Origin of the sequence: Arthrobacter subterraneus, from assembly GCF_900099735.1 — a bacterium.
GTDB classification, from domain to species: domain Bacteria; phylum Actinomycetota; class Actinomycetes; order Actinomycetales; family Micrococcaceae; genus Arthrobacter_D; species Arthrobacter_D subterraneus.
Genome location: NZ_FNDT01000011.1, coordinates 57,672 through 110,744, shown reverse-complemented (window position 1 = coordinate 110,744; position 53,073 = coordinate 57,672). Strand labels below are relative to the sequence as shown.

The 53,073-nt window shown below is 66.0% G+C and carries 49 protein-coding genes and 1 tRNA gene (1 of these 50 cut by a window edge); 23 read left to right on the top strand and 27 right to left on the bottom strand.

What is annotated here, in order from left to right; translation table 11 throughout:
- Positions 1-24 precede the first annotated feature (24 nt).
- Positions 25-1,172, top strand: a protein-coding gene (locus BLS52_RS12520; protein WP_090585897.1) for an IS3 family transposase whose coding sequence is annotated in 2 segments (ribosomal slippage) — positions 25-298 and positions 298-1,172 — 1,149 coding nt in all. Because the reading frame shifts where the segments join, the coding sequence is not laid out codon by codon here.
- Positions 1,173-1,358: 186 nt separating this feature from the next.
- The gene (locus BLS52_RS12515) at positions 1,359-2,117 is read left to right on the top strand and encodes a DUF4259 domain-containing protein (protein WP_090587128.1); all 759 of its coding nucleotides are present in this window, start codon (positions 1,359-1,361) and stop codon (positions 2,115-2,117) included.
- A 480-nt stretch (positions 2,118-2,597) separates the two neighbouring features.
- Here BLS52_RS12515 and BLS52_RS12505 read toward each other — a convergent pair whose 3' ends face one another.
- Complete coding sequence (locus BLS52_RS12505) at positions 2,598-3,137, bottom strand: GIY-YIG nuclease family protein (RefSeq protein ID WP_090587125.1); 540 nt, start codon at positions 3,135-3,137, stop codon at positions 2,598-2,600.
- A 213-nt stretch (positions 3,138-3,350) separates the two neighbouring features.
- Between BLS52_RS12505 and BLS52_RS12500 the strand changes: the two genes are divergently transcribed.
- On the top strand, positions 3,351-3,926 hold the full coding sequence (locus tag BLS52_RS12500) for a recombinase family protein (protein WP_175460164.1): 576 nt from the start codon (positions 3,351-3,353) through the stop codon (positions 3,924-3,926).
- 32 nt (positions 3,927-3,958) lie between these two features.
- On the opposite strand, the gene BLS52_RS12495 is transcribed toward BLS52_RS12500, so the two are convergent.
- From BLS52_RS12495 to BLS52_RS18545, 5 genes are read right to left on the bottom strand one after another with little or no spacing between them, the layout of a single operon-like run.
- Positions 3,959-4,822 carry a prenyltransferase gene (locus BLS52_RS12495; protein ID WP_217636756.1) on the bottom strand — a complete coding sequence of 288 codons (864 nt, stop codon included), beginning with the start codon at positions 4,820-4,822 and terminating at the stop codon, positions 3,959-3,961.
- Positions 4,819-5,160, bottom strand: a complete 342-nt coding sequence (locus BLS52_RS12490) for a lycopene cyclase domain-containing protein (RefSeq protein ID WP_090587123.1) — start codon at positions 5,158-5,160, stop codon at positions 4,819-4,821. Before BLS52_RS12490 ends, BLS52_RS12495 begins: the two co-directional genes overlap by 4 nt.
- Positions 5,157-5,504: a lycopene cyclase domain-containing protein gene (locus BLS52_RS12485; protein ID WP_090587122.1), complete on the bottom strand. Its 348-nt coding sequence runs from the start codon at positions 5,502-5,504 to the stop codon at positions 5,157-5,159. Before BLS52_RS12485 ends, BLS52_RS12490 begins: the two co-directional genes overlap by 4 nt.
- Positions 5,504-7,111 (bottom strand): phytoene desaturase family protein, encoded by a 1,608-nt coding sequence (crtI, locus tag BLS52_RS18550; protein ID WP_175460163.1) that lies wholly within the window; start codon positions 7,109-7,111, stop codon positions 5,504-5,506. Before crtI ends, BLS52_RS12485 begins: the two co-directional genes overlap by 1 nt.
- Positions 7,108-8,028, bottom strand: coding sequence for a phytoene/squalene synthase family protein (locus BLS52_RS18545; protein ID WP_175460162.1), 921 nt, complete (start codon positions 8,026-8,028; stop codon positions 7,108-7,110). The genes crtI and BLS52_RS18545 overlap by 4 nt, the downstream gene beginning before the upstream one ends.
- A gap of 121 nt (positions 8,029-8,149) precedes the next feature.
- Here BLS52_RS18545 and idi point away from each other — a divergent pair, with 121 nt between their 5' ends.
- Positions 8,150-8,692: an isopentenyl-diphosphate Delta-isomerase gene (gene idi / locus BLS52_RS12475; RefSeq protein WP_090587120.1), complete on the top strand. Its 543-nt coding sequence runs from the start codon at positions 8,150-8,152 to the stop codon at positions 8,690-8,692.
- Positions 8,693-8,703: 11 nt separating this feature from the next.
- Here the strand turns inward: idi and BLS52_RS12470 are convergent, their stop codons facing one another.
- The gene (locus tag BLS52_RS12470; protein ID WP_090587119.1) at positions 8,704-9,465 is read right to left on the bottom strand and encodes a glycosyltransferase family 2 protein; all 762 of its coding nucleotides are present in this window, start codon (positions 9,463-9,465) and stop codon (positions 8,704-8,706) included.
- A gap of 228 nt (positions 9,466-9,693) precedes the next feature.
- On the bottom strand, positions 9,694-10,827 hold the full coding sequence (ald, locus tag BLS52_RS12465) for an alanine dehydrogenase (RefSeq protein ID WP_090587117.1): 1,134 nt from the start codon (positions 10,825-10,827) through the stop codon (positions 9,694-9,696).
- A gap of 220 nt (positions 10,828-11,047) precedes the next feature.
- Between ald and ehuB the strand changes: the two genes are divergently transcribed.
- From ehuB to ehuA, 4 genes are read left to right on the top strand one after another with little or no spacing between them, the layout of a single operon-like run.
- Complete coding sequence (ehuB, locus tag BLS52_RS12460) at positions 11,048-11,941, top strand: ectoine/hydroxyectoine ABC transporter substrate-binding protein EhuB (RefSeq protein ID WP_090587116.1); 894 nt, start codon at positions 11,048-11,050, stop codon at positions 11,939-11,941.
- Between the two features lie 27 nt (positions 11,942-11,968).
- A complete protein-coding gene (gene ehuC / locus BLS52_RS12455; RefSeq protein WP_090587114.1) occupies positions 11,969-12,667 on the top strand; it encodes an ectoine/hydroxyectoine ABC transporter permease subunit EhuC in 699 nt (232 codons plus the stop codon).
- Positions 12,664-13,320 (top strand): ectoine/hydroxyectoine ABC transporter permease subunit EhuD, encoded by a 657-nt coding sequence (gene ehuD / locus BLS52_RS12450; RefSeq protein ID WP_090587113.1) that lies wholly within the window; start codon positions 12,664-12,666, stop codon positions 13,318-13,320. The genes ehuC and ehuD overlap by 4 nt, the downstream gene beginning before the upstream one ends.
- Positions 13,304-14,113 (top strand): ectoine/hydroxyectoine ABC transporter ATP-binding protein EhuA, encoded by an 810-nt coding sequence (gene ehuA / locus BLS52_RS12445; RefSeq protein ID WP_281241717.1) that lies wholly within the window; start codon positions 13,304-13,306, stop codon positions 14,111-14,113. Before ehuD ends, ehuA begins: the two co-directional genes overlap by 17 nt.
- Positions 14,114-14,120: 7 nt before the next feature.
- On the opposite strand, the gene BLS52_RS12440 is transcribed toward ehuA, so the two are convergent.
- Complete coding sequence (locus BLS52_RS12440; protein ID WP_090587111.1) at positions 14,121-14,579, bottom strand: RidA family protein; 459 nt, start codon at positions 14,577-14,579, stop codon at positions 14,121-14,123.
- 125 nt (positions 14,580-14,704) lie between these two features.
- On the opposite strand from BLS52_RS12440, the gene BLS52_RS12435 reads away from it, so the two are divergent.
- On the top strand, positions 14,705-15,403 hold the full coding sequence (locus BLS52_RS12435) for a maleate cis-trans isomerase family protein (protein WP_245702848.1): 699 nt from the start codon (positions 14,705-14,707) through the stop codon (positions 15,401-15,403).
- 54 nt (positions 15,404-15,457) lie between these two features.
- Here BLS52_RS12435 and BLS52_RS12430 read toward each other — a convergent pair whose 3' ends face one another.
- A complete protein-coding gene (locus tag BLS52_RS12430; protein WP_090587108.1) occupies positions 15,458-16,198 on the bottom strand; it encodes a maleate cis-trans isomerase family protein in 741 nt (246 codons plus the stop codon).
- Between the two features lie 214 nt (positions 16,199-16,412).
- On the opposite strand from BLS52_RS12430, the gene BLS52_RS12425 reads away from it, so the two are divergent.
- The 3 genes from BLS52_RS12425 (at position 16,413) to BLS52_RS12415 (ending at position 19,197) form a co-directional block, all read left to right on the top strand.
- Positions 16,413-17,840, top strand: a complete 1,428-nt coding sequence (locus BLS52_RS12425) for an amidase (RefSeq protein WP_090587106.1) — start codon at positions 16,413-16,415, stop codon at positions 17,838-17,840.
- Between the two features lie 4 nt (positions 17,841-17,844).
- Positions 17,845-18,345, top strand: coding sequence for a DUF3830 family protein (locus BLS52_RS12420; protein WP_090587105.1), 501 nt, complete (start codon positions 17,845-17,847; stop codon positions 18,343-18,345).
- A 144-nt stretch (positions 18,346-18,489) separates the two neighbouring features.
- Positions 18,490-19,197 (top strand): GntR family transcriptional regulator, encoded by a 708-nt coding sequence (locus BLS52_RS12415; protein WP_245702847.1) that lies wholly within the window; start codon positions 18,490-18,492, stop codon positions 19,195-19,197.
- A gap of 78 nt (positions 19,198-19,275) precedes the next feature.
- Here BLS52_RS12415 and BLS52_RS12410 read toward each other — a convergent pair whose 3' ends face one another.
- The 4 genes from BLS52_RS12410 to BLS52_RS12395 form a co-directional block, all read right to left on the bottom strand.
- Complete coding sequence (locus BLS52_RS12410; RefSeq protein WP_217636755.1) at positions 19,276-20,508, bottom strand: M20 family metallopeptidase; 1,233 nt, start codon at positions 20,506-20,508, stop codon at positions 19,276-19,278.
- Complete coding sequence (locus tag BLS52_RS12405; RefSeq protein ID WP_090587103.1) at positions 20,505-21,758, bottom strand: aminotransferase-like domain-containing protein; 1,254 nt, start codon at positions 21,756-21,758, stop codon at positions 20,505-20,507. The genes BLS52_RS12410 and BLS52_RS12405 overlap by 4 nt, the downstream gene beginning before the upstream one ends.
- A gap of 3 nt (positions 21,759-21,761) precedes the next feature.
- Positions 21,762-22,943 (bottom strand): M24 family metallopeptidase, encoded by a 1,182-nt coding sequence (locus BLS52_RS12400; protein WP_217636754.1) that lies wholly within the window; start codon positions 22,941-22,943, stop codon positions 21,762-21,764.
- A 73-nt stretch (positions 22,944-23,016) separates the two neighbouring features.
- A complete protein-coding gene (locus BLS52_RS12395) occupies positions 23,017-24,021 on the bottom strand; it encodes a D-2-hydroxyacid dehydrogenase (RefSeq protein WP_175460161.1) in 1,005 nt (334 codons plus the stop codon).
- A 65-nt stretch (positions 24,022-24,086) separates the two neighbouring features.
- On the opposite strand from BLS52_RS12395, the gene BLS52_RS12390 reads away from it, so the two are divergent.
- The 5 genes from BLS52_RS12390 to BLS52_RS12370 all read left to right on the top strand — a co-directional run bounded on the left by BLS52_RS12390 (position 24,087) and on the right by BLS52_RS12370 (position 32,199).
- The gene (locus BLS52_RS12390; protein ID WP_090587098.1) at positions 24,087-25,364 is read left to right on the top strand and encodes an aspartate aminotransferase family protein; all 1,278 of its coding nucleotides are present in this window, start codon (positions 24,087-24,089) and stop codon (positions 25,362-25,364) included.
- Positions 25,365-25,372: 8 nt separating this feature from the next.
- Positions 25,373-28,537 carry an FAD-binding and (Fe-S)-binding domain-containing protein gene (locus tag BLS52_RS12385; protein WP_090587097.1) on the top strand — a complete coding sequence of 1,055 codons (3,165 nt, stop codon included), beginning with the start codon at positions 25,373-25,375 and terminating at the stop codon, positions 28,535-28,537.
- A 1-nt stretch (position 28,538) separates the two neighbouring features.
- Entirely contained in the window at positions 28,539-30,029 is a 1,491-nt protein-coding gene (locus BLS52_RS12380; RefSeq protein ID WP_090587095.1) for an NAD-dependent succinate-semialdehyde dehydrogenase, read from the top strand.
- Positions 30,030-30,069: 40 nt separating this feature from the next.
- Positions 30,070-31,521: an MFS transporter gene (locus BLS52_RS12375; protein WP_245702846.1), complete on the top strand. Its 1,452-nt coding sequence runs from the start codon at positions 30,070-30,072 to the stop codon at positions 31,519-31,521.
- A gap of 93 nt (positions 31,522-31,614) precedes the next feature.
- Positions 31,615-32,199, top strand: coding sequence for a DUF2238 domain-containing protein (locus tag BLS52_RS12370; RefSeq protein ID WP_090587093.1), 585 nt, complete (start codon positions 31,615-31,617; stop codon positions 32,197-32,199).
- Here the strand turns inward: BLS52_RS12370 and BLS52_RS12365 are convergent.
- Positions 32,168-33,259 (bottom strand): glycoside hydrolase family 76 protein, encoded by a 1,092-nt coding sequence (locus BLS52_RS12365; protein ID WP_090587092.1) that lies wholly within the window; start codon positions 33,257-33,259, stop codon positions 32,168-32,170. The genes BLS52_RS12370 and BLS52_RS12365 overlap by 32 nt on opposite strands.
- A gap of 161 nt (positions 33,260-33,420) precedes the next feature.
- Here BLS52_RS12365 and BLS52_RS12360 point away from each other — a divergent pair, with 161 nt between their 5' ends.
- From BLS52_RS12360 to BLS52_RS12350, 3 genes are all read left to right on the top strand, one after another.
- Positions 33,421-34,197: an SDR family NAD(P)-dependent oxidoreductase gene (locus BLS52_RS12360; RefSeq protein ID WP_026544334.1), complete on the top strand. Its 777-nt coding sequence runs from the start codon at positions 33,421-33,423 to the stop codon at positions 34,195-34,197.
- A gap of 34 nt (positions 34,198-34,231) precedes the next feature.
- Positions 34,232-35,437, top strand: coding sequence for an acyl-CoA dehydrogenase family protein (locus tag BLS52_RS12355; RefSeq protein WP_090587090.1), 1,206 nt, complete (start codon positions 34,232-34,234; stop codon positions 35,435-35,437).
- Between the two features lie 127 nt (positions 35,438-35,564).
- Positions 35,565-36,488, top strand: coding sequence for an NADP-dependent oxidoreductase (locus BLS52_RS12350; RefSeq protein ID WP_090587088.1), 924 nt, complete (start codon positions 35,565-35,567; stop codon positions 36,486-36,488).
- Between the two features lie 64 nt (positions 36,489-36,552).
- Here the strand turns inward: BLS52_RS12350 and BLS52_RS12345 are convergent, their stop codons facing one another.
- The 10 genes from BLS52_RS12345 to BLS52_RS12300 form a co-directional block, all read right to left on the bottom strand.
- Positions 36,553-37,695, bottom strand: a complete 1,143-nt coding sequence (locus BLS52_RS12345) for a hypothetical protein (RefSeq protein WP_090587087.1) — start codon at positions 37,693-37,695, stop codon at positions 36,553-36,555.
- A 154-nt stretch (positions 37,696-37,849) separates the two neighbouring features.
- On the bottom strand, positions 37,850-38,566 hold the full coding sequence (locus BLS52_RS12340; RefSeq protein WP_245702845.1) for a DedA family protein: 717 nt from the start codon (positions 38,564-38,566) through the stop codon (positions 37,850-37,852).
- 55 nt (positions 38,567-38,621) lie between these two features.
- On the bottom strand, positions 38,622-39,530 hold the full coding sequence (locus tag BLS52_RS12335; protein ID WP_035778027.1) for an RluA family pseudouridine synthase: 909 nt from the start codon (positions 39,528-39,530) through the stop codon (positions 38,622-38,624).
- Positions 39,531-39,570: 40 nt separating this feature from the next.
- A complete protein-coding gene (locus tag BLS52_RS12330) occupies positions 39,571-41,493 on the bottom strand; it encodes a DUF6541 family protein (RefSeq protein WP_090587086.1) in 1,923 nt (640 codons plus the stop codon).
- An 82-nt stretch (positions 41,494-41,575) separates the two neighbouring features.
- Positions 41,576-42,370 (bottom strand): Fpg/Nei family DNA glycosylase, encoded by a 795-nt coding sequence (locus BLS52_RS12325; protein ID WP_090587085.1) that lies wholly within the window; start codon positions 42,368-42,370, stop codon positions 41,576-41,578.
- A complete protein-coding gene (locus BLS52_RS12320) occupies positions 42,363-47,039 on the bottom strand; it encodes an ATP-dependent helicase (RefSeq protein ID WP_090587083.1) in 4,677 nt (1,558 codons plus the stop codon). The genes BLS52_RS12325 and BLS52_RS12320 overlap by 8 nt, the downstream gene beginning before the upstream one ends.
- A gap of 76 nt (positions 47,040-47,115) precedes the next feature.
- Complete coding sequence (locus BLS52_RS12315; protein WP_175460160.1) at positions 47,116-47,808, bottom strand: DUF4232 domain-containing protein; 693 nt, start codon at positions 47,806-47,808, stop codon at positions 47,116-47,118.
- A gap of 82 nt (positions 47,809-47,890) precedes the next feature.
- Positions 47,891-48,625, bottom strand: a complete 735-nt coding sequence (locus BLS52_RS12310) for a YcnI family copper-binding membrane protein (RefSeq protein ID WP_090587080.1) — start codon at positions 48,623-48,625, stop codon at positions 47,891-47,893.
- Positions 48,626-48,697: 72 nt separating this feature from the next.
- Positions 48,698-49,297 carry a hypothetical protein gene (locus BLS52_RS12305; protein ID WP_090587078.1) on the bottom strand — a complete coding sequence of 200 codons (600 nt, stop codon included), beginning with the start codon at positions 49,295-49,297 and terminating at the stop codon, positions 48,698-48,700.
- A 93-nt stretch (positions 49,298-49,390) separates the two neighbouring features.
- On the bottom strand, positions 49,391-49,858 hold the full coding sequence (locus BLS52_RS12300; RefSeq protein WP_026544326.1) for a 23S rRNA (pseudouridine(1915)-N(3))-methyltransferase RlmH: 468 nt from the start codon (positions 49,856-49,858) through the stop codon (positions 49,391-49,393).
- Positions 49,859-49,930: 72 nt separating this feature from the next.
- On the opposite strand from BLS52_RS12300, the gene BLS52_RS12295 reads away from it, so the two are divergent.
- Complete coding sequence (locus tag BLS52_RS12295; RefSeq protein WP_090587076.1) at positions 49,931-50,698, top strand: type 1 glutamine amidotransferase domain-containing protein; 768 nt, start codon at positions 49,931-49,933, stop codon at positions 50,696-50,698.
- A 70-nt stretch (positions 50,699-50,768) separates the two neighbouring features.
- Here BLS52_RS12295 and BLS52_RS12290 read toward each other — a convergent pair.
- Positions 50,769-50,858 (bottom strand) — tRNA-Ser (locus BLS52_RS12290).
- A 257-nt stretch (positions 50,859-51,115) separates the two neighbouring features.
- On the opposite strand from BLS52_RS12290, the gene BLS52_RS12285 reads away from it, so the two are divergent.
- Positions 51,116-51,928 carry a hypothetical protein gene (locus BLS52_RS12285; RefSeq protein WP_139186265.1) on the top strand — a complete coding sequence of 271 codons (813 nt, stop codon included), beginning with the start codon at positions 51,116-51,118 and terminating at the stop codon, positions 51,926-51,928.
- 100 nt (positions 51,929-52,028) lie between these two features.
- Here the strand turns inward: BLS52_RS12285 and tadA are convergent, their stop codons facing one another.
- A complete protein-coding gene (tadA, locus tag BLS52_RS12280) occupies positions 52,029-52,508 on the bottom strand; it encodes a tRNA adenosine(34) deaminase TadA (RefSeq protein WP_090587073.1) in 480 nt (159 codons plus the stop codon).
- Positions 52,509-52,530: 22 nt separating this feature from the next.
- Here tadA and upp point away from each other — a divergent pair, with 22 nt between their 5' ends.
- Positions 52,531-53,073, top strand: partial view of a uracil phosphoribosyltransferase gene (gene upp / locus BLS52_RS12275; protein WP_090587072.1) — the 5' portion only. The gene runs 93 nt beyond the window's last position; only the first 543 of its 636 coding nucleotides appear in the window; its start codon is at positions 52,531-52,533; the stop codon falls past the right edge of the window.

Here is a 53,073-nt window from a genome sequence, read left to right as displayed (position 1 = left end):
GGTGCAGGAGGAAATTCACAGATTATGGCACGTAGGCATACCCCGGATCAGGTCGTCGCGAAGGTCCGGCAGGGGCAGAAAATGCTCAATGACGGCAAGCCGATGATCGAGGTCATCAAGGAGCTGCAGGTCACCGAGGCAACCTGGTACCGGTGGCTGCAGCAGTACGGCTCCGAGCAGAACGCAGCCCAAACCAAAGCGGTCAAGGACTTGGAGAAGGAAAACGCCCGGCTGAAGCGGTTGCTGGCGGAGAAAGAACTGGCCATCGACATACTGAATGAGGTGGCTAAGGGAAAATTCTGAGCCCCGAACCTCGCCGGCGTGCAGTGCGCATGGCGGTGGAGAAATTCGGGGCGTCCGAGAGATTCGCGTGCAAGGTGCTGGGGCAGAATCGTTCCGCTTTGCGTAAGGCACGGCCGGTGGTTAGTTTCGAGGAAGCTCGGCTGCGTGCGGCGTTGCGGGCGGTGGCCGCGAAGCATCCGGCGTGGGGGTGGCGGAAGGCTCGTTGGCATCTGCTGGCCCAGCCGGAGTGGGCTGGCGTGGTGCTCAACGCTAAGCGGGTGCGCCGGCTCTGGCGGGCCGAGGGACTGACGTGCAAGCCGAAGGCGCGTAAGCGTCGCCGCACCGGGCCCGGCGCCGGGGAGCAGAAGCGGCTGAAGGCCGAATACCCGATGCACGTGATCAGCTTCGACTTCCAATCCGATGTGACCTCCTGCGGGAGGCATGTCCGGTTCTTCAACGTCATTGACGAGTACACCCGGACCGCCCTGGCCATCGTTCCGCGCAGGTCCTTCACCGCCACCGATGTAGTCGCGGTGCTGGAGGACATCATCGCCGAAACCGGCGTCACCCCAACCTATGTGCGCTCCGATAACGGACCGGAATTCACCGCCGCAGCGCTGGTCAACTGGTGCGCCACTGCCGGGGTAGATACTGCGTTCATTGACCCGGGATCGCCTTGGCAGAACGGGTTCGCCGAGTCATTCAACGCCCAATTCAGAAGGGAACAACTCACTGGGGAAATCATCGACACCATGGCCGAAGCGAAGTACTTGGCCGAGGAATGGAAGAACATCTACAATCATGAACGGCCCCACGGGTCCCTCGACGGCATGACGCCGAAACAGTACTGGGACATCTGGACGCAGAAAAATCAACTAGCTATCGCATAGCCACTGGACTGCTAACCGGGACCCAATCATATCCGATACGCGTCCGCAGGATCCCTCAGCGTTCGATTCATTCCGGCGTCTTTCTCTGGAGGGTCCTAACGGCGGGTTGGTCGAGCGCCGCAATATTGTTGGCTCAGGAGCGGTGGACGAACGGCACCGAGAATAGCTATCGAAGTTGGGGGTTTGATGGGCGCCTGGGGCACCGGCATTTTCAGCAATGACACATCCCGCGATGTGCGCGAGGACTTCGCGAAGCATGTCGGAGATGGACTGCCTTTGGATGAAGTAGTCGAGAAAATTCTTGATGAGTACTGCTTCGATGACCGGCTAGACCCAGACAATAACGACGTCTGGCTGGGTTTAGCCGCCGCCCAGCACGCCTCGGGGCACGTCACCCCAGAAGTTATGAAGGTCGCCCTTGAAATCACCGAGTCTCCATCCGAGTACGAACGGTGGGCACCTCAGGATGTGCCTAAGCGACGTTCGGCCCTAACTAAGTTGAGGGAGAAACTATTGACCGAGCCGCGGCCTCCCAAACGGTTTCGAAAGCGAACCTATCGCACGACTGACCGAGTCGCGGGAGATCACCAGCTCTATATTGAAGGATCCGCTCGACTGCTCCTCCGCGTAGTCGGCACAGTGAAAGACTCCAAAGGAGAATATCCGCTCTACACGGTACTGGAATGGAACGGCGGCGAGGACGAGCTACAGAACGCAGCAGCCCTCGACCCTATACCTGCCAACAATCCAGCGATGTTGGGCTGGAAGTATTTCCAATTCTGTGTCCCACGGCCCTTACCGAAAACCAGCGAACTGAAGCTTCTACAAGCGAAGAGCGAGTCCATCGACCCCATCTTCGCGACCTGGGGGTTCAGCTCCATGGCTTGGCCCGAACTGCTTCCATATGTAAGAACGGCTGCTGAACGAGTTCCGCCGACGATCTAAGAACTGAATTGCGTTAAGGAGCACAGCCGGAGCTTCTGCAACGCGCCCGTTGCTGCAGTGGGAGCTGACAGAACCATCCGGATCCCTCACCGAACACGTGCAAAGTCGGTTCCTACTTGGCTGCATCCCCTGGCTCGGAGCTCGGCGGATGGCGAACCTGCTGCACCCCGAGGTTCGCCATGTAGCCCACGAAGATGTATCCCGGAATAGCAGCCACGAACCAAGCTGAGTCACCCAGGATCATTCGCAAGACGATAAAAGCGATTAGTGCCACTGCGAGCCAAAACAAGATCCGTGCCGGCTTGGACCACTTCTTCATGATGTGCCGCTTCCCCTCGCAACCGCCGTGATCCTCCGAGTGTAGGCCTGACCAGCTTCGCTTAACAGCTTCAAGCAATGGTTCTGGACCGACGAGAGGGATGCGGTATCGCCCGATAGGCGCGAATGGCCGCGGTGGCCTCGCTGTCCGTAGCTTGAGGGCTACACCCGGTTCAACGGCGGCCGAAATACATGCCGAAGCCGAGCCTCCAACGCGGCAGCGTCACGCTCAGTACGCGCTCGGAGCCAGGAAACATCACAGCCCAGCAACCAGCTCCGAATCGCTGTCGCCTGCCCAGCCGTCACCTTCTGCCGGTTCGGATTGCCCGTGACATTGGGCGGGATCTGAAACAGCAGCTCACATACATTCCGACGCAACGAAGATCCCGCAAGGCTCACACCTCCGCCAAGGTGCGTCGAGAGCCGCTTCTGCAGACTCGTCGCCGTACGGACATACTGCGGAACCCCACCACGCGACCACAGGTAAACCCCCGGCTCATTCGGCAGATCCGCGCGGGTCAAGCCACTTGCAGCACGTCTCGGCGCCACAAGGAGCCGACTCCAATCCTTGCCCGCAGGCTCAGCGGAGTCGAGCGTTATCGACGAAGTCGCCTCGTCCAGCGCATCGAGGATGGCGTCCATCTCGAAGTCATCCTCGGCACCGTAGATGTTCAAATCGCTCTGGTCATAGCTGTTCGTCACGACGCAACAGTATCGCCAACTAAATAGCAGACACGAGCGGGAGAGTCAGGCTGACCCTTCCTGCGCAGCGGGGCCCGATAGACGGTCGTAAGCCGAACCCCCAGCGCCGCACACCCAATCACAAAGCCTACAAAATCACCCTAAACACTCGCGGTGCACGAAAAGCCGGTACGGTGAAATGCCCCGTGAGGGTGGGTTAAGTGGAACACTGAAATGGTGAAGATCGGGTACGCTCGCGTATCCACCCACGAACAAGACCTCACCATCCAGCGCGAAGGTTTGGCCGCCCTCGGAGTGGAAGCCGACTACATCTACGTCGACCACGGGTTGACGGGTACAAACCGCGCACGCCCCGGACTCCTCCAGGCAATGGCCGCAGTCCGCGCCGGTGACACACTTGTGGTCACCAAACTCGACCGCCTCGCACGTTCCCTGCCTGATGCACGAGACATCGCTGATGAGCTCACGCGCAAAGGCGTCTCACTCAGCCTCGGCAGCAGCGTCTACGATCCCACCGACCCGGTAGGCCGCTTGATGTTCAACGTGCTGGGCATGGTCGCCGAATTCGAGTCCGATCTGATTCGCGCACGCACCCGTGAGGGCATGGCCGTCGCAAAAGCCAAAGGCCGCTTGCGGGGCAAACAGCCAAAACTGTCTCCAACCCGCCGTCGGCACCTCTACGAGCTGGTCGATGAGGACAAATACACCCAGGCGGAACTGGCCGAACTCTTCACCGTCTCCCGAACCACCATTTACCGCGAGATACTGCGGCGTGTCTCCAACCGCTGAGCGGCCCCTCCGTTCGGGAGAAGAAAGGCAAGTCAGCGGATCGCCGCGTACCAGATCAGCAGCATTGTCACGAAGAAACCGGTCACGTAGTTCAGCCAGAGGAACCGCTCCCAACCGCGGTGGGCGAGGCCGGCGTCGTCGTCCTCCAGGGACGCGAACGGAACAATGTTGATCACGTAGGCGAGCACCAGGAAGGACGCCAGCGGCCCTGGCCAGGGGGTGAAGAGCATGAGCGCGCCGCTCATCAGGTAGGCGGCAATGGCGAAGCGGACCGTCGCCCGGCCGCCGGTCACCGTCGCGATGGAGGCGATGCCGCCGGCGCGGTCGGCCGCCACGTCCTGCACCGCACCGAAGGCCTGGCTCGCCACCCCCCAGAGGAAAAACGAGCCGAGCAGTGCCCACAGCGCCGGCGTGAACTCCGCCTGAGCCAGCACCAGCCCGTAGACCGCAGGGGAGACAAAGTGCGTGCTCGAGGTGACCGAATCGAGGAACGGCCGCTCCTTGAAGCGCAGCCGCGGAGCGCTGTACGCGATCACCGCGAAGACGCTGACCGCGAGCACCAGCCAGGACAGCGGTCCGCCGAGGAGCACCAGCACCGCGAGGAACGGCACGTTGGTGGCGATCGCGGCACGGAGCGTGATGGTGTGCATGGTCCTGTCGAGCACCGCACCCTCGACGCCGCCCTTGCGCGGATTGAGGAGGTCTGACTCGTAGTCGAACACATCATTGATCCCGTACATCGCCAGGTTGTAGGGGATGAGGAAGTAGAGGGTGCCGATGATCCATGCGAGGTCGATCTGCCCCGCCGTCAGCAGATACGCCGCCGCGAAGGGGAAGGCAGTGTTCACCCAGGACAGCGGCCGCGAGGACAGCAGCAGGGTGCGGAGGGTCTTCACGGCTGCCGCCTCCGTTCACGGTTGCGCTTGCGTCCGCGCTCGCCGAGGAGCAGCCACAGGGCGGGCAGCAGCAGCACGGCCGCCACGGGATACGCGAAATCCTCCAGTGGAGCCAGGCCCACCGACAGCCCGGAAATCAGGTCCGGTGCATAGCTGAACAGGCCCGCGGCGATCATGATGTTGTCGAACACGGCAGTCAGAACCAGCACGACGACGGCGGCACACCCCGCCGCTGCCAGCGCCGCCTTGCGCCGGGGCCCGGGCACCTTCGCCACCGCGAGGAGACCGACCGCGAGGGCCGGAACGAGGAACACCGCGTTGAGCAGCCAGTAGGTCATGGGCGCTCCGCCGCGCTGTCAGCCGCCTGCAGCCGCGCGGCGAAATGCCGGCGGAACAGCAGGAACAGGTTCATGACGAGGTAGCAGAAGAACGTCAGGAAGACCGCTTCCTCCAGCGGCAGCTCGGGCGCGAGGGTGATCCCGAGCATGATGTCGGTCTGCCCGCGGTAGAAGATCCCCAGGCCGATCCCCGCGAGGTCCCAGGCAAGGAAGAACAGCACCCCGGTGACCAGCACGGCAGCCGCCCGGCCGGCGTCGTGCCAGAAAAAGAGGCGCAGCCGCTGGTCCAGCAGGACCATGCACCCCAGGGAGGCGAGCAGGAACAGGAGGTAGGCAGCGCCCATCACGCGACCGTGTTTTCGCGGACCCGGCCCGGGCGGAGCGGGACAGGCAGCGGCCCGGTGCTGGTATCCCGGCGCAGCCGCTTGATGACCAGTTCGGCGCTGATCAGGCACATGGGAATGCCGATCCCCGGAATGGTGGAACCGCCCGCGTAGTACAGGCCCTGGACCTTGCGGCTGATATTGCCGGCACGGAAGAACGCGCTCTGCTGCAGTGTGTGTGCCGGGCCGAGCGAGGTGCCCTTCCAGGAGTGGTAGTCCCGCTCGAAATCCGCGGGCCCGTAGCTGCGCCGCAGCACGATGCGCTCTTCAAGATGGGGGATTCCCGCCCACTCGCTGAGCTGCCCGATCACGGCGTCGGCAACGCGCTCCATCCGCTCACCCCCGCTGCCGCCCAGGCTGGGATCCGCGGGAATCGGCACCAGGACAAACACGTTCTCGTGCCCTTCCGGTGCCACCTCCGGATCCGTGGCGCTGGGCTTGCACACATACATCGACGCCGGGGTGGGGATGAACGGCGTCCTGCCGAAGATCGCCCGGAAGTTCTCCTCCCAGTCCTCGGTGAACAGCAACGTGTGGTGCTGCAGCTGCGGCAGTTCGCCGCGTACGCCGAGGTAGAGGAGCAGGGCGCTGGGGCCGGCGGTGCTGCGCTTCCAGTACCGCTCGGGGTAGGTCTGCAGGTTGCGGGGTAGCAGCGCGGTTTCGGTGTGGTGCAGGTCGGCTGCGGAAACGACGACGTCGGCCGCCGCACGGTGTTCCGCCCCGTCGCCCGTGCGGTAGCGCACCCCGCGCACGGCGGCGGGCCGCCTGCGTGATGAGGTGGACGCGGTCTCGATCTCGAGGACCTCGGCGTCGGTGGTGATGGTGGCTCCTGCTTCCCGGGCGAGGCGTTCAACGGCCTCCACCAGGCGGGCGAACCCGCCCATCGGGTAGAGCACCCCGTCGTCGAGGTCGAGGTGGCTCATCAGGTGGTACATGCTCGGGGCGGTGAAGGGGGAGGTGCCGAGGAATACCGCCGGGTACTCGAGGATCTGCTGCAGCCGGGGATCGGTGACGTAGCGCCGGGCGTAGCTGTGCAGCGGTTCCAGCAGCAGGCGGCCAAGGCGCGGCAGGCGTCCGAGCACGTCCGGGGTGAGCAGGGAAGTGAACGATTCGAAGGTGGAGTAGAGGAACCGGCGGACGGCCATCGTGTAGGTGTCCGCTGCGGAGTCCAGGTACCGTTCCAGCCCCGCGCCCGCACCGGGTTCCAGCCGCTCGAAAAGTTCCACCACGCGGCGGCGCTCGGCGGGAACGTCCACCGGCTCCGGGAATCCCTCGGAGAGCAGCCGGTAGCCCGGGTCGAGTTTCACCAGGTCCAGCTGCTCCGCGGCGGAGGTGCCGAGCAGCCGGAAGAAGTGGTCGATCACCTCGGGCATCAGGTACCAGGAGGGTCCGGCGTCGAACCGGAATCCGTCCTGCTCCCAGGAGTACGCGCGGCCGCCCACAGTGCCCTGCTTCTCCAGCACCGTGACCCGGTGACCCTCGGTTGCCAGCAGCGCGGCCGTGGCGAGACCGCTGATGCCGCCGCCGATGACGACGACGGCGCGCCCGGACGGAATACGTGGCTTCACGGTGCCTCTATCTTGTCTGGACGGGCGTCTGGACGGGTTGTCTCGAACCCGCGCCGGCCGGCAAGGACCGCCGCCGCGATCCGCAGCTTTACGGTGTTGGGCACGCTGATCCGGGTGCGGATGAGTTCCGGCGCCGGCGTGGCCCGGATCCGCTCCGCGAGTTCGGCGAAAAGTTCCTGCGCCAGCGCAACGGCGCGGCGGCTGGATGGCGGGAGGCCTCGGAGCACGGCGCGGGATTCCCGCAGGTCGTGGTCGATGTCCTCAAGCAGCCGCTGCTTGGCGGCTTCGTCGAAGTTCGCGGGAGAGACCCCCGGAAAGTAGCTGCGGCCCAGCGAGGTGAAGTCCTCGGCGAGGTCCCGGAGGAAGTTGACCTTCTGGAACGCGGCTCCGAGGTGGCGGGCGCCCCGTTCAAGCCGCGCGTTCTCCGCGGCACTCACGGAATATCCGTGGAGGAAACACTTCAGGCACATCAGCCCCACCACCTCCGCCGAGCCGTACACGTACTCGGTGAAGGACTCAGGCGTATGCTCCACCCGGTCGAGGTCCGCCCGCATCGACGCGAAGAACGGCCGCGTCAGGTCCCTCCCGATCCCGGTCAGCCGTGCCGTGTCCGCAAAGGCGTGCACCACCAGGTTGGCGCTGTATCCGAGGTCCAGGGCGCGTTCGGTTTCCCGCTCGAATCCGTCGAGCTGGCGGCGGGTCTCCTCCGGGGCCAGCCCTGCGGCGGCGGTGACGCCGTCGACAATCTCATCGGCAACCCGCACCAGGGCGTAGACGGACTCGACCCGGCGGCGCACGCCGGCCTCGAACAGGCGGGAGGCCAGCCCGAACGAGGTTGAGTAGGAGCGCAGCACCACCGCGGATGAGGTGAAGGCGGCGTTGGTGTAGTCGGCGAGCGCGTCCCGGTCCCGGCTCATGCGCGGAGCCGCCGGACAATGGACGTCAGGACATCATTGACGAGCTGGCTGTCGGTCAAACCAGCCAGTGTGGTCTCCTTGTCCATAGCTAAAGTAAACACGCGCTACCCATGGGAGGGAAATGAACCGCACGGCAGAGCTGGTTGTCCTGGCGGCCGAGGACGGAACACCCGTCGGCACGGAGGACAAGGCTACGGTTCACTCCACCTCCACACCGCTCCATCTCGCGTTTTCGGCGCACATTTACGACGACGACGGCCGTATCCTTATCACTCGCCGCGCCCTGTCCAAGCGCACCTGGCCGGGCGTCTGGACCAACTCGTTCTGCGGGCATCCTGGGCCGGGTGAGGCAACCGAGGACGCGGTGCGTCGCCGTGCGGAGCAGGAGCTGGGGTTGCGGCTGGACCGCCTGGAGCTTCGGCTGCCCGATTTCCGCTACCGGGCGGTGGACGCCTCGGGCGTGGTGGAGAACGAGATCTGTCCCGTCTACACTGCCCGCGCCGCGTCCCCGGTGGACCCGCGGGAGGACGAGGTGATGGAGGTGCAGTGGGCGGATCCGCTTCAGCTCACCGCCGCCGTGGCAGCCGCACCGTGGGCGTTCAGCCCGTGGCTGACCCTGCAGTTGCCGCTGCTCTACCCCGAGCGGTTCACGTCCCCTGAGTGACGGCCGGCTGTTCAGTTTTTCAATACACCCCGACGACGGCGCTCCCTCCGTGCGCTGAGCGTCCGCCGCCAGCGCTCCCACGGCGGCACCACCCGCCAGTTCAGCGCCAGGGTGTGGAACGCCCGCCGGATGCGGAGCCGCCCGGCGTCGCCGCCTTCGAGCGAACGCGCCGAGATGCCCACCCGCAGTGTGCGGTCGTAGGCCGTGCGCTGGGCGGGATCGAGCGCGAAACCGAGGTCGACGTCGTCGTGCACGTCCGGGTCATGGCGGTGGATCCGGGGCCGGGCCGTTTCCCAGTCCGCGCGCCGAAAGGCGCAGTTGGAGCCGAACGGCGGCCAGTGCGCCATGGCGAGGCCCATGGACACGAAATACGCCTGCATGTACGCGAGGTTCGCGAGCCGGGCACGCAGGGGACCGGCGTCGTAGAAGTCGCCGGGACCGGTGAGGACGGCGAGGTCCGGCTCGGCGGCGAAACGGGCGGCGATGCGCTGGAGCCAGTCGGGCGGCGGAACGGTGTCCGCGTCGCAGCGGACAATAATGTCTCCGATAGCGGCGTCGTACCCGGCGGAGGCGGCGGCGGCGATGCCGGGGGCAGCCTCCGGTAGAACTCTCGCGCCCCACTTCGCCGCCACCGCGGCGCTGTCATCGGTGGAGTTGTTGTCCACCACGATTACTTCCAGCGGAGAGGCCGTCTGCGCCGCGAGGGCTGCGAGGCAGCGTGCCAGCGGTCGGGCGTCGTCCTTGCACGGAATCACCACGGACAGGGACGGCATGCGCAGATCCTAGCCCTGCGGGCAGTAGCTTCCAAGCCACTGCTCGGCCGTTGACGGACGGCATGAGGTTTCCCTGCGGGATGAACCGAGCCGACTGTTCTTCATCAAACGGCGTCCACCAGCCATTGGCGGGGCAGTGGTCACCGGTATGGGGGCTCCGTGGGTATGGTGCGTTCGCTTGCTGGAAGTAGGCACGCTTTTTCATTGCTTTCCTGCCACTGAAATCGATCAGGCTGCCGTCGGGGTGGCGGAAAGGGCGGCCCGCCAGTCGCTCACGAGTGCCAGATCGTGGGCCTGGGATACCGAAGCGTTGGTAACGTTGCCCGATGCAACATTCAGGCCGGCAGCCAGCGCGGGATCCTTCTCGAAGGCTGTACGGATTCCGAGGTTGGCGAGCATTACTGCGTATCGGAGCGTGACGTTGGTCAGGGCGTAGGTTGAGGTGTTCGGGACTGCGCCGGGCATGTTCGCCACGCAGTAGAAAATTGTGTCATGCACCGCGTAAGTGGGTTCCTGATGCGTGGTGGGGCGGCTGTCCTCGAAGCAGCCGCCCTGGTCGACGGCGATGTCCACAAGCACCGAGCCGGGCTTCATCCGCGCAACGAGATCGTTGGTGACCAGCTTGGGCGCTTTGGCACCGGGAATGAGTACGGACCCGATGACGAGGTCGGCATCCACCACCGACCTCTCGATCTCGTACTGGTTGGATGCCACAGTCTTCAGGCGGCCCTGGTACTGCGCGTCGAGGTCACGGAGCCGTGCGATGTTGATGTCGAGGATGGTGACGTCAGCGCCGAGGCCCAGGGCCATCGCTGCCGCGTTGGTCCCGGCCACTCCGGCACCCAGGACCACAACCTTGGCCGGCCTGACTCCGGGGACCCCGCCGAGGAGCACGCCCTTCCCTCCGGCGGGCGCCATGAGGGAGGTGGCGCCTACCTGGACCGAGAGCCGCCCTGCCACTTCGGACATCGGCGCCAGCAGTGGTAGGGAACGGCCCTCCTGGACGGTCTCGTAGGCGATGGCTGTCACTCCTGCGCGGAGGAGTTCACGGGTCAGCTCGGGCTCGGCGGCCAGGTGCAGGTAGGTGAAGAGGATCAGGCCCTCACGGAAGCGGTGGTATTCCGCAGGAACGGGTTCCTTGACCTTCATCACCATGTCAGCGCGGCGCCAGAGGTCGTCGGCGTCGGCGACGATCTCTGCTCCGGCGATCGCGTATTCCTGGTCCGTGATGGCGGAGCCGAGGCCGGCTCCGCGCTCCACGAGAACGGTGTGTCCGTGTGTGCGGAACTCGTGCACTCCGGACGCGGTGATGGCCACGCGGAATTCGTGGTTTTTGATTTCTTTGGGGATTCCGATGATCATTTCTGGCTCCAATCGGGGAGGGGCTCTGGTGAGTAGTGGCTGATGCCGGGAACCCGATGTTTTGACACTTATGGGTGGGAAACATCCTTGAAACCCAATCAACCACAGCAATTTACATTCGGATTGTTGACAATAGTACACGCTCATTCTAGGTTAGGTGTAATCCACATCACAGTGGCAATTTTGAGGAGTCCCGGTACCTCCGGGCGAAGGAGTGCATATGACGGGCAACATTTCACGACGGAACGTTCTGCGCGGCGCAGGGGTCGCAGTGCTCGGCGCCACGGTGGTCGGTTGGGCTACGGGCTGTTCCAGTACCGCCGTGGGTGGGCCCGCCTCGGGCGCTGCCAGTGACCTGCTTGAAACTGCCAGGTCCCAGGGGTTCCTTCGGATAGGCATCGCCAATGAGCCCCCCTACACGCAGGTCAACGCGGACGGCACCGTGACCGGCTGCGAGCCGGACGTTCTCCGGGCCGTCTGCAAGCGGCTGGGCATCGAGGACATCGAGGGCGTCATCACGCCCTACGAGTCCATGATTCCCGGCCTGAAAGCCAACCGGTGGGACGCAATCGCCGCAGGGCTGTTCATGAAGCAGTCGCGGTGCGCCGAGGTGCTCTACTCCGAGCCGGTGATCGTTTCCACCGAGTCCTTCGCCGTGCCGAAGGGTAACCCTAAGGGCATCGCGACGGTGGCGGACGTCCTCGCTGACTCGGCACTGAAGATCGCGGTACTTCCCGGCGGTTTCGAAGAGGGAATCCTCAAGACCCAGGGTGTTCCGGAGTCCCAGCAGGTAAAGGTCAACGAGGGTCGCAGCGGGATCGAAGCGCTCCGCGCCGGCCGGGTGGACGCTTTTATGCTGCCGACCCTCTCCCTGCGTGCGCTCGAGGATGAAAAATCGGATTTCGAGGTCACCGATCCCGTCGAAGACGCCCCGCGTACCGGCTCCGGTGCGGCCTTCCGCCAGTCCGACTCGGCCTTCCATGAGGCCTACAACAAGGAGCTTGAGGCGTTCAAGCAGGAGCCCGGGTTTGCCGAAATCCTTGAAAAGTGGGGTTTCGATGCCAGCGTGGTTGACGGTGTCACTACAGAAGAGCTCTGCCAGACCGAGGGCTAGCACCCGCCGGCAGCAGAGGAACACTTTATGTCCGCAATTATTGACTACGCCCCGCTGTTATGGCAGGGCCTGCTCACGACCATCATGGTCGCCATCCTCGGTGGTGGGCTGTGCCTCGTGGTCGCCTTCGCAGCCGGGACCGCACGCCTGTCGAGTCACCGGATCGTGCGGTGGCCGGCGGCGGTTTTCGTGGAAACCTTCCGTGGCACCTCACTCATTGTGCAGATGTTCTGGTTCTTCTACGCCCTCCCATTCTTCGGCATTCAGCTCCACCCGCTGACCGCCGCGGTCCTTGCCCTTGGCCTGAATGAAGGCGCTTACGCCGCTGAGGTGGTCCGCGGCGCCATCAGCTCCCGTCCCAGGGGGCAGACCGAAGCCTGCATCGCGCTCGGCATGACCCCGGCACTGCGGTTGCGCAGGATCATCATTCCGCAGTCCATTCCCGCCATGCTCCCGCCCCTGGGCAACGTCATGGTGGACCTGCTGAAGAACACGTCCCTGGTCTCGCTGGTCACGGTCGCGGACCTGACGTTCCGCGCACAGATGATCCGGAGTACCACCGGTGAAACGACGGCGATCTTCCTCACCATCCTGGTGATGTACTTCGTTCTCTCCTCGCTGTTGGCGCTGCTGACAGCGTGGCTGGAGCGGCGTTTCGCACTGGACCGCAAGGCCAAGTCCATTAAGGAAAATGTGCGCGAACTGACGAAAGTGGGTCCGCTGTGATCTGGGACAACAGCTTTGCGTTATCCATCATCCCTCTCCTCCTCCAGGGTCTGTGGGTAACGGTAAAAATCACCCTGCTGGGAACCGCTATCGCCGCGGCACTGGGCCTCGTGCTCGCCGTCGTCCGCCGTCTTGCCATCCCGGTGGTATCCCCGGTGGCGTCGTTCTTCGTGATCTTTATCCGCGGAACGCCGCTGCTGGTGCAGGCGTACTGTGCGTACTTTGTGCTTCCGCTCTACGGTGTGAGCTTTGACGCCTTCACCACCGGTGTGGTGGTCATCGGCATCAATTACAGCGCTTACATGGCTGAGGTGTACCGCAGCGGCATTGAGGGCGTTCCAGTGGGGCAGTGGGAAGCGTCCACGGCGCTCAGCCTGCCCCGCGGTCGGGTCTGGAGCAGGATCATCCTGCCGCAGGCGTTCCGCACCGTAGTGCCCATGCTCGGAAATTACCTGATCCAGATGTTCAAGGACTCCGCGATCCTCTCCGCCATTACCGTGGTGGAGCTCATGGCCACCGCGCAGGCGATCGGGTCATCCAGCTTCCGCTACCTCGAACCACTCACCCTCGCTGCGCTGCTGTTCCTCGCCGTCAGCTACCCGGCATCCCAGATAGTCAATAGATTGGAGCGGCGTTATGCGCCCAAACACTGATTCTCCCGCCGTCGCAGGTTCTGCTGCCGCCGGGCCCATGGTCTCCTTCGACAACGTGAGCAAGAACTGGGGGGAAAACCACGTCCTGAAGGCCCTCAACTTTGAGGTCCGTGCCGGGGAGAAGGTATCCATCATCGGACCCTCGGGTTCGGGTAAGACCACAATCCTGCGGATCCTGATGACACTGGAAACACCCACCCAGGGCCTGGTCAAGGTGGACGGAGACGTCCTTTGGGATGTCAAGGCTGGTGACAGGCCGCGCGAGACCCGTCAGATGCGCGCCACCCGCCGGAAGATCGGGATGGTTTTCCAGCAGTTCAACCTCTTCCCCCACATGACTGCGCTGGAAAACATCATGGAGGCGCCCGTCCAGGTTCTCGGCATGAACAAGGGTGAGGCAAAGGAGCGGGCGGTCGAGCTCCTGAACCTCGTGGGGCTCAGCAAGCACATGGACCACACGCCGCCGCAGATGTCGGGTGGCCAGCAACAGCGCGTGGCCATCGCCCGGGCACTGGCCATGAGGCCCAAGGTGCTGCTGTTTGACGAGCCCACCTCCGCTCTGGACCCGGAGCTGATCGGTGAGGTTCTTAATGTGATCCGGGACCTGGCCCACAGCACTGACATGACCATGCTCATGGTGACCCATGAAATGCGTTTCGCGGAGGAAATTTCGGACCGCGTGGTGATGTTCGACCACGGCAGGGCCGTGGAAAGCGGCCCGCCCGCCCAGATATTCAAGGACCCCCAGGAGGAACGTACCCGCACCTTCCTCCGGGCGGTCCTGCAGCACTGATCGGTCGCTAGACCTCCACGACCAGGGAAATCTCTACGGGTGCGTTCCCGGGCAGCTCCGCAACCCCCACAGCTGCCCGGGCATGGCGCCCCCTCTCGCCGAAGGCCTTCTCCAGGACCAGGGAAGCGCCGTTGATGACCGCAGGCTGTTCACTGAATCCTTCGGCGGACGCGACATACCCGGTCAGGGTGACTACGGAGACGATCCTGTCCAGCGACCCAAGGTGCTGGCGAAGGGCAGACAGGCAGTTCAGCACGGCGGCCGCGCTCGCCTGCTGGCCTTCCTCAATACTCACTTCACTCCCAAGCTTGCCGCTGATGGTCAGGACGCCGTCCCGGGCGGGGGTCTGGCCGGAGGTGAACACGAGGTTTCCGACTTGCCGGACCGGCACATAGTTGGCAATCGGGACCGGCGGGGAAGGCAGTTCCAGTTCGATGGCGCGTATCGGGTCGTGGTGGATGTCCATGGTGCTCCCTCGGTGCGGGTCTGAGTGTTTTACGGACACTAGACATCCGGTCAAACATTGTCAACAATCTACTTATCGGGAGAATGATGAACGGCAGGCCGGCAGTACTGCCCGCTGGGCCACAGGTGCCTACAGGCATCGGTGTTGTGTGCCCCTTCGACATGGCGCTGGACGGGGAGCTGTGGCGCTGGATACCCGCGGGTGTCTCCCTCTTCTTCACGCGCACGCCGTTCATGGCGGAGCCGGTGAGTCTGGAGCTGGCGGAGGGCGTCAGCGATGACGGTGACATCTATAACGCGGCAAGGAACCTGAGTGTTGTGAATCCCGCTGTCATCGCCTACGCCTGCACATCCGGCAGCTTTGTCAACGGCGTCGCAGGTGCGCGCCACGTTTCAAAAATGATGGAGGCCGCCAGCAACGCACAGGGAGTCAGTACGTCCGAAGCACTGCTGGAAGCGCTGGCCTATCTGGGGGCGTCCCGCATTGCGGTGATTACTCCGTACGTGGCGGAGCTTACTGTCCGGCTGGGTGATTTCCTGAGGGAAGCGGGGCATTCCGTCGTATCCGAGGCCGGCCTGGGTCTCGAGGGTGGTATATGGGAAGTGCCTTACGGCACTACCGCTGAGTTGATCCGCCGGGCTGACGTGCCCGAGGCGGACGTGATCTTCATCAGCTGCACAAATCTGCCCACTTACGACCTAATTGCGCCGTTGGAAAGTGAGCTGGGCAAGCCGGTTCTCTCGGCAAACCAGGTGACTGCCTGGGCGTCGTTGCGGCGTGCGGGCAAGGAGGCAGTAGGCCCCGGCCAGCGCCTCCTGGCCTAGGTGTATTGATCACGGGGTGCGCGGGCGGGCAGGCGCTGGGCGGGCAGGGGAGGTCTATGCCCCTGCGGGGACGCCCGCGGTTTCCGCGAAGAGGTGGCCAAGTGCCGCGCAGGGGCGCAAGGCCCCGGCGAGGCGGAGTCCCTGCCAGGCCGTTACCTGATTGGCCGTCAGGACCGGTTTGCCCAGTGTTTCTTCAAGTTCATTGATCCAGCGGGCAGTATGCAGGGCTGTGTCCGGAATGAGGATCGCCTGTGCTTCGGGACTGTCGTTGCTCCGGGCCAGTTCAAGGACACCCTCACGGTCGAGTTCGCCCGCGAGGGCTGCCGTGGCGATATCGTGGCTCACCAGTCGGGTCACGTCGATCCCACCGCAGCCCAACAGATCCACGAAGTGCCGGGATACTTCCTCGGGGTAGGTTGCAGCGACGGCCACCCGGTCCATCCCAAGTGCCCGAATGGCATCCACGAATGCCAGGGAGGTGGAGGAGGTGGGAACCTGAAGTGCGTCCTGGACCTCGCGCGCCTGCTGCCGGGCACCATTCCAGCCGAACACGAAGCTGCCGGAGGTGCATGCCCACATGACAGCGTCCGGAGCAGCGGTCCGCAATTCCTGCGCACCCTCAAGAAGCCGTTCGCTCCTGCCCAGATCCAGCAGCGCCTCGACCTCGTGTGCGTCGACACCGACCGAGGTGTGGACCAACGGAAGGCTGACGCCCTCGCCGAGAATCTCCTCCAGGTAGGGATAATCGTCCTCAGCGCCGAAGCCCGGATACAGCATGCCGATGGTGACGCCCATCAATTCTCCTTTGAAATATATCGGGGGAGGCTTCCACCGAATTGTTCACAATCGTACGAAAAGCAACCGCTAAAAGATAGGAAAGTAGGATTGTTGACAATTGTGATGCCTGCCACATACTCTGGCTCCAGACCTGTTTGCGCCGGGTATGACCGCCCAGGCAAATCGGACCTCTTTTGACCACTGAGTGCAGACCGACGAGGAGCTTTGCCACGTGCCTGATTCACTTGAATGGGCGACCGCCGCGGAACTGCTGGTTGCCTACAGGGCCGGTGAGGTTTCACCGGTGGAGGCAACCCGGACCGCCCTGGACGCGATCTCCGAACAGGACGGGGACATTAACGCTTTCTGCCTCGTCGATGAGGAGGCCGCCCTGGCGGAAGCACGCGCTTCCGAATCCCGTTGGCTTCGAAACGAGCCGCTCGGCAAGGCCGATGGAGTACCGACCTCCATCAAGGACCTGATGCTGACCGGAGGCTGGCCGACACTGCGCGGATCCCGGCTCACCTCCCCGGAGGGGGACTGGAGCGAGGACGCTCCTGCGGTGGCGAGGCTGCGCGAAAGCGGCGCTGTATTTCTCGGCAAGGTCACCAGTCCTGAATTTGGCTGGAAGGGCGTCACCGACAGTCCCCGATTCGGTATCACCCGCAATCCCTGGGACACCTCCCGCACCGCGGGTGGCTCCAGTGGCGGAAGCGCTGCCGCAGTGGCCCGGGGAATGGGGCCCTGGTCGGTAGGGACCGACGGCGGAGGCTCCGTTCGCATCCCCGCCGGCTTCAGCGGCGTGGTCGGCTTCAAGCCGACCTATGGAACGATCCCGCTGTATCCCGCCAGTCCGTTTGGGACCCTCGCTCATGCCGGACCGATTACCCGCACAGTCGAAGACGCGGCGCTGATGCTGGACGTCCTGTCCCAACCGGACGCCCGGGACTGGTCTGCCGGCCCCACACCGGAGCGGTCCTTCCTGGAGACACTCGGCGAAGGGATACGGGGCAGGAGGATCGCCTTCAGCCCGAACCTCGGATACGGCCGGAACGATCCTGACGTCGAAACCGCCGTGCGGAACGCGGTCGCGGTACTGGCGGAGCTCGGCGCCGACATCGAGGAGATTGAACTTGGCTGGACGGACCCGGTGGACGCCTACCATGTGCTGTGGTTCAGCGGCGCAGCCAAGGTAATCGAAGGCTACGGGCAGGGTGCCGTCGAGCATATCGACCCCAACCTGGCCGCTGCGCTTGAGCGGCACTCCGGGTTCACCGCAAGTGACTACCTGGACGCCACCGCGGTGCGCATGAAGCTGGGCCGGGAAATGGGACTGCTTCACGAAAGCTACGACCTACTGGTGACGCCGACGCTCCCCATTCCTGCGTTTGAAGCCGGACGTGACGTGCCGGCTGGTGCATCCTCTCCGGATTGGACCTCGTGGACGCCCTACAGCTATCCCTTCAACCTCACCCAGCAGCCTGCGATCAGCGTGCCGTGCGGGTTCACCGCTGAGGGACTGCCCGTCGGGCTCCAGTTCGTTGGCCCGCGGCACGGTGATGCCCGGGTGCTCTCCGCCGCTGCGGCCTACGAGGGCGCCGCAGGCTGGCACCGCATCCACCCCGACATCGAAGCACGACTGTCCACAACCAGGAAGTAGACGCATGGCACGGTACATCAACATCACCCTCGAACAGCGCGGCGTCACGTGCAAGGCGCTATTGCACGACGACGTTGCACCCCGCACCGCCAGCGCAGTGTGGGATGCGCTGCCTATCTCCGGGCAGGTATTCCATGGCAAGTACGCCCGGAATGAGATCTATAACCTTGTGCCCTCCTTTGCGCCGGCTGAACCGGGGCCGGAGAACACCACGGTGACACCGATTCCGGGAGATGTCTGTTACTTCACCTTCACGTCCAACGACCTGAAGACTCCGTCGCACGGGTACGAGGCCGACTCCGGGACAGACACCGTTACTACCATTGTTGACCTGGCGGTTTTCTACGGGCGCAACAACCTGCTTCTCAACGGGGATACGGGCTGGGTCCCCGGGAACGTCTTCGCCACAATTGTGGAGGGTCTGGATGAGATGGCTGCTGCCTGCCAGGACATCTGGATGGGCGGCGCACGGGGCGAAACGCTGACGTATTCAAGGGTGGAGTAGGTCGCTGACCAGGCTCCACGCGGGGCGTCGCCTCAGGAACAGAATCCGTGGATTCTGTTCCTGGTCGGAATGGATGACGAGAACCTGCCAGCCCCGCTTACTTTAGGATTGTAGACAGCCGGAACGAACTTCCGAGAGTGCTTCATGGCAGTTGAATACGAGAGGACCGTGATCCTGATGCAGAGATTTGAGCCCGTTGTTCGCGAGTCCACGCCCTCAATCATCGCCGGGAAGCTTCGCACCGCGATCGGACGGGGCCAGATACCGCCCGGAGCGCAGCTCGGTGAGGCCGAACTCGCCAGGGAACTGGGAGTCAGCCGGGGCCCTCTGCGGGAAGCAATGCAGCGCCTGACCCAGGAGGGGCTGCTCATCAGTATCCGTAACCGCGGCCTCTTCGTGATCACCATGACGGATGAAGAAGTGCGGGACATGTACGTTGCGCGCACCGCCGTCGAACGCGCCGCATCAGAGGTCATCCTCCAAAAGGGCGGCAATGACGTCGCTGCACAGCTGCAGCGAGTCGTCAAAGCCATGAAGAAGGCAGCGGACAAGGGTGACCTGGACGCAATGTCCGAGGCCGACATGGAGTACCACGCCACCCTGGTGGCGGGTGCTGCCAGTACCCGGCTCACCCGGATGCACAACACCCTGCTCACCGAAACCCGCATGTGCCTCACCGCGCTGGAGAAGAGGTACCCGGACCCGCACACCAGGGTGGGGGAGCACCAGGCTATCGCCGAAGCCCTGGCCGAAGGGGACCAGGAACGGGTTTCGAAGCTGCTGGTGAGCCATATGGAAGACGCACTGGAGCGGCTTACCGGCGGCGGCAACGCGGTGGCTGCAACCGCTTAGAACGGTGTCCATATCTGCAGGGTCAGGGAAAGACAAGCGACCGGCTTCGCACAACGCGAAGCCGGCCGATTATGTTTTTCAGGCAGTGCGGCCCGGCGTGTGGCGCAGGGACATCAGCGCGTAGGCTCTGGCCGCCGCCAGAACCTCCGGGATGCTCACGGACTCGTTGACCTGGTGGGCCTGGTCGTTCAGCCCACCGGGGCCGAGGACGATGGTCGGTACACCGAGATCGCGGGCGATGAAGCCGCCGTCACAGGCGGCGGTCCAGCCGCTGATTGTGCTGCTGATGCCGGCATCGGCCAGCGCTGCTACGGCTCCGGTCACCAACGGGTGGGATTCCGGTGTGCGGAAGCCCGGCATTTCCATGGTGACCGAGGCCTCCACCGTAATTCCGTCCGTATCGATTCCGGCCTCGCCGATGCGCTCCAGCAGTCGGCGCAGGATGAGTTGTGCGTCGTCGTCGGGCATGAGCCGCCGGTCCAGGGACACGGTGCACTGGGAGGCCACCATGGAGGTCCCAGTGCCGCCCTGTATGAGGCCGGTGTTCCAGGTGCCGGCACCGAGCAGCGGATCGAGGTCTTCCTGTAGTCGGCTATGGTCCTCGCGCACCAGGTCCAGGATTCTTGCCGCGGCGTCGATCGCGTTGCGGCCATCGGCGGGCCGGCCTGAATGGGCCGATTTTCCGGTGACCTTTACCTCGATGTAGCTGTCTCCCCTGCAGGCGATGACCGTCTCGAGATCGGTTGGTTCGGCCACCACACAGGCGGCGTAGGAGAAGGAGGGATCCGCCAGCGCCGCCGCAGTGTAGGCACGGATACCGATGCCCAGATCTTCCTCGTCCACCGTGCACGCCAGCGCAGCATTTCCGGGGAGCTTCACCCCGGCATCCTTCAGCGCCTTCAAAGCAATGAGCACCGCCGCCAGCCCACCCTTCATATCGGTGGAACCGCGACCGAAGAGCCTCCCATCGCGAACGTACGGTTCGAATGGAGGCCGTTCCCAGCCGCTGCCGGCCGGCACTACATCCGAGTGACCAAGGAAGAGTATGCCGGGTTGGTCTCCACCGGGCAGCACGGCGGTGAAGTTTGGACGCCCGGGGGCCACGTCCTCCATGGTGACCTGCAGCCCTGCACTGAGGCAGAAGTTCTTCAGGACCTCGACCGTGGCTTCCTCGGTACTGCCGGGATTCTCACCACCTGCAGCCACCAGCGCGGTAGTGAGGGAGACGAGCTGGGCCTCGCTGATAAGACCCAGGACCTGAGCTTCCAGCGCCTGCAAACCGGCAGAATGAATGTGAAGGGCGTTGCTCACGCCCGGTCACCGTCCTTCAGGGCAGCGAGCTCGCGGTCCATCGCCCGGCGCAGCCGGATGATGCCTTCCTCCGCCCGTTCAGGAGTAGTGGAGGCGAAGCAGAGCCGGAGGGCATCGTCGAACTTCCCGCTCGGTGACAGCGCCGGGCCGGGAATGAAGGCTACGCCCTCTGCAAGGGCAGTCTCGAACAGCTTCCGGGTCGATATACGTGCGTCCTCGCCCTGCAGGGTCAGCCAGAGGAAGAATCCGCCTTCGGGGTCGGTTGCACTCACCCGGTCACCGAGATGGCGGCGCAGGGTCTCGCGCAGGGCGTCCTTGCGGCGCTTGTACTCGACGCGCAGGCCGGCGAGGTGGTTGTCCAGGCCGCCGCGGCGGATGAACTCCGCAACGATGTGCTGACCGGGAAGGTTGGTGCAGGTGTCCATCGCCTGCTTGGCGTTGATCACAAGCTGGCGTAAAGCCGGGTCCGTGTCCACCCACCCCACCCGGAGTCCGGGCGCCAGGATCTTGGAGAACGTGCGTACCGAAAACAGCAGTGGATCGCCCGGGCTGAGCGCCTGGAGAGACGGAAGGTCATCACCCTCGAAGCGGAGCAAACCGTACGGGTCGTCATCGATGATCACCGAGTTCCACTCGTGCGCCAGTTCAAGCAGCTGGTGCCGCCGGGCAAGTGAAAGTGTGACGCCGGCCGGATTCTGGAAATTCGGGATGGTGTAAATGGCCTTGGGCTTGCGGCCGGTCGCGGCCACCAGCTCGGGCAGGGCTTCGACGATGAGCCCGTCCTGGTCGGTGGGCGCCTCAATGAGTTCGGCGCCATAGCTGAGGGCTGTTGCGCTGCCGTTGGTGTAGGTGGGGCTTTCCACGATCACCAGATCACCGGGATTGATGAAAATCTTGCACGCCAGATCGAGGCCCTGCATTCCGCCCGCCGTGATGGTGACGCGTTCTTCGCTGGTGGGATCCGATGTTCCGGCGAGGTAGTCCACCAGGGCCTTCAGCAGCACCGGCTCGCCCTCGGTAGCACCGTAGGTCATGGAGCTGTGGTTCAGAACCTGCGCGGCGATGTCCTGGAATTCCTCCAGCGGCACGGCCTCGTCCGCCGGTGATCCCATGGCGAACCGGACAATGTCGTGGGTCTGCGAAGCGAGCAGGGAGGTGCTGGAGTCAATGACGGAGCCCACGAGATCGGAGGCCCGGTCGGCAAGCGGCAGGGTTGCCTGGGAACGGGTGGAAAAGTGGTCAACAGTCATGGCTTAGCTGCCTTTCTGGAGCAGTTCGCGGGGGAAGCTGGTGAAGGTTTCGACGCCGTCGGACGTGACGCGGATCGACTCGGACAGCTCGTAGCCGTAGTTATCCATCCACATTCCTCCGATGAGATGGAAGGTCATGTTTTCGGCGAGGACGGATTCATCCTCGGAGCGGATGGAAATGGTTCTTTCGCCCCAGTCCGGCGGGTAGCCGATCCCGATGGAGTAACCGATCCGGGATGGCTTTTCGAGGCCGTATTTGGCGAGGGTCCAGTTCCAGGTGCGCGCTAGTTCGCGCACGGGAACTCCTGGTTTCACCTCGGTCAGCACGGCGTTGATGCCGTCGGAGACTGCCTCCGCCAGCTTGGCGACGTTCGAAGGGGTAGGACCGAGTGTAAGGGTCCGCGCCAGCGGCGTGTGGTAACGCTTATGGGCCCCGGACAGCTCGATGACGACACTCTGTCCGGTCTCGAAGCGTTCATCGTTCCACGTGAGGTGCGGAGTGTCGGCGGCTTCTCCGGTAGGAAGCATCGGAACGATGGAGGGGTAATCACCGCCGATTCCATTGGCGCCGGTGATCTGAGCCTGGCTGATGGCGGCTGCGGCATCACACTGCCGGACGCCGACGTCGATAGTTTCCACCGCGGCCGCCATGGCGGCCATGCAGACCTGCGCGGCACCGCGCATCAACTGGATTTCGGTCGGTGACTTGATGACCCGGACCCAGTTGATCAGCTCGAAACTGTCAACCAGGGTCCATTCCGGAATGGCATTGACCAGGGAGCGGTAGGCCTTGGGGGAGAAGAAGTGCGAATCCATCTCCAGACCCACGCAGCCCTTGGCGGCCGGGGCGATGAGGAACCGCTCACGCAGGGCAAACGCCACCCAGTCGAAGGGGTGGATATGGGGGCGGTGCACGTATTGCTCGGGGTATCCCACAATGCAATCCTCCGGCAGCCACGTGGTGCGAAAGGCGCCGCCGGCATCCATGGCGCGGGCAAACAGCAGCATCGGTCCGTCGGCGGGAACAAAGACAAGCTGCGGTGTGTAGAAGGACCAGGCGTTGTACCCGGTGAGGTAGTAGATGTTGGACGGATCGGTCACAAGCAGGGCAGAAAGACCCTGCTTTGCCATCCGAGAGCGGACGCCGGCAAGCCGCGCGTCGTACTCTTCCTGGCTGAACAGCAAGAAGATACCTCCGATGAGCTAGAAGATTGTTTACAAATTAGCGGTGTGGTTCTGGTCACACAAAAATGGGTATTCAGGTTCGGTCGGCCAGAGCAGCGGCACCGCTGACGTAGCCGCGGTCCTTGTCCACCACATTGACCAGCCCCTCGCCGCGCAGCCATCGCTCCAGGTTGTGCTGGAACTGCTCCGCCAGCGTGTCCCGCCAGCCGATCACATCGCCGCACATGTGGGCGGATATGTGCACGTTCTCCATGTCCCACAGCGGGTTGTCAGCGGGTAGTGGTTCCTCACTGAACACGTCGAGCGACGCGGCGGCGATCCGGCCCTCCCGAAGCGCCCGGATCAGCGCCGGTTCATCGACGAGGGCGCCCCGGCCGAGGTTCACCAGGTGGGCGGAGGGTTTCATGGCCGCCAGGACGCCGGCGTCCATCAGGTGCCGGGTCTGACTGGTCAGGGGAGCAACCAGGATGATGTGGTCCGCCCATCCTGCATGCTCGGCTAAATCGGAACTGGACAGCACAGTGCCGAAGTCCGGATCATTCTCGCGGGCGATGCGCCCGACGCCACGGACCTCCATGCCGACTGCCCTCAGCAGGCGGCCGGTGGCACGGCCGATGCCGCCCGTTCCCACCACGAGTACACGGGAGCCTTCCGTGCGGATCACCTCCCGGTGTTGCCAGACGCAATTCTGTTGCAGTCTCTTGCTGAGATGCAGTTGTTTGTCATGGGCCAGTATGGATGCCAGTGCGAATTCCGCGATGGGTTGATCAAAGGTGCCGTGGGCATTCGTGACGACCACGTCGGAAGCCTGCAGTTCTTCGAACATCATGGCGTCCACGCCGGCGGCTGCCACGTGGACCCACTGCAGTGAGTCGGCCTGCGGCCAGGCGTCCCTGAGGGCTGAGGAAAAGAAGTCCCACAGGAAGAGGATGTCGGCGCCGATAGTTGCCTCCGGCAGGCCGGCGGCGTCCGTAACGGTGACGGCTGCCCGCGCCTCGATGGCGTCAAGGTTGCAGGGGAGGGGCTGGCCCTTGGCGGCGAGGATGACTACCTTGGGAAGGGTATTTGTGTTACTCACGCCACAACGGTACCCGATCAGCCTATTGTTGACAATCCTGCAATGTGACCTGCATCATGGAATGCATGACCTCGCTCAGCCCCGCACTCAAGCAAGCAACGCCCGTTGTCGTGGACCATGCTCTCGGTAGCTGGATTCACGGTACCGATGGCAAGGATTACCTCGACTTCACCACCGGTATCGGCGTCACCAGCACCGGCCACTGCCACCCGAAGGTGGTTGCGGCGGCCCGGGAGCAGGTCGGCAAGATCATCCACGCCCAATACACCACCGTCATGCACAAGCCGCTGCTCGAACTGACTGAGAAGCTCGGCGAAGTGCTGCCCGCGGGCCTGGATTCGGTCTTCTACGCCAACTCCGGGTCGGAGGCCGTCGAAGCGGCCATCCGCCTCGCGCGCATGGCGACTGCACGTCCCAACATCGTCGTCTTCCAGGGCGGTTTCCACGGACGCACCGTGGCAGCGGCCTCCCTGACCACTGCCGGCACAAAGTTCTCCGCCGGTTTCTCGCCTCTCATGGCGGGCGTCCATATGTCGGCTTTCCCCTACGCCTACCGCTACGGGTGGGATGAAGCAGCGGCGGTCCGGTTCGCCCTGCAGGAACTGGATTACCTTCTTCAGACCCGCACCGCGCCCAATGACACCGCGGCCTTCCTGATCGAACCCGCCCTCGGCGACGGCGGCTACCTACCCACCCCGCCTGCCTTCATGGAGGGCCTGCGCGAGCGTGCAGACAAGTACGGAATCCAGCTGATCTTCGACGAGGTTCAGGCCGGCGTCGGGCGTATGGGCAAATTCTGGGGTCACCAGTACTCGAGGGCTACGCCTGATATTCTCATCACAGCCAAGGGCATCGCATCAGGATTTCCGATTTCCGCAATCGCGGCCTCAACAGAGACCATGTCCAAGGCCTGGCCCGGATCCCAGGGAGGAACCTATGGCGGAAACGCTGTCTCCGCCGCCGCCGGCGTGGCCACCCTGGAAGTGGTCAAGGAAGAGAATCTCGTGGAGAATTCGCGTATCCGCGGTGAACAGCTGCTGACTGGGCTCAAGGACATCCAGACCCGCTTCCCGGTGATCGGAGACGTTCGGGGACGCGGGCTGATGCTCGGCATTGAGTTCACCGGCGAAGACGGCAAGCCGGATGCATCGACCGCCGCCGCAGTACAGCAGGCGACCACCGATCAGGGGTTGCTCACGTTGACCTGCGGTCCTGCCGGAAACGTAGTCCGCCTGATTCCCGCGCTCGTAGTTACTGCGGAGGAAATCGCCGCCGGACTGGACCGCTTCGAGGCCGCCGTCGGCGCCGTTGTGGGCGCAGTTCCCGCTACCGCTGGAGCCTGAGCCGGCTCATGACTGACGTTTCACCGCTCAGTGCGCAGCCGGGGGGCGCCCCGGATCAGAGCCCGCTGAGCTCCGGAACGCGGGTCAGCGAGCCCTCCGGACCCAAGGTCGCGGCGCCCCCCGGCGGAACCACCGGCCCGCAGCGAAGAGCGCTTGACCGACTCTCCGCAGCGGGTATCACCGCCGATACCTCCCCGCGCCGACTGGCCGAGTACTCGTATGACGCGTCCAACTACCGCCTGCCGCCGCTCGCCGTCGTGTTTCCGCGGACCACTGATGATGTGCTCACCACACTGGCGGTATGCCGCGAAACCGGTACTCCGCTGATCAGCAGGGGCGGTGGCACATCCATGGCCGGCAACGCCGTCGGTCCGGGAATCGTGCTGGACTTCTCTCGGCACATGAACCGGATCCGCAGCGTCGATGAGGCGTCCGGTACAACGGATGTGGAACCCGGTGTCGTGCTCGCCGTTCTCTCCCGCGAGGTGGAGAAGGCCACAGGAGGCCGTCTGACCTTCGCGCCTGACCCTTCTTCGAAGAACCGTGCCACGGTGGGCGGGTCGTTGGGCAATGATGCCTGCGGTAACCACTCCGTGCGCTATGGGCGCACCTCCGACCACGTGGCGGAGATCGACGTCGTTACTTCCGACGGTGCCCGGCTCACCGCCACGGAAACCGGCCTGCGCGCCACGGACGCCGCCGATGCGAACTCGGTGGCCCGAGCAACTGCCCTGACACATGAACTCAAGGACCTGGCGCATAGAAACCTGGCTGATTTCCGGACGGAACTGGGACGGATCCAGCGGCAGGTATCGGGCTACCATCTCGGGAACCTGCTGCCCGAAAACGGCTTCAACGTAGCCCGTGCCCTCGCCGGATCCGAGGGCACCTGCGTTGTTGTCACCGGCGCCCGGATGAAGCTCGTGCCCAAGCCTGCCAGCGCACTGCTGGTCTGCCTGGGTTACGCGGATGTGGTGGACGCCGCGCGGGATATCGAAACCATCCTGGAGTTTTCGCCCGCTGCTGTAGAGGGCATCGACGAGGCCATTGTCGACACTATGCGCTTCCGCCGCGGTGCGGCTGCCGTGACGGGGCTGCCTGACGGTAAGGCCTGGCTGTACGTGGACCTCGACGGCGATGACCCCTCAGCGGTTGCCGCCGAAGCTGAACGCCTGCTTGCACGGTTGCAGGGCAACGGTCGCCTGGTTGACGGGCGCACGGTACCGGACAGCGTGGAGAGGGCCTCGCTGTGGCGGGTCCGGGAGGACGGCGCCGGCCTCTCCTTCCGCCTCGCCACCGGGGGTGAATCATGGCCCGGCTGGGAAGACTCCGCGGTTGCGCCGGAGAAGCTTGCCGGTTACCTGGCGGAGTTCCGGGAACTGCTGGCGCGCTTCGGGCTGCAGGGCGTGATGTACGGGCACTTCGGCGCCGGCTGCATGCACATCCGCATCACCTATGATCTGCGTACCGAAGAGGGCAGAGCCGTTTTCGAGGAGTTCTCCGGCGAAGCGGCAAGGCTTGTGGTGCGCCACGGCGGATCGCTGTCCGGCGAGCACGGGGATGGCCGTGCCCGCTCACAGCTGCTGCCGCTCATGTACACGCCGCGAATGCTTGAGGCGTTCGCGGACTACCGCCGTATCTGGGATCCGGTGGGCATCCTGAATCCCGGCACGCTCACGGATCCGGATCCGCTGAATGCAAACCTCGCGCTGGATGGAGTGCCGCAACGGCAATGGCGCACCAGCTTCGATCTGCGTCCGCTGCATGCCGGAGGCGGTGACGCTACCGAAACCCACGATCCGGCGCAGGCTGCCGGAAGCGGGCTCGATCCGTGGGTGCATGCCGTTCAGAGCTGTATCGGCGTCGGGCGCTGCCGCACGGATGTTGGCGGCGTGATGTGCCCCAGTTACCGGGCCACCCGGGATGAGAAGGATTCGACCCGCGGACGCTCCCGCGTCCTCCAGGACATGGTCCGGGGTGCGCGCACCGTTGCTGAAGGCTGGAAGTCGGAGGAGGTCCGCGAGGCGCTGGATCTTTGCCTCTCCTGCAAGGCGTGCTCCAGTGACTGCCCCACGGGCGTGGACATGGCCACCTACAAGTCGGAGTTCTTCGATCACTACTACCGTGGCAGGCTCCGGCCGGTGTCGCACTTCTCGCTCGGCTGGCTGCCCCGGTGGCTGACAATCACCGGAAGGATTGCTCCGTTGGTCAACGCCGTCCTGACGACGCCTCTGGGCAAGGTGGCCGCGCTGCTGGGCGGGCTCACCACGGAGCGGTCACTGCCGCGGTTCGCCGGCGGCTCCGAATGGCGCCGGGAAGTCGCGGCCGCCGGCGTGGGGATGCCGGAGAAACACCGTTCAAAGCACGACGGCGGCCATCGCCGGCCCACGGACGGCGTGGTGTTGTTCGTGGACACCTTCACCAAGGGCTTCCGCCCGGAGGTTGCCGGAGCCGCTGCGCGGGTACTTGCCGAGGCTGAAGATCAGGTGGAATGTGCGCCGGACGCCTGCTGTGGCCTGACCTGGATCTCCACAGGCCAGTTGGACACCGCCAGGAAGCTGATGGCCAACGCGGCAGAAGTGCTTGACGACGGCACGGACCGCCCGATCGTGGTCGTGGAGCCCAGTTGCGCCGCGGCGCTACGCAAGGACCTGCCGGAGCTGATCCATACTGAGCAGGCTCGGCGGGTGGCGGCGAGGGTGCGCAGCTTCGCGGCGCACGCCGGTGACCTGGCCGCGGCAGGCTGGACTCCCGCTCCTGCGGAGCCGCTGCCTGAACAGGTGGTTCTGCAGACCCACTGCCATGAATATTCGGTCTTCGGAGCCGGAACCCAGAAAGCTGCTCTCGCCGCCGTCGGCATTTCCAGTGTCGTGGATGCAGCCGGCTGCTGCGGCGTGGCGGGCAACTTCGGCTTCGAGAAGGAGCACTACGAGGTCAGCATGCAGGTGGCCGAACAGGCGCTGGCCCCGGCCCTGCGCAGCACCGGCGCTGAGACGATGGTGCTCACTGACGGCTTCTCCTGCGCGATGCAGGTCAAGCAACTCGACAACGACAGGTCGGGAAACCACCTCGCCCAGCTGCTCGACCCCGGCCCTGCAGAGCCGACCACGCGGACCCGAACCGGGTCGCCCGTGCTGCAGAAACTTCCGAACTCAAACGAAAAGGATTCCTGACATGACAACCCAGACCACAGCCACCGCAGCGTCACAGCGCGCGCGCGACATCATCGCCGGCGTCAGTACTGGTCTTTTTATCGACGGCGAGTGGACCGAAGCTGACTCCGGCAAGCGGTTCGACGTCGTCAATCCCGCCACCGAGGAGGTCATCGCCACGGTGGCCGACGGCGGGCCGGAGGACGCCAGGCGCGCGATCGAAACCGCCGGCCGGGTGCAGAAGGAGTGGGCGAAGACCTCGCCGCGGGAGCGCAGCGAGATTCTGCGCCGCGCCTATGACCTCATCATGGCCCGCCAGGATGACCTTGCGCTCATCATGACCTCCGAGATGGGCAAGCCGTTCGCTGAGGCAAAGGGCGAAGTCGCCTACGCGGCGGAGTTCTTCCGCTGGTTCTCCGAGGAGGCCGTGCGCATCGGTGGAGACCTCACCACCACGGGTGACGGCAAGAACCGGATCCTCGTCTCGAAGGAACCGGTAGGACCGTGCGTTCTCGTGACGCCCTGGAACTTCCCGCTGGCGATGGGCACCCGCAAGATCGGTCCTGCTATTGCAGCCGGCTGCACGATGGTCTTCAAACCCGCCAACCTCACCCCGCTGTCCTCGCTCGCGCTGGTGGACATCCTCATCGAGGCCGGCCTGCCCAAGGGCGTACTCAACGTTGTCTGCACCACGAAGGCCTCAGAGGTCGTCTCGCCGTGGATGTCCAGCGGGATCGCACGCAAGGTCAGCTTCACCGGCTCGACCGCCGTCGGGGTGCGCCTGCTTGAGCAGGCCGCCGAACACGTCATGCGTTCCTCCATGGAGCTCGGCGGCAACGCGCCGTTCATCGTCTTCGAGGATGCGGACCTGGACCGGGCTGTTGACGGAGCAGTGGCAGCGAAGATGCGCAACATGGGCGAAGCCTGCACTGCTGCGAACCGGCTTTTCGTGCACAGTTCCGTAGCAGACGAGTTCGCTCGAAAGCTCGCTGCACGCCTCGGCGCACTGACGGTGGGGGACGGTGCTGAGCAGGGCACCGACGTCGGCCCGCTGGTCGAAGAGAAAGCGCTGACCAAGGTGCAGGAACTGGTGGACGATGCCGTAGCCAAGGGGGCCAGTGTGGTCTGCGGAGGGTCCCGGCCTGAGCGGCCGGGTTACTTCTACTCACCCACCGTATTGTCCGGGGTCAACCCGGAATCACACCTGATGAGCGAGGAAATCTTCGGGCCGGTGGCTCCCGTGGTCCCGTTCGACACTGAAGAAGAAGTGATCCGGCTGGCCAATGACACCCCGTGGGGTCTGGTGGGCTACCTCTTCACCCAGGACGTGGATCGCGGCTTCCGCGTGGGCGACGCCCTGGAAGTCGGCATGGTGGGCCTCAACACCGGCATCGTGTCCAACCCTGCGGCACCCTTCGGTGGGATAAAGGCCTCCGGCCTGGGCCGTGAAGGCGGGCGCGCGGGCATCGAAGAATTCCTTGAGACCAAGTACATGGCCATCCCGCGCGGCTGACCACCCCTAACCGAATTCCGTTTTCTTGAAGGACGAACCAATGATGACCAGTCCACATTCCGTGCACAACGCCCATCCGGAACCGGGCACCGCGCCCGGCGCCGAGCCGAGCACCCAGGAGGGCAAGAACACCCTGCACCGCTCGATCCTCGGATCGGCGCTCGGCAACGCCGTCGAGTGGTTTGACTACGGCGTCTACGGCTACCTGACGATTTACATGGCCGTGAACTTCTTCGGCTCTGAGGAGGGCGACGGCGGCCTCGGCGTCACGCTGACGCTCGCCACGTTGGCACTCTCCTTCCTGGTCCGCCCGCTGGGCGGCCTGATCCTGGGACCGTTGGGCGACAAGGTGGGCCGCCAGAAGATTATGGTCCTCACCGTGACCCTGATGACCGCGGCAACAGGCGCCATCGGTTTGCTTCCCACGCTGGAGACGGCCGGCCTCCTCGCACCCGTCCTGCTGCTGGTCTGCCGCCTGGTGCAGGGCTTCTCCGCCGGCGGTGAATACGGTGGGGCCGCGGTGTACATGGCGGAATCCGCGCCGGATCGCCGTCGTGGCTTCCTGGGTTCCTTCCTGGAGTTCGGCACCACGGTCGGGTTCATGCTCGCCGCGATTGTCTGCACCACCCTGATCACCATCGTCGGTGATGACGGCATGGAGGCCGGCTGGTGGCGGCTGCCGTTCCTGCTGACCATCCCACTGGGACTCACAGCACTGTGGATCCGGACCCGCCTGGTGGAGGCGCCGGTCTTCTCCGAGGCCTCGCAGCACAAGGAAACCATGCGATCGCCGCTCCGGCACGCGCTGAAGCACAACTGGCGCCAGCTCCTGGTCCTCGCGGGTTTTGTGGTGCTGCTGAACGTGGCGTTCTACCTGATCCTCGGCTACATGCCGACGTACCTGAGCGGCCAGCTGGGACACAGCACCGCACAGGGAAACTGGATGCTGGTGGCGATTATGGCTCTGATGCTTCTGGCGATTCCGCCGGTTGGAGCACTCTCCGATCGGGTGGGCCGCAAGCCGCTGCTGCTCGCAGCCGCGCTCGGATATACGCTGCTGTCCGTGCCGGCCGTGATGCTCCTTGGCATGCCCAGCCTTGCCCTGCAGTTCCTGGGCCTTGCCGTACTTGGATTCCTGCTCGTGATCCTGGTGTCCTCTGTTTCCTCAACACTGCCGGCCCTGTTCCCTACGGCCGTCCGTTACACCGGCTTTGCAATCGCCTATAACTTCTCGACGGCGTTCTTCGCAGGGCCTTCCCAGACTGTCGCCAACCAGTTGATCGAGACTACCGGCAACCAGCTGGTACCCGGCTGGTACATGGCGCTGGCCGGTGTCGTTGGGCTGGTGAGTATTTTGTGCATGCGCGAGACAGCGCAGGCCACCCTGCGGGGGGAGGAACTTCCGGGTGATCCCCGGTCCGTGGGCCTGCCGAAACGAGAATACGTGGAGCTCAATCGCGCTGACGCCCAGAAGCGGCGCGACGACTTCTAGAGCGCACAACGCCGCAGACCCGAGGCTGGAGTGTCTGTCCCGGCACTCCAGCGTCGCCTGCCGCGCGGTTCCCCGCCCAGTAGGCTTGAACCCATGATTGCCGACCTCATCCGACGGCCGGCTACTCCCGCCGAGGTCGCCGCGGACAGTGTCAGGGCCGTTGCCATACTCAGCACTCTGGCCATGGTTCTCTGGTGGGGGCCGGTGGATGTTGCGGTGTTCTTCCTGGCGCTCGGCGGACTCACGCTCTCCCGGTACGCGCGTCCCCACCCCGTGTTCGACACCGTCTACGGGTGCGCGCTGATCTTTGCCTGCTGGAGCAGCGTCCTGAACCTGTACGAGGTGATCCCCTGGTGGGACCTGCTGGTCCACTACCTCTGCACCGGCCCGGTCGCGGGAATGGCGTACGTGCTGGCCTCCCATCTCCGGTTGCTGCCGCCGCCCGGTCCCACATACCGGCACCGTGTGGGCGTGGTGTTCCAGGTGACGCTGCTCGGCATCACGCTCAGCGTGCTCTGGGAGTTCGCGGAGTGGGCCGGAGACGCCTGGGTGGACGAGGACATCTACGTCACCTACGCCGACACCATGGGCGACCTCGGGGTCGCGACGCTCAGCTCGCTCGCCGCGGGGGTCCTTCTCGCCGCGCTCACCCGTCCCCGGGGGCGTTCGCAGGCCTGACCGCTGGAACCCTGCACGCCGCCTCGAGGACCATCCAGGACTGAAGCTGGGTGGACAACTCCACCGTGCCGATGCCCGCCGGTACCCCCGGTGTGGAGGGGAAGACAACCACGGTACGACGGCGGCTGCCGACCTCCCGCTCCGTGCGCCCCTCCCAGAGGGCGTCCGCCGTCGTCGTAATCAGGGTTCCGGCGGTGGTGCGGGATGCCTCCGGCAGCGCAGGTGACACGGCTGCGAGGGCGAGGTAGCGGGCGAGGATCCCGGTGAAGAGGCCGCCGTCGCCACCGCCGTGCGTGCGCAGGGCACCGGACGGCTGGACGAGGTGCGTTGCCACGGCGTCGATGAGGTTCCCTGCGCGCTGCAGGTTCTGTTCGCCGCCGAGCGCCAGCAGGACGCCGAGGACGGGGCCCTGGTTGTAGGTGTAGAGGTCGGTCACGAGGCGCTCGCCGGGGGTGCGGATGCCATCACGGAGGAGTCCGGTTTCCGGGTCCTGGAGCCGGGCGAACAGCCAGTCGACCAGGCGGGCGGCCTCCTCCCGCCGTCCGAGCCTGGCGAAATACAGCGCCGCGGGGGCGGTGGCCGGGGTGTTTTTGAAATCACGGGAGGTGTTCCAGAACAGGCCGCCGCCGAGGTCCGGCGTGTGCGCGGACGCCAGGACCGGGTTCAGAGCGGAGAGCGGCCGGGTTCCGGCGATGTCAGCCGCACGCAGCGCGGCGAGAGCCAGCCAGGCCATGTCGTCGTAGTAGCTGTTGCGCCAGCGGCCGCCGTTGCGCAGCCGGATGGTGCGCAGCAGGCGCCGGGCGTGCGTGCGGTGGCAGGCGCCGTCGTCGTGCTCGCTGGAGTTGGCGCTTTCCCGCTCTGCGGCGTCGAGCAGGCAGTCGAGGTAGTGCGCCTGCCACCAGTAGTGCCAGGGTGCTCCCGTCCGGCGCGGGAGGCTCACGTGCGCCAGGTGGGTGCCGGGGAGGCCGAACAGCCGGCCACCGAAGGCGCCGGAGACTGACGCGGCCGCTGCTGCGGCGCGGGCGCGGGCTTGTTCCTCAAATGCGTTGCTGGTGGGCATAGAGCCACCCTAAACCGCGCCGCCGGGTCCGTTGTTGAGCACAATGCCCAGTGCGTCCGCGGGCGCAGTGCTGCGGTGCGCTGCGTCACAGTAGGCTTCGAAGAGGAGCGGTTTTCCTCCCGCTTGAACTTCGACGTGAACTTCGACGCAAAGGAGATGTCATGGAGTGTGCAGGAACAGTGGCCCTGGTGACCGGCGGTGCGTCCGGGCTTGGCCGGGCGACGGCGCAGCGGCTGCATGACGACGGCGCGGCGGTGGTGATCCTGGATCTGCCGCAGTCGGACGGGGCTGCCTTCGCATCCTCCCTGGGCGAGCGGGCGCGGTTTGTGCCGGCCGATGTGACCAGCGAGGAGCAGGTGCAGGCTGCGGTGGATGCGGCGGCAGAGCTCGGTCCGCTGCGGATCGTGGTGAACTGTGCAGGAGTGGCCACCCCCGGCAAGGTGCTGGGCCGGGACGGAGTGCTGCCGCTGGAGCAGTTCAGCAGGGTCATCAACATCAACCTGATCGGTACGTTCAACGTGCTGCGGCTCGCGGCTGCCGCGATGGCGGCCACGGATCCGGTGCAGACGGACACCGGGACCTCCGAGCGCGGCGTCATCATCAACACGGCGTCCGTCGCAGCGTTCGACGGGCAGATCGGGCAGCCCGCCTACTCCGCGTCGAAGGGTGCGGTGGCGGCGATGACGCTGCCGATCGCCCGCGAGTTTGCACGGTCCTTCATCCGCGTCATGACCATCGCCCCGGGGATTTTCGAGACCCCCATGATGGCAGGGCTGCCGCAGGAGGCCCAGGACTCCCTGGGGAAGCAGGTGCCGCACCCCTCCCGGCTCGGCAAGGCCACCGAATACGCCGCACTGGTTGCGCACATCGTGGAGAACCAGATGCTCAACGGGGAGACCATCCGGCTCGACGGCGCCATCCGCATGGCCCCCAAATAAACCCCCTTTTTCAACCCATCGAAAGGACAGCTCAATGGAGAGCGGCCTCCCATCCGCAGACTTCTACGGATTCGAGTCCCTGCTCAGCGACGCCGAACGGGCGAAGCTTCAGGAGGTTCGCGATTTCCTTGCCGCTGAGGTGACGCCGTACGCCACCGACTGGTGGAACCGGGCTGAATTCCCGCTGGAGGTGCTGCCCAAACTGGCCGGCCTCAACCTGAGCACGCCCGTGCAGCAGGGGTACAGCTACCTGTTCAGCGGGATGGTCATCGCCGAGCTCACCCGCGCGGACACGTCGCTGGCCACGTTCTTCATGGTGCATCACGATCTCTTTGTCGAGGCCCTGCACGAGTTCGGAACCGAGGAGCAGAAGGCCCGCCTGCTCGACGACGCGATGGCGCTGACCATTACCGGCGCCTTTGCGCTGACCGAACCGCTGCACGGCTCCGACGTTGCCGGCGGCATGGCAACCACCGCCACCCGCGACGGTGACACCTGGGTCCTGAACGGAGCCAAGCGCTGGATCGGGAACGGCACCTTCTGCGACTACATGCTGCTGTGGGCACGCGATACCGAGGACGGCTCCGTGCGCGGCTTCATCCTCGACGCGACGCTGCCGGGGGTGACCCGGACGGCGATCGAGAACAAGATTGCGCTGCGGACGGTGCAGAACGCAGACATCCTCCTGGACAACGTCCGGGTCCCGGAGGCTGACCGCTTCGCCGGGATCAACAGTTTCACCGACACCAAGCACCTGTTGCGGGGCTCGCGCATCCTGGTGGGCTGGCAGGCGGTAGGGCAGCAGCTCGCCGCGTTCGATGCGGCGCGGGCCTACGCCGTCGAACGCCACCAGTTCGGGCGCCCGCTGGCCAGTTTCCAGCTCATCCAGGAACAGCTGGTCCGCATGCTCGGGAACACCACCGCCAGCCTGGGGCTGATGGCGCGCGTGGCGCAGCTGCAGGAGGATGAGCATCGCGGATCGCACGGAGTGCAGCAGCAGGTCCGGCACAGCGGGGCGGACATGGCGCAGGCGGCGCTCGCAAAGTCCTATACCTCCTCACGGATGCGTGAGACCGTGGCGCTGGGCAGGGCGATCTTCGGCGGCAACGGCATTGTGACCGACTACGGGATGGCCAAGATCTTCGCGGACGCCGAGGCCATCTACACCTACGAGGGGTCCTTCGAGATCAACACGCTCATCGTGGGGCGGGCCGTCACGGGAGTCTCGGCGATCCTCTAGCGCCTCCCTCTAGCTCCATGGACTTCCGCCGGGTGTGACCGCCTGCACTGCGGCCCTGGGGAATGCTGCGGCGGGTCCGCGGGGTTGCCCCAGAGAGAAGCCACCGGATCAATGGAAGGAAGCGCCCGTGAAAGCAGTGTTCTATTCGAAGTACGGCGATCAGGGAGTTCTCGAATACGGTGACCAGCCGGATCCCAGGGTCGGACCGGACACGGTCCTCATTGAAGTGAAAGCGGCCTCCGTGAACCCCGTCGACTGGAAGGTCATGGCGGGATATCTCGACGGTGCCCTGACGGCCCACTTCCCGGTGATCCCGGGCTGGGACGTTGCCGGCGTCGTTCTCCAGCCGGGACCCGCGGTGACCGAGTTCTCGGCCGGTGACGAGGTGATGGGTTACGTGCGGATGGATACCGTGGGCCAGGGAACGTTTGCCGAGCAGGTCGCCGCGCCGGTGCGCACGCTCTCGCGCAAGCCCGCCAACCTCTCCTGGGAGGAAGCGGCCACCGTCCCGCTGACCGGCCTGACCGCGCTGCAGACCCTCGATGCGCTGGAGGTCGGCAGCGGCGACACTGTGCTGGTCCACAATGGCGCCGGCGGCGTGGGCACCTTCGGTATCCAGATCGCCCGCGCCCGCGGAGCCCGCGTGATCGCCACGGCCTCGGAACGGAACCACGATTTCCTCCGCGGGCTCGGCGCGGAACCCCTCACCTATGGGGAGGGTATTGCCGACCGGGTACGGGAGATCGCGCCCGACGGTGTGAGCGCCGTCGTCGACTTCGTGGGTGGTGATGACTGGCGGGCGTCGCTCGACGTACTGTCCCAGGCGGGACGCGTTGCCTCCATCGCTGACGCGGACGTCAAGGAACACGGGGGCCGGTATATCTTTGTGCGGCCGGTCGCCGCCGACCTCTCCACGCTCGCCGACCTCATCGAGGCGGGCGACGTCAAGCCGGTGCTCGCTGAAACCTACCCGCTGGAGCGGGCCGCCGAGGCGTTCGCAGCGAACATGGACGGCCACACCCGCGGGAAAATCGCGATCACTCTCACCTGAGCAGTCACTCTCACCTGAGCGATCACTCTCACCTGAGCGATCACTCTCACCTGGGCAGTGAAGGTCAAAGAACCCGACGCGGCCGGGGCGGGGGATCCTCGCCGTCCTCGAACGGTTCGGGTTCCTCCTCGTAGTATTCGTAGTCTTCATCGTCCAGCTCGATCGGCGGCAGATGCGAGGTCTGCCGCCGACGGAGCTCCCGCCGGTACGAGTGATCCACGCGGTGCCGGCGCGAGCCTGCGGTGATGAGCAGGAGGAACGCGGCCAGGGCTGTCGCGCCGGCCATGAGGAGCGACTGCGGCTGGCCCAATAACCGTTCCACAATGATCCAGCCCATGCCCCACACAGCGGCGAGAGCGACGGCCATGCGTCCGCGGTCCAGTGAGCAGACAACGCCGCCCACCAGAACGATGATGCCGAGGCCGATGAGCGCCCACACGAACTCGTCCCCTGTCAGCCAGGAGAAGCCGTTGAGGGACAGGACGGCGGCGGTGTGGGTCAGCGCCGTGAAGCCGGTCCAGCCGAGGAACAGCCCAAGGGGCACATCAACCAGCGCACCCTCGAGCGACGAGAACGCGGACCACCGGTTGAGCCACCGCAGGGAAACCAGAAGCAGGAGCAGCAGGAGTCCGTGCACCACGAGGCTCTCGGTGTGAAGCTCATCCCTTATCAGCCAGGTGAGTGCGAGATTCAGCAGCAGCGCTGCCATGACGATCCAGCCGAGGCCCCGGTGCCGCGGGCTGTGCGCCTGGCGCGGCAGCCACTGGTGAACCACATACCCGAGCATCCCCACCCCGATCAGGGCCCAGATGAAGAGCGAGTACTGGTTGGGGGACACCAGCGTCAGGTCCGGACGCAGCAGCTCGGCGCCCAGGATCTCCCGGTCAGCGAAGACGCCGGCAATGATGGCCGTGGCCGCCAGCGCACCGGGAACGATGATGCTGACCAGGATGCGCCGCACCTGGTCCGCCCGCCATGAACGGACGTTGGCCACGACGCCCCGGGAGGCGGCAGCTGTCAGCGCCGCGGTCCGCTTCCCTGACTTGGCGGCCCAGGCGGAGGCAGTGCCGGAGGCGGCCTTGAGCTTTTCTGCACGTGCAGCCCTGAGCCTGGCGGCTTCGGTTGCCGCCCGCCTCTCGCCTGGCGTGGGGCCGGAGTCTGTGGTGTCCGACGCCGGAGCGGAGTCGGGCGCGGACTGGCCAGGCACACCCTGATCCGGTTTGGCCGGCGCAGTTGCTTCCGAGGGCTTTGTTGGGGGTGCAGCAGGGGCTGCCGGTGACGCAGCGGAAGCCGCCGTCGTCGTTCCGGGCTTTTCCTCATCAGTTGGAGCTGCCGGCTTGGGACGCGCGGCTCTCAGCCGGTCAAGGACGCTCTCCGTCCCGCTCTGTTGAGGGGGATTGGGGTGCGTTTCCGGGGTCTTCCGCGGCGGCACGGGAGGTGGTTGGGGCAGCCGGTGGTTGGACGGGGTCGGCATGCTCATGTGTCTTTCGGACCTCCCGGCGCTGCTTCAGCGCGAAGAACGCTGCAATGATCAGTCCCACCAGAGTACCCACACCCATTCCCAGGAGTGCACTGGCCCACATCGGGAAGCCCGTCGTGACGTCGGAAACGTAGCCCAGACCAACCAGCCAGCACGCCCACAGCACACCCCCGAGGGCCGCGAAACCCACGAAGGGGCGGAAGGCGAGTTCGGCGATCCCGGCGGCCGCGATGCCGGCGGTGCGCCCGCCCGGAAGGAACCGGAGCGCAACCAGGCCGGCGTAGGTGGGCGACTTTCCCGCCTTTTCCACGGCATTGCGGATTCCGAGGTGGACGGTGCGTCCCCAGCGGAACCGGTCCAGCCAGTGGGTCAGCCGCCGCTGGAACAGCATGTAGAGGGCAATGTCCCCGAGCAGGCTGCCGGCCGCGGCGGTGAGCAGGGAAACCGGCAGCAGCACCGTTCCCTCCGAGGCCAGCGACCCTGAGGCGATCACCAGGAACTCTGAGGGCATGATGGGCACAAAAACGTCAGCGATAACCACGAGCAGCGTGACCGGATGGATCATCACGGACCACTCAGCGAGCGTCGACAGGTCCACCTGATCCAATCTACAGCGCATCACCTGTTCGTGACCGGGCTGCTCCCGGGTGGCATCAGGCGAGCGCGGACAGTTCCAGTCCGCTGGTGAACGACGACGGCCGGGAGGAGACCGGATCCACGAACTCGATGTGCCGCGCCAGAAGCTGCAGCGGCTTCGTGTAGTCATCCGGCTGCTGGGGAAGCAGCACGGGATAGAACGGGTCATTCACGATTCCGAGGCCCAGCCCCGCCATATGCAGCCGCAGCTGGTGCGTCTTCCCGGTGTGCGGCTGGAGCCGGTAGCGGCCCACACCGCCACGTTCCTCCAGCAACTCGATCCGGGTTTCCGCGTTCGGTTCCCCGGGTACCTCCTGCGCGAGGAGGTAGTCGCGGGACTTCACGATCCTGCTGTGGACCGTCCGCGGCTGGACGTCGAGTTCCAGGGCAGGGTCGATGGGCGCGGCGGCCTCGTATTCCTTGCGGATACGGCGGTTCTCGAACAGGAGCTGGTAGGCGCCGCGCGTGGCCGGATTCGTCGAGAACATGAGGATTCCCGCCGTCATCCGGTCGAGCCGGTGCATGGGGATGAGGTCCGGCAGGTCAAGCTGCACCCGAAGCCGCACCAGCGCCGACTCCGCGACGTACATCCCGCCGGGAGTGGTGGGCAGGAAGTGCGGCTTGTCCACCACCAGCAGGTTCTCGTCCTGGTGGAGGATGCTCAGTTCCACGGGAAGTCGCTTCTCCACCGGCAGCTCGCGGTAGTACCAGACAAAGGTGTGCGCAGTGAGCGGGGTGTCCCGGGTGAGCCGCTCACCATTCAGGGCAACCACTTCCCCGCGGTCGAAGCGCTCCGCGATCCCGTCCGGATCCACATGGTCCCAGCGGTCCAGGATGTACTCGAGCGCAGTGCTCCACGGGCCCTCGGCGGGCAGGCGCAGCCGCGTGGCGTTAACGCCGTTGCGGACCGGGAGCGGGGATTGCATCACCCATCAAGGGTAGCCGGGAGCCGGCCGCAGCAGGTTCTCAGCAACCCGTGATCCGGTACAGCGCGGCGGTTCCCTCGCTGTCCACCCGTTCGAAACCGTTCTCCCGGGTCAGGTCCTGCAGCCCCGGCACAACTTCCGTTTCTCCCGGGTGTACGGAGCCGGTGCCGAAATCGAGCACGTACCGCACGCCCAGTTTCTCCACGGCGGGGCAGACCTCCGGGTTGGTGGTGAGCTCATCGAGGGACTCGTAGACCGTTTTCCCGGCAACAGTGGACGGCACGGTTCCGTACGGCAGCAGGGTGGGGATGCCCGTGTAGGCGTAGGACAGCGACGCCCCGGTCAACGGCACCCCGACCACCACGGCGCCCTCCTCCACAGTCTCCGGCAGCCGCTGGATGAGGGCCAGCTCATCATTGGTCAGCAGTTGCGAGTTCTCGGTGAACCGGTATTTCGCGGCGGCTTCCGCAACACCGCGCTGTACCGCGCCCAGCGGTGCCAGCGCAACACCCAGCAGAACCAGGACGACGACGGCGGCACCCGCCCGCTTTCCGCTCCCGCCCCGCAGGAAGGACAGCACTGCCGGATGCCGGGCTCCGGCGTCGACCAACGCCACCGCCCCCAGCGAGGCCACGATGATCCCGGCCACCGGCAGCATGGCGCTGATCCTGAAGTAGTCGTTGTACCAGACCCCGGCCACCACCCACCGCAGGTCCGGCGCCTCCTTCCAGTTCGCCACCACAAAGAGCATGGCGGCGAGCCCGTACAACCCCAGCGTCCACCGGTGCCGCCGGCGGCGGAGGACGACGACGGCACCCACCAGGGTAAGCGCCGCAGCCAGGACGGCCACGGGCCGGAACAGCGGCGAGTGGAGAACCACCGCGAGCAGCGCCCACCCGGCGTCGCCCAGCTCATCCCAGTTGTCCGAGCTGCCACGCGACGGCCGCAGCAGCATCCACGCCGCGGCAAGAACCAGCAGGAACACTCCCACCGGGACCAGCGTGCGCCAGGCGGGCCAGCTGCCGCGGCGCAGCCTGGCGTACGCGGCAGCAACAACCATCGGGACGCTGAGGCCCAGCGCACCGACCAGCGACGCCGGGTGCGCCAGCGCCAGCCCCGGGACCACGCCGAGCAGCAGCAGGAGGTTCGCCGCCGTCGTCGTGCGCAGGGGTGCGCCGACGCGCAGCAACTGGATCACCAGAGCAAGCATGGCGGGCAGCATAGCGATCGAGAGCATGAAGGGGTAGACCACCCCGAACTCGTAGAGGAGGTAGGGGAAGCTGCTGTACGCGCCGGACAGCACGGCGGCGCTGAGCAGGGCCGCGCGGCGCTCGCCGGTCACGCGGGTGACCAGGAACAGGCAGCCGACGCACCAGAGCGTCAGGATGATGGCGAGGTTCACCACGTTGATTGCCGCCGGGATGGACAGGCCGGAGGAGAGCAGAACCAGCGAGACCAGCGCGTGCCAGCCCGCCGGGTAGAAGGTGGGGGCGCGGGTGCCGAGGTACCCCAGTTCCGCGGAGGACGCGTTGCCGGTCTCGGCGATGTAGCGGATGGCGTTGAGGTGGAAGACGTTGTCGTGTGAGTGGGCGATGTTCTCCGGTTCGCCGAAGATCCACAGGGTGATCAGGCCGATCGGGACGGCGGCGACGGCCCACGCGGGCAGCGTCCGACGCAGCGGACGGCCCGGGTCCGTGGCGAGCGCGTCGTCGAAGCGCCGGCGGACCAGCCAGAGAACCAGCCCCACGGCGGCGGTCACCCCCAGCAGGGGGACGAGCGACCACTGCACCCCGGCCAGCGACGCGCTCTCCGCAGCCAGAACGACGGCGGTCACGCTCAACGGGCCCGCCAGGGCGAGCAGTGTCAGGCGCCGCAGCCCGAAGATCGCTCCCCAGAGCAGGCCCGGACCCAGCAGTACCGCCAGCGCAACGAGGAAGCCGGGGAGTGCGCTGAGCCAGCTCATGGTCTCCCTCGGTAGGCGGTCGGTTCGGACTGGGTGGTCGGTTCGGTTCGTTCGGACAGGGTTGCTGGGCCGCGCCGCAAGGTCACGCGGGGACCCGCGCGGGCTGGCAGTGCGGGCAATGATAGAGCACCCGCTGCTCAAGCTCGTTGTCCCCGATCTCGCTGCGGACCACCCGGGTTCCGCAGCGCAGGCACCCGCGGTCGGTTCTCCCGTACACCCACAGGGGGTCCCGCAGCAGGGAACCGGTGGTGACCCGCGTGGAACGGTCCTTGTTCACCTCGAGCAGCCGGTGCGCAAGCTCCACCATCCGCGGGAGGTTCCGCACGTCCCCCACCGGAGTGAGCGGGTGCTCACCGGCGAGGAAACACAGCTCGCACCGGTAAACGTTACCGATCCCTGCGAGGTTCCGCTGGTCAAGCAGCGCCAGGCCGATGGGGCGGCCCGGGTCAGAGCGCAGCCGGCGCAGCGCCTCCTCGGGGTCCCAGTCCGGTCCCAGAAGGTCGGGACCGAGGTAGCCCACGGCGTCATGTTCCTGGTCCTGCGGGATGACGCGCAGGAACCCGAGCTCAAAACCGACCACGGTGGAGGCCCCGGTTTCCAGGATGCAGCGGGCCTTGAACGCCGGGCGGCGCCACTTCCCGCCTTTGGGGTAGACGTGCCAGAGACCTTCCATCTTCAGGTGCGAGTGGATGCTCCACTCATCCTCCACCCTGATGAGCAGGTGCTTTCCGCGCGCGACGACGTCCTTCACCGTCCGCCCGGTGAAATCCACCGTGGCGAAGCGCGGCACGCGGATGTCGCAGCGGGTGAGCTCCCTGCCGTGCAAAGCCTTGTCCAGGTCCCGAGCGGCCCGCCAGACGGTATCCCCCTCAGGCACGGATCCTCAACCCCCGCGGCGTGCTGTAGAAGCCGGCGTCGGCGAGCGCCCTGCCGGCCGGGGAATCGAGCGCGGACTCCCCGTTGATCTTCTCAACCGCCATCTTGTCCGCCGCGCCCTGGCGGATCGCGGTGACCAGTGCCGCCGCGGCGGCGGTCAGGGAGTCCGGATCTTCGGTGTACGTGAGCATGGTCTTTCCGCCGCGCTCGACGTACAGTGCCAGCAGGCCGTCCACGAGCACCACCAGGGCGCCCGCCTTGCGGCCCGGCCGGTGCCCGCCGTCATGCGGCGGCCAGCCCAGTGCGGCGCCGAACGGGTTTGCCGGGTCGGTGGCGGCGAGCGCGACGGCGGTGGGCTGCTTCGCCACGGACGCGTCCGGGCGGGCGTCGGCACTGAAGGAGCGGAGCCGGTCCACAGTGGCCGGCACGGCGAACTGTGCGGCGCCGAGGTGCTCGATGAAATACCCGCGGCGGCAGCGCCCCATCTCCTCGAGGCGGGACAGCATTTTGTACATGAGCCCGAAACCGCCTGGGATGCCCTCGCTCGCCACGGAGCCGCGGGTGAGGACGCCGTAACGGTCCAGAAGCAACTCGGCGGTGGCGTGCGCGGAGATGGTGGCGTCTCCCTCAGTGGCGGGAAGGAGGGACCACCGGCCGGCCACCTGTGGAGGAGTGCTGCGCTGGTAGCCGGTGCCGCCGTCGTTCCCGCCCGCCAGTCCCGCCGAGCGCAGGCTGCCGCCGGTCAGGGAGGGCGCCCTGCCCAACCGTCCCATCCGCGCTGTCCGTGCCCGCGGGGTGGGGGTGCGCTGCTTGTGGGCGGTTTTCCCGCTGGCGAGCAGGGACCGCACCGGGGTGAACGTGTCATTCCCGATCCGTCCGGCCCAGACGAGATCCCACAGCGCCGCTGTCACCGTCTGATCGGCCGGCTGGTCCCCGTTGGTCAGCCCCTGGACCAGCTGGCGGAAGAAGTACGCACCCCCGCCGGCGAGGAGCTCCAGGAGTTCCTGCTGCAGGGGCGTGGCCTCGAATTCCGGGTCCGGCCGCAGCGTGAGCGGCGCATTCTCGGCGAGGTGGAGTGAAATCCAGCCGTCGTTGCCGGGGAGCGACCCGGCGCCGGACCACACCACCTCGCCCGTCGCGGCCAGCTCATCCAGCATGGCCGGGCTGTAGTTGGAGACCCGTGTGCGCAGGATGAGCGGCTCCCACGCGGAGGCGGGAATCGGCACGCCCGACAGCTGGTCGATGACGGTGGCCACCCCGTCGAGCCCGCGCAGCCCGGAACCGACGTGCTGCCACGCCGGCAGGAACCGCCCATACGCGGCCGGATCCACCGGCTCCACCTCGTGCCGGAGCGCCGCGAGTGACCTGCGCCGGAGCCGCCGGAGGACCTCGGCGTCACACCATTCACTGGCCGCGGCCTCATGTCCGGGCGAGGCCGCCGTTGGCCGGAACTCGCCTTCCACCACCCGGCCGTCCGCGGAAAGCCGCTGCAGGGCGGTCACGACGACGGCGACACCCAGTCCCAGCCTCGCGGCGGCTTCTACCGCGGTGAAGGGCCCGTGGGTGCGGGCATAACGTCCCACCAGGTCGCCGAGGGGGTCCGGCACCGGTTCAATGAAGGCCAGGGGAACGCCCATGGGCAGCGGCACCCCAAGGGCGTCGCGCAGCCGGGCGGCGTCTTCCACCGCAGCGATGCGCTCGGCGCCGGCGATGTTGACGCGCAGCGCCCGGTTGGCCGCGACCAGTGCGTTGACGTGTTCGACGGTGCTTCCGGGTTCCTCGGAGCGCTCGGCGATCTCGGCGGACGTGAGGGGGCCGAGCAGTCGGAGCAGGTCCGCGACTCCCTCCAGCCCCCGCACTTTCCTGTCGGGGGCCAGGCGCTGGAGCTCGTTTTCAGTGTCGGTGATGACACCGGCGTCGAGCAGTTCACGCAGTTCCGCCCGGCCCAGCAGCTCGTTCAAGAGGGTGGGGTCAAGGGACAGTGCGGCCGCGCGGCGCTCGGCCAGCGGGGAGTCGCCCTCGTAGAGGAAGGACGCCACGTACCCGAACAGCATGGTGCGGGCGAACGGCGAGGGCTGGGACGTGGTGGTCTCGACGATCCTCAGTTCGCGGCGGTCGATCTGCCCCGCGATGTCCTTCAGTGCGGGGAGATCGTAGACGTCCTGCAGGCACTCGCGCACCGTCTCAAGGATGATCGGGAAGGTGGGGAATTTCCGCGCCACGTCCAGCAGCTGGGCCGAGCGCTGCCGCTGCTGCCACAGCGGGCTGCGCTTTGACGGGTTATGGCGCGGCAGCAGCAGCGCCCGCGCCGCGCACTCACGGAAGCGGGACGCGAAGAGCGCCGACCCGCCCACCTGCGCGGTGACAATCCCGTCCAGCTCATCCGCGTCGAAGAGGAACAGGTCCGCGCCGGGCGGCTCGTCCTCCATGAGCGGCACGCGCAGCACAATGCCGTCATCCGAGGCCATCGCCGAGCCGTCCATGCCGTACCGCTGCTCAAGGCGGGCGCCGACGGCGAGCGCCCAGGGCGCATGCACGGGCATACCGAACGGGCTGTGCAGGACAACCCGCCAGTCACCGAGCTCATCATGGAAGCGTTCCACCACCAGGGTGCGGTCGCTCGGCACCACCTCCGTGGACTGCTGCTGCTCGCGCAGGTAGGTCAGGAGGTTGCCGGCCGCCCACTCGTCCAGCCCGCTGGCACGGCAACGGGCTGCGGCGTCTTCGTCCGAGGCGTTGGAGAGTTCACGGACAAACCTTCCGAGCGCCCGCCCGAGCTCCACGGGCCGGCCGAGCGAGTCGCCCTTCCAGAACGGCAGCTTGCCGGGCTGCCCGAAGGCGGGGGAGACCAGCACCCGGTCATGGGTGATGTCCTCGATCCGCCAGCTGGTGGCGCCGAGGGCGAAGACGTCACCCACGCGTGACTCGTAGACCATTTCCTCGTCCAGCTCACCGACCCGCCGGCCGCCGCGGTTGGAGCCGGCATCTTCGGATCCGACGAGGTAGACACCGAACAGCCCGCGGTCGGGGATGGTGCCGCCCGAGGTGACGGCCAGCCGTTGTGCGCCGGGCCGGCCCGTGATGGTGCCTTCCACCCGGTCCCAGATGATGCGGGGCCGCAGCTCGGCGAACTCGTCCGACGGGTACCGTCCCGCGAGAAGGTCCAGGGTGGCATCGAAGGCGGAGCGCGGGAGAGTTGCAAACGGGGCGGACCTGCGCACGACGTCGAACCACTCCTCGACGTCGATGGTTTCCAGCGCGGTGGCCGCGACCGTCTGCTGGGCCAGGATGTCCAGCGGATTGGTGGGAATGTAGAGCGGCTCGATCTGACCGGCCAGCATCCGCTCGACCGTGACGGCGGTGTTCAGCAGATCGCCGCGGTGCTTCGGGAAGAGCACCCCCTCGGAGACTTCCCCGACCTGGTGGCCGGCCCGGCCGACCCGCTGCAGCCCGCTGGCCACGGAGTGCGGCGATTCCACCTGGATCACCAGATCCACCGCGCCCATGTCGATGCCCAGTTCCAACGACGACGTCGCCACTACACAGCGCAGCCGGCCGGACTTCAGGTCATCCTCGATCAAGGCGCGCTGGTCCTTGGAAACGGACCCGTGGTGGGCGCGGGCCAGCAGCGGCTCGGCGCCTTCGGTCTGCCCCGCCTGGGCCATCAGTTCCGCCGGAGGGCGCTTCGGCTCCGGTGTGCCGGACGGAGCTGGGGCCTCGCCGGGCGCATCCCAGAAGGATGCGGCCTCCAGCCGTTCGGCGTGGATTTCATTCAGGCGGGCGGTGAGCCGTTCAGCCAGGCGGCGGGAGTTCGCGAAGACGATCGTTGACCGCTTGGTCTCGATCAGGTCGACGATCTTCTCCTCGACGTGCGGCCAGATACTGGGCGAGGGAGTGGGGCCGCCGTCGTCGTCGTCGTTAGTGGGTGCGCCGCCCAGCTCCGTCATGTCTTCCACGGGGACGGTGACCGTGAGGTCCCACGACTTCTTTGAGGGTGGGGCCACAATCTCCACCGGCGCGTTCCCGGCGAGGAAACGGGCCACTGTTTCCTTCGGTTCAACGGTTGCCGAGAGTCCGATGCGCTGCACCGGTTTGTCCAGCATCGCGTCCAGACGGGCGAGCGACACCGCCAGGTGCGCACCCCGCTTGGTTCCGGCCACGGCGTGGACCTCGTCGATGATGACCGTGTCCAGGTCCGTCAGGGTTTCCCGTGCCCGGGAGGTGAGCATCAGGAAGAGGGACTCCGGCGTGGTGATCAGAATGTCCGGCGGCCGGGTGAGGAGGGCGCGGCGCTCGGCCTGCGGGGTGTCCCCGGAGCGTACGCCTACGGTGACGGACGGCGCAGGCAGCTCCAGCCGCTTGGCGGTCTGCGTGATGCCGATCAGCGGCGCGCGCAGGTTGCGTTCCACGTCAACGCCAAGGGCCTTGAGCGGTGAGATGTAGAGGACCCGGGTGGACCGCTTGCCCTCGACCGGACGGGCAATGAAGCTGTCCAGCGCCCACAGGAACGCCGCGAGGGTTTTACCGGAACCGGTGGGCGCGACCACGAGCGCGTGGGACCCGGCGGACACCGCGTTCCATGCGCCCTCCTGGGCAGGAGTGGGTGCGGAGAAGGCGCCCGCGAACCACTGGCGTGTGGCGGGCGTGAATTTCTCAAGCACCGATGTCATCGCATCATCATCTCCTACCCCTCCGACATTCTGTCAGCTGGAAAGGAGCGCGCAGCGCGGTGCGTCGGCGGCGGTGCTAGGGGGAGAGCGGCTTGGTGGGAGCCACCGTCATCAGCACGATGTCCTCGGACGCGCAGGCGGTGCCCGTCTGGTCGACGATCAGCGAGGCGGTGTCATTCGGCGGATACACGCGCAGCCCCACGGTGTCCGTCAGCAGGCAGTCCGCGCCGTAGTTCTGGGCGTTGGTCTGCTTGACCGGCGCAACCGCTGACTCGCCCGGCGCCAAGACCACTTCGGAGGACTGCGCCGGCTCCCGGTCGGCGGGCGCCCCCACCTGGTTGCCCGCGGCGTCCACATAGGAGACGCCCGGGTAACCGGTGATCTCGCACTGTTCGTCTGCCGTGTTGGTGAAGATGATCTGCCGGTACACGCTGCCCGCCGCGCCGCCGCCCATCTCTGTTTCGAGGACGGCGCTCAGCATGTCGGAGGTGCACACGCCGTCCGCAGCGGCCGCCGTCGGGCTCGCCTCCGGAGATTCCGAGGCGGACTCGGACGGAGAGGGTTCGCTGCTCTCGCTGGGCTCGGCGGACGCTGATTCCGAGTCCTCGGGCGTGGGCTCGGCCTCGGCAGTGGTCTGTCCGGCGCTCGCCGACGGTGCCGGACTGGTCTCTTCTGCGGCCGGATCACCGGCGCCGCATCCGGACAGGGCGAGAGCCCCAAGGGTTGCGGCGGCAGCAAGCAGGCGGGGCACGGATGCGCGAGTGGTCATAAAACCACCCTGCTGGGGAAGACACCCTGCGTCAATCAGCCCCGGCGGCGCGGTGCCGATTGACGCAGGGATTGTTATGGCGCTATCCCCTGGCTGTCCGGGTGCGCAGCAGCGCCGCGACGCCCGCGATGAGGCCAAGCACGCCGGCACCCAGCCCCACGTACCCGGCGGTCGCCGCGCCGGAGGAGTCATCGCTCGCAGCCGACGCGCTTTCAAGGTCAGCGGCCTCGGCCGGCTGCCCTTCGGCGGCCGGCTCCTCGTCTTCGGAGTGCCCGTGCTCCTCCGCCCCGGTCAGCGTGATGGTCGGCGCGGGAGCGTCGAGACTGTGGGGGTCCTCGCCCTCGGCGGGGATCTGGGCCCAGTCGGTCTCGCCCTCCACACAGCCCTGCAGGACCGGGAACGCCAGGGTTTCTCCCTCTCTGTCCGGAAGCTGGACCGAGATATCGAACTGCTGGAGATAGCCATCCTCCACCGGTGTCTCGGCTGTGTACACGATCTGCCCGACGCGCTCGGTGACGCTGCTTCCGTTGTCCAGGGTCAGCGGTTCATCGAGTGTTTCGGTGACTTTCTCAACCGTCCAGCCCGGAACGATTTCCGGTTTGGCGTCCACCAGCGGTTCCGGCAGCGAGATGGTCAGCTTATTGGTGGGCGAGCCCTCGCAGTCGTGGGAGAACCCGACGGTGAGCAGTGCGTGGGCGCCCGCGGCGGTGGTGTCGGGCTTGATGGTGACGTGCGCAGCGGCACCCGCGAGCCCGAGCCCCATCAGGGCGGTGGTTGCGGCGGCGGCGGTCAGGGTACGGCGAACTGAAGTCTTCATGGTGTTACCTCTCAAGGAATGCCGTCCCGGAGACGGCTAAAAGGGGGAGGGCGCCGGAAAGCGCCGGTGGGACTAGAGAGAGGTAGCCAGGGGTGGACCGCGCAGCGGCCTGACAGTGAGGAGCGGCTCGAGGTAGCTGCGGACGGGGGCGTCGGGAAAGACCGGAAGGTCCGCGGGCGGCGGGAACACAACCAGCCGCGGCAGGGCCACCAGCGGCCGAAGCCACTGCGCCGCCAGTTCCAGTGCGGTCTCCCCGTAATAGAGCATCAGGGCGGTGGCGACGACGGCGCCGGCATGCGCCGCAAACATCAGGGGGTTGTCCAGCAGCGAGGAGGCGTGCGCGTGCTCCATGCCACCCGCCGGAGCGCAGTGGACCTGCTGCGGACCGAAGTGGTCACGGGAGGAGGAAACGCATGCCGCCGTCGTCGTCAGTGTTGAAAAGGCTTCATGGAGGAGGACCTGGCCGGCGCCGAGGACGCCGAGCACGGACGGAAGCGACAGCTTTCTCCGCGACAGGACGGTGGTTGCCAGCACAGTGGTTACGGCGAGCGTGCCGAGGATGAGCGGATCCGGAAGGGCAGCCCCTCCGGCGATGTGCGCACCGGCAGCCAGCAGGAAGACGACGCCGGCGGTCACCGTTGCGCGCATCATCCGCTCGTTGTTCCTGGTCACCCGGCCTCCTTCCGCTCCTGTTCTACCGCCCGTAGAGGAATCCTGTGGTCCTACTCTATTCGCTGCCTGTGACCCTCCGGCTCGGTTGAATGCCTACTCGTGATGGTAGGGACGGCGCCCTGCAATTTCCTGGGACCGGTAGACCTGTTCAGCCAGGATGAGCCGGACCAGCTGGTGCGGGAAGACCAGCGGCGAGAGAGACCAGATGAAGTCGGCACGCTGGTGGACTTCGGGGTTGACTCCGTACGCCCCGCCGATGATCAGGGTGATGTTGCGGGAGCTGTCGAGCGGCTGTTGGAGCCGGGCGGCGAGGGTGGGGGAGTCCACGGCTTTTCCGCGTTCATCGAGCAGGATCACGTAGTCGGCGGCGTTCTTCCCGCCGAGCCGTTCGAGGAGGCGCGCGGACTCCTCGTCCCGGGCGGCGTCGCCCTCGCGGGCCGAGTGCGGAATGAGCTGCCAGGACAGGTCAAAGGGCTTCTTGAGCCGCTTCTCGTAGCGGGCGATGCCCTCGGCCACCCAGGACTCATGTTTCCGGCCGACGGCCAGCGCGCGTAATGCCATGCCTCCAACGCTACGGGAGACGCCGGAATCCGCTGGGCGTAGGGTGGAAGCCCGGACAACAAGGAGCACTTCATGAAGAAAATCCTGATGGTACTGACCAGCGTTTCCGAGCTCGGCGACACGGGCGAGAAGACCGGCTACAACGTGGCTGAGGCCGCGCATCCCTGGAAGGTCTTCAAGGATTCCGGGCACTTCGTCGACTTCGCGTCCATCCAGGGCGGCCAGCCCCCGCGGGACGAGGTGGATTCGGATGACCCCATTCAGGTCGCCTTCACTCAGGACGAGGTCACGCGTGCAGGCCTCTACAACACAGCCCGCGTCGACGTGGTTGATCCCGACCAGTACGACGCCGTCTACCTCGTAGGCGGCCACGGCACCATGTGGGATTTCCCGGACAGCGAAGGGTTGCAGCGCCTGGTCGCCAGCGTCTACAACTCAGGCGGCGTGGTGGGCGCGGTCTGTCATGGACCTGCGGGCCTGTTGAACGTGGAACTGGACAACGGGTTCCGCCTCGTCGAGGGCCGGGAGGTGGCTGCCTTCACCAACGACGAGGAGGTCGCCGCAGGGAAGGACAAAGTCATCCCGTTCTTCCTGGCGGACCGGCTTGAGGAACAGGGTGCCACCCACCTCTCGGCGGACGTCTTCGCGGAGAAGGTGGTGGTCGACGACCGGCTGGTGACCGGGCAGAACCCGGCGTCAGCCGCAGGCGTGGCCAAGGAGATGGAGAAGCTCCTGGCCGAGGCCATCCACCAGGAGAAGGCCGAGGAACAGCACGACGCCGAGGCCCTGCGCGCCGAGAAGGACGCCAGGAAGGCTGCTGCGGCAGACACCGAGCGCTGACGCGGTTACCCTCTGGACAAAACGAAACCCCTGATTCCCTCCGCGTAGGAAAGGAATCAGGGGTTTCAGCTGGCGGTGACGGTGGGATTTGAACCCACGTTGGCTTTTACACCAAACAACATTTCGAGTGTTGCACCTTCGGCCGCTCGGACACGTCACCAACGGTGCCACTTTACCGGCTGAGGTACCGCACGCCCAAAACGGGCAGCCTGTACCCTGACGGACCACGGGTGCCCGCTGAGTTGGGCAACCTGGTGGGCCTGCGCTGCGTCAGCCCACAGAGTCGAGCGACCCGGCGGGCAGCGGTGACGAGGCCGCGCAGCACTTCTCCTGCAGAGCAGTCCAAACGTCCGCCATTTATCCACATTCAGCCCACTGCGAGCTCCATCCACATTCCTGTCGCGACACACTCTCCCCATGGATGTGAAGGAAGCGCTGACTACGCTCGGCGGAGCAGCGCGGCGGAAGGACCTTCTGGCTGCTGGCGTACGCGAATCGAAACTGCGCAAGGCCGTAGCTTTCGGTGCGGTCTCCGTTCCCGTGCGAGGGGTCCTCGCCCTTCCCGACGCCGACCCCGCCATCCTCGCTGCATGCACAGCGAGAGCGCATCTGGCATGCATCAGCGCTGCGGAGGCTCGCGGTCTCTGGGTGCTGCGCCAGCCTGGACGCGTCCACGTGAGCACGGACCACGGACGCCCTCTTGGCGATCATTTCCGGGTGCACCGCGCGGCTGGAAAGCCCGGCATGCTGGAAATCTGTATCCAGTGTCTGCGCTGCCTTCCCGAACTTGACGCCCTATGCATTGTCGAGTCGGCAGTTGTGAAGGGACTCATCCGCCAAAGCTTCCTCCTTGAGAACCTGGGCGGGCAGCGTGACAAGTCCCTGCGGCGCATTGTGAGGATGATTGATCCGCATGCGCAGTCCATCGTCGAGACTGTCTCTCGGTATCACCTGCGCCGCGTCGGATACATCACCCAGTCGCAGGTCTTTGTTCCGGGTGCCGGGCGGCTTGACCTCATGGTCGACGGGGTTCTCGGTATCGAAGTTGACGGAAAGGAATATCACAGTGCCCGGACCGACTTCGAGGAGGATCGGCGGCGCTGGAACGTATACACGGTCAGGGGAATCTCCGTCCTGCGGGTCACTTACCCGTTGCTCGTGCACAGCCCCGACAAGTTCCTCGAACTCGTGGCAGAATGTCTCACCAATTTAGCCCAAGGAGACGGCTGACCTGGTGGGCTCGCACAGCGTCTTCCCACTGAGTCCCGCAACTCGGTGGGCACATGCCTCAAGTGCACCCCATGCGGCATCCTGCCTCCGGAACCAGGGGTCAGGCCCTGCGCTCCGCGAAGAAATCCCGCAACAGCGCAGCGCACTCGTCCTCAAGAACCCCGGGGAACACTTCGGTCCAGTGGTTCAGCCGGCGTTCGCGCAGAACGTCGAACACGGAACCGGCGGCCCCCGCCTTCTCATCCCAAGCCCCGAAGACCACGCGGGGAATACGAGCGAGCACACTGGCGCCCGCGCACATCGAACACGGCTCAAGCGTCACCACCAGGGTGCAGCCGTCCAGCCGCCAGGACCCCAATGCCGCCGCAGCCCGCCGGAGCGCGAGCACCTCCGCATGCGCGGTGGGATCTCCGGTGGCCTCACGTTCATTCCAGCCGGTGCCGAGCACCTCGCCGTGAGGACCGACGACGACGGCGCCGATCGGCACGTCTGCCGTCTCACCTGCCCGCTGGGCAGCCTGCAGCGCCAGCTCCATCCACGCGGCATGATCGCGCTGTGCAGGGGCAGGCTGGGCTGGCATGTGCCAATGATACTTTTGAGCAATGCGCGTTCTGGTTGTCGACCATCCCCTGGTGTCCCACAAACTCACAGTCCTGAGGGACAAGAACACTCCGTCCCCGGTGTTCCGGTTGCTGACGGAGGAACTGGTGACTCTGCTGGCCTATGAGGCAACCCGGGACGTGCGCGTTGAACCGGTCCACATCGAGACCCCGGTGACCACCGCCGTCGGAACCGGCCTGGTGAAGCCGACGCCGCTCGTGGTTCCCATCCTCCGTGCAGGGCTGGGCATGCTCGAAGGCATGACCCGCCTGGTCCCCACCGCGGAAGTGGGTTTCCTCGGCATGGCCCGCAACGAGGAGACGCTCGAAGCCATTACCTACGCCGAGCGGCTGCCGGACGACCTCACCGGCCGGCAGGTGTTTGTCCTTGACCCCATGCTCGCCACCGGCGGCACGCTCCGCGAGGCAATCAAGTTCCTGTTCCGCCGGGGCGCGGCCGACGTCACCTGCATCTGCCTGCTGGCGGCGCCCGAGGGCCTGGAGGCACTGAGGCAGGAACTCGAGGGTGCCAACGTCACCATCGTC

Excerpts from the sequence above, each read along its gene's own strand:
- BLS52_RS12375 (WP_245702846.1), top strand. The coding sequence starts at position 30,070 with ATGATGACCAGTCCACATTCCGTGCACAACGCCCATCCGGAACCGGGC.
- BLS52_RS12355 (WP_090587090.1), top strand. The coding sequence starts at position 34,232 with ATGGAGAGCGGCCTCCCATCCGCAGACTTCTACGGATTCGAGTCCCTG.
- BLS52_RS12385 (WP_090587097.1), top strand. The coding sequence starts at position 25,373 with ATGACTGACGTTTCACCGCTCAGTGCGCAGCCGGGGGGCGCCCCGGAT.
- BLS52_RS12500 (WP_175460164.1), top strand. The coding sequence starts at position 3,351 with ATGGTGAAGATCGGGTACGCTCGCGTATCCACCCACGAACAAGACCTC.
- BLS52_RS12380 (WP_090587095.1), top strand. The coding sequence starts at position 28,539 with ATGACAACCCAGACCACAGCCACCGCAGCGTCACAGCGCGCGCGCGAC.
- tadA (WP_090587073.1), bottom strand. The coding sequence starts at position 52,508 with ATGCCAGCCCAGCCTGCCCCTGCACAGCGCGATCATGCCGCGTGGATG.
- BLS52_RS12310 (WP_090587080.1), bottom strand. The coding sequence starts at position 48,625 with ATGAAGACTTCAGTTCGCCGTACCCTGACCGCCGCCGCCGCAACCACC.
- BLS52_RS12320 (WP_090587083.1), bottom strand. The coding sequence starts at position 47,039 with ATGACATCGGTGCTTGAGAAATTCACGCCCGCCACACGCCAGTGGTTC.
- BLS52_RS12300 (WP_026544326.1), bottom strand. The coding sequence starts at position 49,858 with ATGGCATTACGCGCGCTGGCCGTCGGCCGGAAACATGAGTCCTGGGTG.
- BLS52_RS12515 (WP_090587128.1), top strand. The coding sequence starts at position 1,359 with ATGGGCGCCTGGGGCACCGGCATTTTCAGCAATGACACATCCCGCGAT.
- BLS52_RS12490 (WP_090587123.1), bottom strand. The coding sequence starts at position 5,160 with ATGACCTACTGGCTGCTCAACGCGGTGTTCCTCGTTCCGGCCCTCGCG.
- BLS52_RS18545 (WP_175460162.1), bottom strand. The coding sequence starts at position 8,028 with ATGAGCCGGGACCGGGACGCGCTCGCCGACTACACCAACGCCGCCTTC.
- ehuA (WP_281241717.1), top strand. The coding sequence starts at position 13,304 with ATGCGCCCAAACACTGATTCTCCCGCCGTCGCAGGTTCTGCTGCCGCC.
- BLS52_RS12430 (WP_090587108.1), bottom strand. The coding sequence starts at position 16,198 with ATGGGCGTCACCATCGGCATGCTGTATCCGGGCTTCGGCGCTGAGGAC.
- ehuB (WP_090587116.1), top strand. The coding sequence starts at position 11,048 with ATGACGGGCAACATTTCACGACGGAACGTTCTGCGCGGCGCAGGGGTC.
- BLS52_RS12285 (WP_139186265.1), top strand. The coding sequence starts at position 51,116 with ATGGATGTGAAGGAAGCGCTGACTACGCTCGGCGGAGCAGCGCGGCGG.
- idi (WP_090587120.1), top strand. The coding sequence starts at position 8,150 with ATGAACCGCACGGCAGAGCTGGTTGTCCTGGCGGCCGAGGACGGAACA.
- BLS52_RS12470 (WP_090587119.1), bottom strand. The coding sequence starts at position 9,465 with ATGCCGTCCCTGTCCGTGGTGATTCCGTGCAAGGACGACGCCCGACCG.
- BLS52_RS12315 (WP_175460160.1), bottom strand. The coding sequence starts at position 47,808 with ATGACCACTCGCGCATCCGTGCCCCGCCTGCTTGCTGCCGCCGCAACC.
- BLS52_RS12390 (WP_090587098.1), top strand. The coding sequence starts at position 24,087 with ATGACCTCGCTCAGCCCCGCACTCAAGCAAGCAACGCCCGTTGTCGTG.
- ehuC (WP_090587114.1), top strand. The coding sequence starts at position 11,969 with ATGTCCGCAATTATTGACTACGCCCCGCTGTTATGGCAGGGCCTGCTC.
- BLS52_RS12330 (WP_090587086.1), bottom strand. The coding sequence starts at position 41,493 with ATGAGCTGGCTCAGCGCACTCCCCGGCTTCCTCGTTGCGCTGGCGGTA.
- BLS52_RS12415 (WP_245702847.1), top strand. The coding sequence starts at position 18,490 with ATGGCAGTTGAATACGAGAGGACCGTGATCCTGATGCAGAGATTTGAG.
- ald (WP_090587117.1), bottom strand. The coding sequence starts at position 10,827 with ATGATCATCGGAATCCCCAAAGAAATCAAAAACCACGAATTCCGCGTG.
- BLS52_RS12370 (WP_090587093.1), top strand. The coding sequence starts at position 31,615 with ATGATTGCCGACCTCATCCGACGGCCGGCTACTCCCGCCGAGGTCGCC.
- BLS52_RS12360 (WP_026544334.1), top strand. The coding sequence starts at position 33,421 with ATGGAGTGTGCAGGAACAGTGGCCCTGGTGACCGGCGGTGCGTCCGGG.
- BLS52_RS12485 (WP_090587122.1), bottom strand. The coding sequence starts at position 5,504 with ATGGGCGCTGCCTACCTCCTGTTCCTGCTCGCCTCCCTGGGGTGCATG.
- BLS52_RS12405 (WP_090587103.1), bottom strand. The coding sequence starts at position 21,758 with ATGACTGTTGACCACTTTTCCACCCGTTCCCAGGCAACCCTGCCGCTT.
- BLS52_RS12295 (WP_090587076.1), top strand. The coding sequence starts at position 49,931 with ATGAAGAAAATCCTGATGGTACTGACCAGCGTTTCCGAGCTCGGCGAC.
- BLS52_RS12440 (WP_090587111.1), bottom strand. The coding sequence starts at position 14,579 with ATGGACATCCACCACGACCCGATACGCGCCATCGAACTGGAACTGCCT.
- BLS52_RS12420 (WP_090587105.1), top strand. The coding sequence starts at position 17,845 with ATGGCACGGTACATCAACATCACCCTCGAACAGCGCGGCGTCACGTGC.
- BLS52_RS12365 (WP_090587092.1), bottom strand. The coding sequence starts at position 33,259 with ATGCCCACCAGCAACGCATTTGAGGAACAAGCCCGCGCCCGCGCCGCA.
- BLS52_RS12335 (WP_035778027.1), bottom strand. The coding sequence starts at position 39,530 with ATGCAATCCCCGCTCCCGGTCCGCAACGGCGTTAACGCCACGCGGCTG.